This is a genomic window from Actinomadura sp. B10D3, assembly GCF_039871695.1.
GTDB lineage: Bacteria > Actinomycetota > Actinomycetes > Streptosporangiales > Streptosporangiaceae > Spirillospora > Spirillospora madurae.
In genome coordinates this window covers 170,671-226,806 of record NZ_JBDPLY010000011.1, presented here as the reverse complement: position 1 = coordinate 226,806, position 56,136 = coordinate 170,671, and the positions used below count along the sequence as shown (strand labels likewise).

General features: G+C 70.8%; 54 protein-coding genes and 2 tRNA genes (2 of these 56 cut by a window edge). 17 read left to right on the top strand and 39 right to left on the bottom strand.

Annotated features, from left to right (window positions below; translation table 11 throughout):
* The 6 genes in view from ABGB11_RS18995 to ABGB11_RS18970 are tightly spaced (at most 1 nt apart) and all read right to left on the bottom strand, a layout consistent with a single transcriptional unit that may run on beyond the window.
* Window positions 1-1,282, bottom strand: the 5' portion of a protein-coding gene (locus ABGB11_RS18995) for an FAD-dependent oxidoreductase (protein ID WP_347634509.1). It extends 443 nt beyond the left edge of the window; the window shows 1,282 of its 1,725 coding nt (coding positions 1-1,282); its start codon is at window positions 1,280-1,282; the stop codon falls past the left edge of the window.
* Entirely contained in the window at window positions 1,272-1,964 is a 693-nt protein-coding gene (locus ABGB11_RS18990) for a 2Fe-2S iron-sulfur cluster-binding protein (RefSeq protein ID WP_347634507.1), read from the bottom strand. The genes ABGB11_RS18995 and ABGB11_RS18990 overlap by 11 nt, the downstream gene beginning before the upstream one ends.
* On the bottom strand, window positions 1,961-3,031 hold the full coding sequence (locus ABGB11_RS18985; protein WP_347634505.1) for an Ldh family oxidoreductase: 1,071 nt from the start codon (window positions 3,029-3,031) through the stop codon (window positions 1,961-1,963). Before ABGB11_RS18985 ends, ABGB11_RS18990 begins: the two co-directional genes overlap by 4 nt.
* Window positions 3,028-3,993 (bottom strand): NAD(P)-dependent oxidoreductase, encoded by a 966-nt coding sequence (locus tag ABGB11_RS18980; protein ID WP_347634503.1) that lies wholly within the window; start codon window positions 3,991-3,993, stop codon window positions 3,028-3,030. The genes ABGB11_RS18985 and ABGB11_RS18980 overlap by 4 nt, the downstream gene beginning before the upstream one ends.
* Window position 3,994: 1 nt before the next feature.
* Window positions 3,995-5,158 (bottom strand): UxaA family hydrolase, encoded by a 1,164-nt coding sequence (locus ABGB11_RS18975; protein ID WP_347634501.1) that lies wholly within the window; start codon window positions 5,156-5,158, stop codon window positions 3,995-3,997.
* Window positions 5,137-5,436, bottom strand: coding sequence for a UxaA family hydrolase (locus ABGB11_RS18970; protein ID WP_347634499.1), 300 nt, complete (start codon window positions 5,434-5,436; stop codon window positions 5,137-5,139). Before ABGB11_RS18970 ends, ABGB11_RS18975 begins: the two co-directional genes overlap by 22 nt.
* 189 nt (window positions 5,437-5,625) lie before the next feature.
* Here ABGB11_RS18970 and ABGB11_RS18965 point away from each other — a divergent pair, with 189 nt between their 5' ends.
* Entirely contained in the window at window positions 5,626-6,951 is a 1,326-nt protein-coding gene (locus ABGB11_RS18965) for an amidohydrolase family protein (protein WP_347634497.1), read from the top strand.
* Window positions 6,952-6,965: 14 nt separating this feature from the next.
* On the opposite strand, the gene ABGB11_RS18960 is transcribed toward ABGB11_RS18965, so the two are convergent.
* Entirely contained in the window at window positions 6,966-8,294 is a 1,329-nt protein-coding gene (locus ABGB11_RS18960) for a hypothetical protein (protein WP_347634495.1), read from the bottom strand.
* Entirely contained in the window at window positions 8,251-9,147 is an 897-nt protein-coding gene (locus tag ABGB11_RS18955; protein ID WP_347634493.1) for a hypothetical protein, read from the bottom strand. Before ABGB11_RS18955 ends, ABGB11_RS18960 begins: the two co-directional genes overlap by 44 nt.
* Window positions 9,148-9,273: 126 nt before the next feature.
* Here ABGB11_RS18955 and ABGB11_RS18950 point away from each other — a divergent pair, with 126 nt between their 5' ends.
* The gene (locus ABGB11_RS18950; protein ID WP_347634491.1) at window positions 9,274-9,429 is read left to right on the top strand and encodes a hypothetical protein; all 156 of its coding nucleotides are present in this window, start codon (window positions 9,274-9,276) and stop codon (window positions 9,427-9,429) included.
* Window positions 9,430-9,464: 35 nt separating this feature from the next.
* Entirely contained in the window at window positions 9,465-10,244 is a 780-nt protein-coding gene (locus ABGB11_RS18945) for a maleylpyruvate isomerase family mycothiol-dependent enzyme (RefSeq protein WP_347634489.1), read from the top strand.
* Between the two features lie 7 nt (window positions 10,245-10,251).
* On the opposite strand, the gene ABGB11_RS18940 is transcribed toward ABGB11_RS18945, so the two are convergent.
* From ABGB11_RS18940 to ABGB11_RS18890, 11 genes are all read right to left on the bottom strand, one after another.
* Window positions 10,252-10,977 carry a TIGR02206 family membrane protein gene (locus ABGB11_RS18940; protein WP_347634487.1) on the bottom strand — a complete coding sequence of 242 codons (726 nt, stop codon included), beginning with the start codon at window positions 10,975-10,977 and terminating at the stop codon, window positions 10,252-10,254.
* A gap of 60 nt (window positions 10,978-11,037) precedes the next feature.
* Window positions 11,038-11,919 (bottom strand): diacylglycerol kinase family protein, encoded by an 882-nt coding sequence (locus ABGB11_RS18935; RefSeq protein WP_347634485.1) that lies wholly within the window; start codon window positions 11,917-11,919, stop codon window positions 11,038-11,040.
* A 116-nt stretch (window positions 11,920-12,035) separates the two neighbouring features.
* Window positions 12,036-12,587, bottom strand: a complete 552-nt coding sequence (locus ABGB11_RS18930) for a hypothetical protein (RefSeq protein WP_347634483.1) — start codon at window positions 12,585-12,587, stop codon at window positions 12,036-12,038.
* 107 nt (window positions 12,588-12,694) lie between these two features.
* Window positions 12,695-13,480, bottom strand: coding sequence for a class I SAM-dependent methyltransferase (locus ABGB11_RS18925; RefSeq protein WP_347634481.1), 786 nt, complete (start codon window positions 13,478-13,480; stop codon window positions 12,695-12,697).
* 45 nt (window positions 13,481-13,525) lie between these two features.
* On the bottom strand, window positions 13,526-14,704 hold the full coding sequence (locus tag ABGB11_RS18920) for a sulfotransferase (protein ID WP_347634479.1): 1,179 nt from the start codon (window positions 14,702-14,704) through the stop codon (window positions 13,526-13,528).
* A gap of 13 nt (window positions 14,705-14,717) precedes the next feature.
* Window positions 14,718-15,503, bottom strand: coding sequence for an SDR family oxidoreductase (locus ABGB11_RS18915; protein WP_347634478.1), 786 nt, complete (start codon window positions 15,501-15,503; stop codon window positions 14,718-14,720).
* Entirely contained in the window at window positions 15,503-16,723 is a 1,221-nt protein-coding gene (locus tag ABGB11_RS18910; protein ID WP_347634477.1) for a hypothetical protein, read from the bottom strand. The genes ABGB11_RS18915 and ABGB11_RS18910 overlap by 1 nt, the downstream gene beginning before the upstream one ends.
* 95 nt (window positions 16,724-16,818) lie before the next feature.
* Complete coding sequence (locus ABGB11_RS18905) at window positions 16,819-17,280, bottom strand: nuclear transport factor 2 family protein (protein ID WP_347634475.1); 462 nt, start codon at window positions 17,278-17,280, stop codon at window positions 16,819-16,821.
* Between the two features lie 158 nt (window positions 17,281-17,438).
* Window positions 17,439-17,867: a hypothetical protein gene (locus ABGB11_RS18900; protein ID WP_347634473.1), complete on the bottom strand. Its 429-nt coding sequence runs from the start codon at window positions 17,865-17,867 to the stop codon at window positions 17,439-17,441.
* A 345-nt stretch (window positions 17,868-18,212) separates the two neighbouring features.
* On the bottom strand, window positions 18,213-18,908 hold the full coding sequence (locus ABGB11_RS18895; RefSeq protein ID WP_347634471.1) for a hypothetical protein: 696 nt from the start codon (window positions 18,906-18,908) through the stop codon (window positions 18,213-18,215).
* 46 nt (window positions 18,909-18,954) lie between these two features.
* Window positions 18,955-19,614, bottom strand: a complete 660-nt coding sequence (locus tag ABGB11_RS18890) for a hypothetical protein (protein ID WP_347634469.1) — start codon at window positions 19,612-19,614, stop codon at window positions 18,955-18,957.
* Between the two features lie 222 nt (window positions 19,615-19,836).
* Here ABGB11_RS18890 and ABGB11_RS18885 point away from each other — a divergent pair, with 222 nt between their 5' ends.
* The 7 genes from ABGB11_RS18885 (at window position 19,837) to ABGB11_RS18855 (ending at window position 28,770) form a co-directional block, all read left to right on the top strand.
* Window positions 19,837-20,268: a hypothetical protein gene (locus ABGB11_RS18885; protein WP_347634467.1), complete on the top strand. Its 432-nt coding sequence runs from the start codon at window positions 19,837-19,839 to the stop codon at window positions 20,266-20,268.
* 9 nt (window positions 20,269-20,277) lie between these two features.
* Complete coding sequence (locus ABGB11_RS18880) at window positions 20,278-20,919, top strand: hypothetical protein (protein WP_347634465.1); 642 nt, start codon at window positions 20,278-20,280, stop codon at window positions 20,917-20,919.
* Between the two features lie 16 nt (window positions 20,920-20,935).
* Window positions 20,936-21,973, top strand: a complete 1,038-nt coding sequence (locus ABGB11_RS18875) for an XRE family transcriptional regulator (RefSeq protein ID WP_347634463.1) — start codon at window positions 20,936-20,938, stop codon at window positions 21,971-21,973.
* A gap of 193 nt (window positions 21,974-22,166) precedes the next feature.
* Window positions 22,167-23,033, top strand: a complete 867-nt coding sequence (locus ABGB11_RS18870) for a helix-turn-helix transcriptional regulator (RefSeq protein ID WP_347634461.1) — start codon at window positions 22,167-22,169, stop codon at window positions 23,031-23,033.
* Between the two features lie 130 nt (window positions 23,034-23,163).
* Window positions 23,164-25,098, top strand: coding sequence for an AarF/UbiB family protein (locus ABGB11_RS18865; protein ID WP_347634458.1), 1,935 nt, complete (start codon window positions 23,164-23,166; stop codon window positions 25,096-25,098).
* Between the two features lie 42 nt (window positions 25,099-25,140).
* Window positions 25,141-25,761 (top strand): alpha-ketoglutarate-dependent dioxygenase AlkB, encoded by a 621-nt coding sequence (locus ABGB11_RS18860; RefSeq protein WP_347634456.1) that lies wholly within the window; start codon window positions 25,141-25,143, stop codon window positions 25,759-25,761.
* A 69-nt stretch (window positions 25,762-25,830) separates the two neighbouring features.
* Complete coding sequence (locus ABGB11_RS18855) at window positions 25,831-28,770, top strand: AAA family ATPase (protein ID WP_347634454.1); 2,940 nt, start codon at window positions 25,831-25,833, stop codon at window positions 28,768-28,770.
* Here the strand turns inward: ABGB11_RS18855 and ABGB11_RS18850 are convergent.
* Complete coding sequence (locus tag ABGB11_RS18850) at window positions 28,760-29,638, bottom strand: LysR family transcriptional regulator (protein WP_347634452.1); 879 nt, start codon at window positions 29,636-29,638, stop codon at window positions 28,760-28,762. The two genes, ABGB11_RS18855 and ABGB11_RS18850, sit on opposite strands and share 11 nt — an antisense overlap.
* A gap of 78 nt (window positions 29,639-29,716) precedes the next feature.
* On the opposite strand from ABGB11_RS18850, the gene ABGB11_RS18845 reads away from it, so the two are divergent.
* Window positions 29,717-30,382 (top strand): SDR family oxidoreductase, encoded by a 666-nt coding sequence (locus tag ABGB11_RS18845; RefSeq protein WP_347634450.1) that lies wholly within the window; start codon window positions 29,717-29,719, stop codon window positions 30,380-30,382.
* A 12-nt stretch (window positions 30,383-30,394) separates the two neighbouring features.
* Complete coding sequence (locus tag ABGB11_RS18840) at window positions 30,395-31,222, top strand: NAD(P)H-binding protein (protein WP_347634448.1); 828 nt, start codon at window positions 30,395-30,397, stop codon at window positions 31,220-31,222.
* On the opposite strand, the gene ABGB11_RS18835 is transcribed toward ABGB11_RS18840, so the two are convergent.
* The 5 genes from ABGB11_RS18835 to ABGB11_RS18815 form a co-directional block, all read right to left on the bottom strand.
* A complete protein-coding gene (locus ABGB11_RS18835) occupies window positions 31,105-32,610 on the bottom strand; it encodes a caspase family protein (protein ID WP_347634446.1) in 1,506 nt (501 codons plus the stop codon). The genes ABGB11_RS18840 and ABGB11_RS18835 overlap by 118 nt on opposite strands.
* On the bottom strand, window positions 32,562-32,954 hold the full coding sequence (locus ABGB11_RS18830) for a hypothetical protein (protein ID WP_347634444.1): 393 nt from the start codon (window positions 32,952-32,954) through the stop codon (window positions 32,562-32,564). The genes ABGB11_RS18835 and ABGB11_RS18830 overlap by 49 nt, the downstream gene beginning before the upstream one ends.
* A 274-nt stretch (window positions 32,955-33,228) precedes the next feature.
* On the bottom strand, window positions 33,229-34,692 hold the full coding sequence (locus ABGB11_RS18825; protein ID WP_347634442.1) for an alpha/beta hydrolase: 1,464 nt from the start codon (window positions 34,690-34,692) through the stop codon (window positions 33,229-33,231).
* A gap of 289 nt (window positions 34,693-34,981) precedes the next feature.
* Window positions 34,982-35,194, bottom strand: a complete 213-nt coding sequence (locus ABGB11_RS18820; protein WP_347634440.1) for a DUF397 domain-containing protein — start codon at window positions 35,192-35,194, stop codon at window positions 34,982-34,984.
* A gap of 255 nt (window positions 35,195-35,449) precedes the next feature.
* Window positions 35,450-36,322, bottom strand: coding sequence for a helix-turn-helix transcriptional regulator (locus ABGB11_RS18815; protein ID WP_347634437.1), 873 nt, complete (start codon window positions 36,320-36,322; stop codon window positions 35,450-35,452).
* Between the two features lie 865 nt (window positions 36,323-37,187).
* Here ABGB11_RS18815 and ABGB11_RS18810 point away from each other — a divergent pair.
* Window positions 37,188-38,558: a cyclic nucleotide-binding domain-containing protein gene (locus ABGB11_RS18810; RefSeq protein WP_347634435.1), complete on the top strand. Its 1,371-nt coding sequence runs from the start codon at window positions 37,188-37,190 to the stop codon at window positions 38,556-38,558.
* Window positions 38,559-38,692: 134 nt separating this feature from the next.
* On the opposite strand, the gene ABGB11_RS18805 is transcribed toward ABGB11_RS18810, so the two are convergent.
* Window positions 38,693-40,018: a HAMP domain-containing sensor histidine kinase gene (locus ABGB11_RS18805; RefSeq protein ID WP_347634433.1), complete on the bottom strand. Its 1,326-nt coding sequence runs from the start codon at window positions 40,016-40,018 to the stop codon at window positions 38,693-38,695.
* 192 nt (window positions 40,019-40,210) lie between these two features.
* Here ABGB11_RS18805 and ABGB11_RS18800 point away from each other — a divergent pair, with 192 nt between their 5' ends.
* Window positions 40,211-41,092, top strand: coding sequence for a LysR substrate-binding domain-containing protein (locus ABGB11_RS18800; protein ID WP_347634431.1), 882 nt, complete (start codon window positions 40,211-40,213; stop codon window positions 41,090-41,092).
* On the opposite strand, the gene ABGB11_RS18795 is transcribed toward ABGB11_RS18800, so the two are convergent.
* The 3 genes from ABGB11_RS18795 to ABGB11_RS18785 all read right to left on the bottom strand — a co-directional run bounded on the left by ABGB11_RS18795 (window position 41,093) and on the right by ABGB11_RS18785 (window position 45,294).
* Window positions 41,093-41,998, bottom strand: coding sequence for a glycerophosphodiester phosphodiesterase family protein (locus tag ABGB11_RS18795; protein WP_347634429.1), 906 nt, complete (start codon window positions 41,996-41,998; stop codon window positions 41,093-41,095).
* Window positions 41,999-42,152: 154 nt separating this feature from the next.
* On the bottom strand, window positions 42,153-43,796 hold the full coding sequence (locus tag ABGB11_RS18790; RefSeq protein ID WP_347634535.1) for an adenylate/guanylate cyclase domain-containing protein: 1,644 nt from the start codon (window positions 43,794-43,796) through the stop codon (window positions 42,153-42,155).
* Window positions 43,797-43,869: 73 nt separating this feature from the next.
* Window positions 43,870-45,294 carry an amino acid permease gene (locus ABGB11_RS18785; protein WP_347634427.1) on the bottom strand — a complete coding sequence of 475 codons (1,425 nt, stop codon included), beginning with the start codon at window positions 45,292-45,294 and terminating at the stop codon, window positions 43,870-43,872.
* Window positions 45,295-45,578: 284 nt separating this feature from the next.
* Here ABGB11_RS18785 and ABGB11_RS18780 point away from each other — a divergent pair.
* A tRNA-Asp gene (locus tag ABGB11_RS18780) sits at window positions 45,579-45,656 on the top strand.
* A 20-nt stretch (window positions 45,657-45,676) separates the two neighbouring features.
* Window positions 45,677-45,750, top strand: a tRNA-Phe gene (locus ABGB11_RS18775).
* A gap of 669 nt (window positions 45,751-46,419) precedes the next feature.
* Here the strand turns inward: ABGB11_RS18775 and ABGB11_RS18770 are convergent.
* From ABGB11_RS18770 to ABGB11_RS18745, 6 genes are all read right to left on the bottom strand, one after another.
* A complete protein-coding gene (locus ABGB11_RS18770; RefSeq protein ID WP_347634425.1) occupies window positions 46,420-47,211 on the bottom strand; it encodes an enoyl-CoA hydratase in 792 nt (263 codons plus the stop codon).
* A gap of 52 nt (window positions 47,212-47,263) precedes the next feature.
* Window positions 47,264-48,001 carry an SDR family NAD(P)-dependent oxidoreductase gene (locus ABGB11_RS18765; protein ID WP_347634423.1) on the bottom strand — a complete coding sequence of 246 codons (738 nt, stop codon included), beginning with the start codon at window positions 47,999-48,001 and terminating at the stop codon, window positions 47,264-47,266.
* Between the two features lie 72 nt (window positions 48,002-48,073).
* Window positions 48,074-49,237 carry an acyl-CoA dehydrogenase family protein gene (locus ABGB11_RS18760; protein WP_347634421.1) on the bottom strand — a complete coding sequence of 388 codons (1,164 nt, stop codon included), beginning with the start codon at window positions 49,235-49,237 and terminating at the stop codon, window positions 48,074-48,076.
* An 8-nt stretch (window positions 49,238-49,245) separates the two neighbouring features.
* Complete coding sequence (locus ABGB11_RS18755; protein WP_347634419.1) at window positions 49,246-50,238, bottom strand: aldo/keto reductase; 993 nt, start codon at window positions 50,236-50,238, stop codon at window positions 49,246-49,248.
* Window positions 50,238-50,705 (bottom strand): MaoC family dehydratase, encoded by a 468-nt coding sequence (locus ABGB11_RS18750; protein ID WP_347634417.1) that lies wholly within the window; start codon window positions 50,703-50,705, stop codon window positions 50,238-50,240. Before ABGB11_RS18750 ends, ABGB11_RS18755 begins: the two co-directional genes overlap by 1 nt.
* Entirely contained in the window at window positions 50,705-51,301 is a 597-nt protein-coding gene (locus ABGB11_RS18745) for an SDR family oxidoreductase (RefSeq protein WP_347634415.1), read from the bottom strand. The genes ABGB11_RS18750 and ABGB11_RS18745 overlap by 1 nt, the downstream gene beginning before the upstream one ends.
* 30 nt (window positions 51,302-51,331) lie before the next feature.
* Here ABGB11_RS18745 and ABGB11_RS18740 point away from each other — a divergent pair, with 30 nt between their 5' ends.
* Window positions 51,332-52,063, top strand: coding sequence for an SDR family NAD(P)-dependent oxidoreductase (locus ABGB11_RS18740; RefSeq protein ID WP_347634413.1), 732 nt, complete (start codon window positions 51,332-51,334; stop codon window positions 52,061-52,063).
* Window positions 52,064-52,197: 134 nt separating this feature from the next.
* Here ABGB11_RS18740 and lpdA read toward each other — a convergent pair whose 3' ends face one another.
* The 4 genes in view from lpdA to ABGB11_RS18720 are tightly spaced (each overlapping or abutting the next) and all read right to left on the bottom strand, a layout consistent with a single transcriptional unit that may run on beyond the window.
* Window positions 52,198-53,610: a dihydrolipoyl dehydrogenase gene (lpdA, locus tag ABGB11_RS18735; RefSeq protein ID WP_347634411.1), complete on the bottom strand. Its 1,413-nt coding sequence runs from the start codon at window positions 53,608-53,610 to the stop codon at window positions 52,198-52,200.
* Entirely contained in the window at window positions 53,610-54,875 is a 1,266-nt protein-coding gene (locus ABGB11_RS18730) for a dihydrolipoamide acetyltransferase family protein (RefSeq protein WP_347634409.1), read from the bottom strand. Before ABGB11_RS18730 ends, lpdA begins: the two co-directional genes overlap by 1 nt.
* Window positions 54,872-55,852 carry an alpha-ketoacid dehydrogenase subunit beta gene (locus ABGB11_RS18725; RefSeq protein WP_347634407.1) on the bottom strand — a complete coding sequence of 327 codons (981 nt, stop codon included), beginning with the start codon at window positions 55,850-55,852 and terminating at the stop codon, window positions 54,872-54,874. The genes ABGB11_RS18730 and ABGB11_RS18725 overlap by 4 nt, the downstream gene beginning before the upstream one ends.
* Window positions 55,845-56,136: the final stretch of a thiamine pyrophosphate-dependent enzyme gene (locus tag ABGB11_RS18720; RefSeq protein WP_347634406.1), read on the bottom strand. 692 nt of this gene lie beyond the right edge of the window; 292 of the gene's 984 nt are visible here — the last part of the coding sequence; its start codon lies beyond the right edge, outside the window — the gene reads right to left on this strand; its stop codon occupies window positions 55,845-55,847. Before ABGB11_RS18720 ends, ABGB11_RS18725 begins: the two co-directional genes overlap by 8 nt.

The following is a 56,136-nucleotide window of genomic DNA, read 5'->3' as shown; positions in this document are numbered from 1 at the left end:
CCTCCACCGTCTCCGGATCGGCGTCGCCGAGCGCGTGCTCGCGGGCCAGTCGGGCCGCCGTGTCTCCGGCCCGTGCGCCGTACACCGTCGACTCGGCGACACCGTTGCCGCCGAGGCGGTTCGCGCCGTGGACGCCGCCCGCGTCCTCCCCCGCGACCAGCAGGCCGGGCACCTCGGTGCGGCAGTCCGTGTCGATGATCACGCCGCCCATGTGGAAGTGGGCGGTGGGCGACACCTCGACGGGCTTGCGGGCGAGGTCGCCGCCGAACAGCCGGGTGCGCTCCACCATGCCGGTGAAGGTGCGCTCGACCCAGTCGGCGCCGAGGTGCGAGATGTCGATGAACACGCCGCCGGCCTCGGTGCCGCGCCCCTCGATGATCTCGGTGTAGCTCGCGCGGGCGACGACGTCCCGGGTGGAGCGCTCCATCCGCTCCGGGTCGTAGCGCTCCATGAACCGCTCGCCCCGGGCGTTGTACAGGTGCGCCCCGGCGCCGCGCAGGCCCTCCTCCAGCACGGCTCCCGTCATCCGGGAACGTCCGGTGAGCAGGCCCGTCGGGTGGAACTGGAGCATCTCCATGTCGCGGACCGGCAGCCCGGCGCGCAGGCACATCGCCACTCCGTCGCCGGTCTTCTCCCGCGCGGGCGCGGCGATCCGGTACATCGTCGCGGCGCCGCCGGTCGCGACGACCACGACCCTGGCCCGGACGAGCAGGAACCGTCCGGTCTGCACTTCCAGGCAGGTCAGCCCGGCGAGCCGCCCCCCGGCGTCGAAGACCAGGTCGAGCGCCCGCACGTCCTCCAGCTCGCGCGCCGCGATGCGCAGCATCTGGTCCCGCAGCCGGCTCATGATCTCGATGCCGGTGAGGTCGCCGCGGTGCACCGTCCGGTCGAACGACTGGCCGGCGAACGCCTTCTGCTTGATCCGCCCGTCCGGGCGCCGGTCGAAGAAGCAGCCGACCCGGGTCTCCAGCTCGCGGATCACCTTCGGGGCGTCGTTGACCAGGGTCCAGGCGAGGTCCTGGTGGTTGAGGTACTTGCCGCCCGCGAGGGTGTCGCGGAAGTGGGCGTCCACCGAGTCCGCGGGGTCGAGGACCGCGTTGAACCCGCCCTGCACCATGCGGGTGCAGCCGGAGCGGCCGACGGCGCCCTTGCTGATGACGGTGATGTCGAGCCCGGGGTCGGCCTCGTGGCAGTGCAGCGCGCACATCAGGCCCGCGCCGCCGCTGCCCACGATCGCGACGTCGGTGACGACCTCCTCGTAGTCCGGCGTGTCAGCCGTCATCGCGACCGCCTCCCTTGCGGAGCCGCCGGATCGACCGGGCGGGGTCGAGTCCCTTCGGGCAGGAGCCCGTGCAGCCGTAGATGTAGTGGCACCGGTCGACGCCGTCGGCCCCGGCGACCAGTTCCCGGCGCTGTGCCGTCGCCGTGTCGCGCGAGTCCTGGATGAGGACGAGGGCGCGGTTGAGCGCCGCCGGGCCCAGGAAGGTGCGCGGCTGTCCGGCGATGCCGCAGCTGGAGAAGCACGCCCCGCACTGGATGCAGTCGAGCGCGGGATCGATGGCCTGCCGTTCCGGCGAGTCCGGCGGGATCACGGCCGGGTCGCCGCCGACGGCGTCCTCGTCCGGGACCACGTACGGGGTGATGCGCGCCCACTGCTCCCAGAAGGGGGTGGTGTCGGTGATGAGGTCCCGCACGACGGGGAAGCCCGCGGCGGGGTCGAGCCGGATGCGGGTGGCGTCCTCCGGCAGGACGGTCTGGCACGCCAGCGCGGAGCGTCCGTTCACCCGGAGCGTGCACGTCCCGCACATGGCGACGCGGCAGGAGAAGCGGAATCCCAGCGAGGGCTCGTGCTCCCGCTGGATGGCCAGCAGGACGTCGAGCACGGTCATCGGGTGGAACGTCTCGACCCGGAACTCGGCGGGCGCGCCGGGGTCGGAGCGGGCCACGCGGACGAGGAGGGTCATGCAGGTCCTTTCTGCTCGCTGTCGGCACCATCCGCGGCGGGCGCTCCGCCGGGGCCGCGGCCCGCGGCCCGGGTCCGCAGGTCGTCGAGGACGGCCGCGTCGACCTCGATCTCGTCGTCGTCGCCCAGTTCGTCGGGCGCGCTGCGGCCCGTGCCGGGCACCCGGCCGCCGGCCGCGGCGATCTGGTCCGCCAGGGCGGCGAGGCGGTCCCGCGCGGCGGCGCCGCCGTCCTCGGGGTCGCCGAGGGACGGGTCGAGCGCGAGGACGAGGTGGGCGATCCGCTGCGGCCTCCCCCGGTCGCCCTCGGCGAACGGGTCGGCCACGTCGCGGGACAGGTGCGGCCCGACGAGGCCGCCGGTCAGCGCCTCGACCATGAAGGCGAGGGCGTAGCCCTTGGCGCCGCCGAGCGGAGCCAGCATCCCGGCCAGCGCCTCCCGGGGGTCGGTGGTCGGCCTGCCGTCCCGGTCGAGGGCCCAGCCTTCGGGCAGCGTCTCCCCCGCCTTCGCCTTGGCCCCGACCTTGCCCCGCGCGACCGTGCTGAGCGCCAGGTCGACCACTGCGGGACGGGGCGAGAGCGGTATCCCGGCCGCGATGGGCGAGGTCGACAGAAGCGCCCGGTCGCCTCCCCACGGGGGAAGGGCCGCGGGGCCGTTGGAGAAGACGAGGCCGAGCCGTCCGGCGCGGGCGATCTCCAGCGCGTACACGCCGAGGGCTCCGCAGTGACCGCTGTCGCCGACCGCGACCGCCGCCACCCCGTACCGTCCGGACCGTTCCACCGCCGTCCCGGCGGCGGTGGCGACCTGCCAGTGCCCGAGCCCGCCGCCGCCTTCGAGGAACACCAGAGGGCCGGTGTCGACGCGGGTCTTCAGCTCGGCGTCCGGGGGATGCCCGCCGGCCGCCATCCGGTCGAGGTAGTGCGGCAGCCGGAACAGGCCGTGGGAGCCGATGCCCCAGGCGTCCGCCAGGGTGATCGCCCGTGCGGTCGCCTCCGCCCGCTCCTCCGCGAGCCCGGCGCCGGACAGCAGGTCATGAGCGAGCCGGCGCGCCGTCCCCAGCTGGATCTTCATCGGCGGCCTCCCTGGACGGGCGTGACGGCGTGGGCGGGGGCGCGGTCGTCGAGCACGGCCTCGATGTCGTCGCAGAGGATCTGCGCGATCCGGGCCTGGGACTGGACGGTGATGCCCGCGACGTGGGGCGTGAGGACGACGTTGGGCATCCCCTCCAGAGGCCCCGCCGCCGGGGGTTCGGCGGCGCGGACGTCCAGGGCGGCGCCGGCCAGGCGACCGCTTTCCAGCGCCTCTGCCAGAGCCCGCTCGTCCACCACCTCGCCGCGTCCGACGCTGACCAGGATGGCGCCGGGCTTGCAGCGGGCGAGGAGGTCCGCATCCAGGAGACCGGTCGTGGCCTCGGTCGCCGGGAGATGGACGCTGAGCACGTCCGACTCGGCGACGGTGCGTTCCAGGGGCAGCAGTTCGATGCCCAGCTCGCGGATGCCGGGATGGTCGTCCGGGATATAGGGGTCATAGGCGACGACCCGCATGCCAAGGCCGCGGGCGAGACGCGCCGTGGCGCGGGCCGTGGCGCCGGCGGACAGCAGGCCCCACGTCCCGCCCGCCAGCTCGCGGCCCGGGACCCGGCGCCACGTGCCCGCCCGGACCTCCCGGTCGAGTTCCAGGACGCGGCGGGACACGGCGAGCGCCAGGCCGAGCGTGTGCTCGGCGACGCTGGCCGCGTTGGCGCCCCGCGCCGCGACCACGGTGACGCCGAGCTCGGCCGCGGCGTCCAGGTCGATGTTGTCCAGCCCGGCCCCGGCCCGCGCCACCACGCGCAGGCCGGGCGCCGAGCGGAGCAGCTCGCGCGTCACCCGGGTGCGGTTGCGCACCACGAGGGCGCCGGCCTCGCCCGCGACGGCCCGCAGCCGGTCGGGCGCGGACCAGACGCCGGGGTCGCGGAGCACGCTGCGGCGGCCGGCGAGCGCCTCGAACGGCGCGCCCCACACGTCCTCGACGACCGCGACGTCCACTCCCATGTCAGGCGCTCTGGTAGAGGCGCGTCAGCACGAACTCGCGGTGCCCGAGGGACTCGGCGCAGGTGAGGCGGCCGTTGACGGTGCGGTCGATGACCTCCATCAGGCCGTCGCCCGCCTCGGGGAGCGTGATCTCCCGCCGCAGCAGGCCCGAGCAGTCGAAGTCCATGTGCTCGCCCATGTTCGCCGCGGTGGACGGGTTGGCCGTCAGCTTGATCACCGGCTCGATGGGGTTGCCGATGACGTTGCCCTGGCCCGTGGGGAACAGGTGGATCGCCGCGCCGCCGGCCGCCATCAGCGTGATGCACTCGGCGGCGGCCGAGGAGGTGTCCATGAAGTACAGGCCGGGACCCGACTCCGGCTCCTCCGCGGGGCCGAGCGCGCCGATCACCGGCTTGGACCCGGTCTTGGCGATGTTGCCCATCGCCTTCTCCTCGATCGTGGACAGCCCGCCCGCGATGTTGCCCTGCGTGGGCTGGGAGCCGAGCAGGTTGGCGCCGGTCCGCTCGATCATCGCCAGGTAGTCGTCGTAGATGCCCTGGAACCTGGCCCGGACCTCGTCGTTCACGCAGCGGTCGGCGATCAGGTGCTCGCCGCCGGTCAGCTCGCTCGTCTCGCCGAACAGCACGGTGCCGCCCGCGTCCACCCACCGGTCGACCGCCTCGGCCGTGGTCGGGCAGGACCCGAGCCCGCTGGTGGTGTCGGACTCGCCGCACTTGATCGACAGCATGATCTCGCCGCGCTCGACGCGTTCGCGGGCCCGCTCGCTGTCCTCCTGGAGGAACCGCTGGGCGATCCGGGACGCCCGCTCGATGGTGCGCAGGTCGCCGACGCCCTCGATGGCGACGCCCTCGACCCGCTTGCCGGTCTTGGCGATGCCCTCGACGACCCGGTTCGTCCAGTTCGGCTCGATGCCGATGACGACGACGCTGCCCACGTTGGGGTTGCGTCCGGTGCCGATGAGCGTGCGGAAGGTCAGTTCGAGGTCCTCGCCGAACTGGAGCCGCCCGTAGGCGTGCGGCAGGGCGAGGGTGCCGGGCACGACCTTCGCGACCGCCTCGGCCGCCGCGTTCGACAGGTCGTCGACGGGGAGGATGACCGTGTGGTTCCGGATGCCGACCGTGCCGTTCTCCCTGCGGTATCCCGTCAGGCCATGCTGTTCTGCCACCGCGCGCTCCTCACGTTGTGAACATGGACGTACTCGCCCTTCCTGATGTCCGCGGACGCGACCGCGGTGCGGGCCCCGTACTCCCGCACGTCCTCGCCCTGCCGGATGTCGACGAGGGCGACCTTGTGCCCGAGCGGGATGTCCTGGAGCACCTCCAGGTCGACGGCGTCCGGCCCGCGCAGGTAGCCGCACTGCGCCGGGCCGGCCGGGACGTCCCGGACCGCGACCGCGACCGAGTCCCCCTCGTAGTGAGCGAGGAAACCGGGTGGCTGATTCACTCTTGCCTCCGAAAGGTAAGACCTCTTACCCCCGGCACAGTAGGCACGTGCCCGGCCATGGTCAACGCCTGGGCGGCATCCGATTTTCAGGTAACCCTCTGAACTGGGAAAACGCAAAAGAGACGGAAGGTCCGCGCCAGCACTCGGTCATCGGCCGCTCGACGGCCGTGCCGCGGGCACCATGCGGTCGTGGACGAGCAACCGGGCACCGGGACGACCGTGATCCGCGACGTACGGATCTTCGACGGGGTGAGCGACCGCGTCCGCACCGGCCACGTGGTCACCGCGGGGACGAAGATCAGGTCGGTGGGCGACGGCGACCCGCCCGCCACCGGCGCCGCGGCGACGGTCATCGACGGGCGCGGGATGACGCTCATCCCCGGGCTCAGCGACGCCCACGCCCACGTCCTCCTGGCCGGCGCCGCGCAGAGCGAGCTGATGCTCGGCGGCACGGGCCTCGCCTACCTCAAGGGCGCGGCGGAGGCGCACGCGATGCTGATGCGCGGGTTCACGACCGTCCGCGACATGGCCGGCGACACCGGCGACCTCAAGCACATGATCGACGCCGGCGCGCTGCCCGGGCCGCGGATCTATCCGAGCCAGGCGGGGCTGTCGCAGACCGGCGGGCACGGCGACTTCGGCATGGTCTACGACGTGCCGACCGCCCTCGGCGGGACGGCGACGCGCGCCGAGACGCTGGGGCTGATGCGGGTCGCCGACGGCACGGCCCAGGTGCTGGCGGGCGTGCGCGAGCAGCTGAAGAAGGGCGCCTCGCAGATCAAGATGATGGCGGGAGGCGGGGTCGCGTCCGCCTACGACCACCTCGACGTCCTGCAGTACACGCCGGACGAGCTGCGCGCCGGGGTGCGGGCGGCGGCCGACTGGGGCACCTACGTGGCGGTGCACGTCTACACCGGCGCCGGAATCCGCCGGGCGGTCGACGCCGGAGTGCAGGTGATCGAGCACGGGCACCTGGCCGGCGAGGACGACATCGCGCTCCTGGCGGATCACGGTGTCTGGCTGTGCATCCAGCCGTTCGCCGAGAGCGACCACTCCTACGCGGACCCGGCGTCCGCCGAGAAGAACCGGCAGGTCTGCGAGGGGGTGGAGCGCGTGTTCGGCTGGACCCTGAAACACGAGGTGCGGATCGCCTTCGGCACCGATCTGATGCTCGACCCCGGCCGCAGCGCCAGGCAGAGCGAGATGCTCGTCCGCCTGGCCGGGCTGGCGGGCGGCCCTCTGGCGGCGTTGCGGATCGCGACGTCCGGCAATGCCGAGTTGTTCCGCAAGTCCGGGCCCCGCGATCCATACCAGGTCCCGACCTCCGCTGACGTGGCCGCCTACGGGGACGGGCCCCACGTGGCCCGTCTGGGCGTCATCGCCGAGGGAGCGTGGGCCGACCTGCTCCTGGTCGACGGAGACCCCACCCGTGACCTGCGTCCGCTGGCCGACCCCGGCACCAATCTGAAGGTCATCATCAAGGACGGCCGTATCTACAAGAACACCTTGGCCTGACGGACGAGCAGCGGTCAGTCTTGCCAGTAGAACAGCAGATTGCGGATCCTCAACGGGTCGCGTATGCCGAAGTAATAGACCGCCAGACCCGTGAATACGGTCGCGCCGAGCTCCTTGCCGATGTGCCGGAAGCCCGACATCTGCAGGAGCGCCTTCACCTCTTCGTGCTCGTCGCGCAGCATGAAGAAGGGACCGAGGGTACTCAGGTAAACCTTCCCCGCATCGGTGGAGATGACATGGTAGGTGCTGCTGCCCTGTCCATAATCCTGGTGCGCTGACAGGGGTTTCTGCGGTTTCAGACCCCAGGCGCGGAGCGCCCTGAACGCGAAGTCGAGCCGTTTCTCGATGAGGTCGTCCCTATCCTCGGAAGGCAGCGATGGTCCGAGGAGAGCGGCCTCCACCAGCCACCGGGGGTCGGTATCGCGCTGACCTGGCGCGTAGTGACGGACGATCGCCTCGCGGACGTCCGACGGCACGCCCGGCAATTCGATCCGCGGTGAGCCGGCCTCTTCCCACAGAGGCCGGATGTCGTGGCCGCGCTTATGCAGCACGGCCAGCGCCCAGACGTGACCGGGCCGGTTCTCCCGGACGGTCACCAGGAGTTCCTCATCAGCGCCGCGCGATTCGATCAGCAGGTCGTACGCCTTCCGGGCGACCAGAGCGGAGTCGTCCCCGAGGCAGAAGGTGATGTCGCCGCCCGCACGCCGATGGCACCGCAGGCCCAGCAGCCGTTCCGCCGGGGAGCGTCCATGCCTCGCGAGCGCTTCCGTTGAGTCGCGACCGAACGCGGAGAGCACGGCGGCATGACCTCGTGCTCTGATCAATGCCTCTATGGCCTGCTCTGCTTCGGTGCGCTCGGTCCACCAGGGGTCCGTGGCCCGCTCGGCGAGTGCCTCGACGGCACTCGCGTCACCGTCCATCGCGCGAGCCAGCGATATCGCCGGGCTGAGAGAGTCGCTCGCCCGCTCCTCGGCGTCGATCTCGCACGTTCGCAGCCAGGAGAGCAGGTCATCGGCTTCCCGCGTGCCGGGCATGCTCAGCACGGACATCAGAACGGGGTTGCGCACCTCGAAGTCGACGGTCGCGTCACGCCCGCATTCCGCGAGCGCGGCGGCATGTTCGGGCGGCACCCGCCCGAGGAGCGCCCGCGCGCAGAGGGCTCTGCGATACCGGAACTCGTGCGGATCGAGGATGAGGCCGACGAGCGGGTCCGCCGGGACCGGGGCCAGCCGCCGCAAGATGGCCTCCAGCGGTTTGTATCGCACGTTCGAAGCGGCGAGGAACCTGAGCCGCTCCCGATCAGACATCATGGCGCGCCGTCGCGCCGGATCCGCGGATTCCACGGACGATCACCTCCCACACCTCGGGCGGCACCGCCAGCACCTCGACCTGGGGAGGGCCGAGCAACTCCCACAGGGGGCGGATGTCGTGTCCCCGCTGGTGGAGGAGCGCCAGCGCCCACAGATACCCCGGCCGGCCTTCTTCCGCCATCGCCGTCAGCGCACCGTCGTCCCCGCGACCACCCGCCAGCAGCTCGTAGGCCGCCTCGCTGACGACGGCGGAGTCGTCGCCGAGGCAGAAGGTGATGTCGCCGTCCGCGCGCCAGAGGAGACGGAGGCCCAGCAGGCGGTGCGCCGGGTACGCCCCCGAGCGCGCCAGTTCCTCAGGCGAGCCCGCACCGAGCATCGCGAGCACGGCGGGCAGGCCGCGCAGCTCGATCAGCAGCTCGATCGCATGCTCGCCTTCCTCGCGCATGTAGTCCCACGGCGCCGAAGCCAGGACGGTGAGCACGCCCAGTGCCTGGGCATCGCCCGCCTTGGCATCGTCCAGGAGATCCCACGACCCCAGATCCTCTGCGACGTAGAAGTCGTTCCGTTCCAGCGCCATCGCACGGAGTGCGTTGCGGAAAGGGCGACCCGTGTTCAGCGCGGCGACCAGGGACGTTCCGATCGGGGCGTGGCTGTGGCCGCGGCTGGAGCAGGCCAGGTCGATCAGTGCGGCGGCCCGCTCGGCGGGCACCCGCCCGACCAGCGCCTCGGCGCACGTCGCCCGGTGGCCGGGCGCCTCCTCGTCGTCGAGGACGAAATCGGCGATCGCGACGGCCGGGATCTCCGCCAGCCCACGCTGGACGGCCTCCGGCTCAGGAACGTCCCACGGATGGAAGAGCGCCCTCAGACGCTCGCGATCGTCTTCCATGGCCACGAATTGTCGTTTCGCACCGCTGCCGAACGCAACACCTTGTGACCCACATACACCACAGGGTGCACGGAATTCGCCACCCCCGGATGTACGCACGGCCCAGGCCCGCGTTCATAGCGTTCCGTGTTCGGCGACGACGGAGGACACCTGGTCGGGCAGACCGCCGAGGCGCGCCGGGCCGCCGGTCTCGACGGCGCCCGCGAGCTCGTGGCGGCCCTCCGGGGACGTCCCCGATCATCGCTCAACGCCCACCTGCTCGGGGCCGGGGAGCCGGCGTGAGCGGGAAGAGGCATGGCGTCCTTATGATCAACCCCATGCTTCTGCCGTTCGACCGCTACTGCGATGAGATCGTCGCCCAGACCGAGTTGCTCAGGGCGCACGCGAAGGGCACCGACATGACCGCGCCGGTGCCTTCCTGTCCCGGGTGGAACGTCGGCCAGGTGCTCCGGCACGTCGGCGGCGACCACCGGTGGGCCGAGACGGTCGTCCGGACGCGGGCCACCGACCCCGTCTCCGACGCGGCGGCCAACGACCTCGCCGGATACGCCGACGAGGACTGGGCGGTCGTGGATCCGTGGCTCGCCGAGGGAGCCGCCCGGCTGGCCGCGTGCCTGCGCGAGGCCGGGCCGGACGTGGAGGTGTGGAACCCGTCCGACATCGACCGCCGGACCGCCGACTTCTGGGCCCGCCGCATGACGTTCGAGACCGCCGTGCACCGGGCCGACGCCGCGCTGGCGACCGGGGCCGAGTACACGCTCGACGAGAACGTCGCGCTCGACGGCGTGGACGAGTGGATGGAGTTCGCCACCGTGCCGGAGGCGTACGAGACCGGACCGGACGCGCCCGGTCTGCTCGGCCCCGGCCGCACCCTGCAATTCCACGCGGGCGAGGCGCGGTGGCTGGTCGACCTCACCGGGGCCGAGCCGACGTCCCAGCGCGGCGGTTCCGCCGACGAGCCCGCGGTGACCGTGCGAGGGTCGGCAACGGACGTCCTCATGCTCCTCTACCGGCGGCCCGCACCCGGCGTCGAGGTGGACGGCGACGCGGGCCTGCTCGACCTGTGGCTGACCCGCACCGGGTTCTGGCTGGCCTGAGCCGCTGTCAGCGGGCGGCCTCGCGCGCCCGGTCCGCCCGCGTCCACGGCCAGGTGATCAGCGCCCAGCCGAGCAGGATGATGGCGGCCTCGACCAGGATGTACCACGGCCAGGGGCCCATCAGGTCGAGCACCGACCCGGTGTCCGGCTTCTCGTTGAGGTAGCCGTAGTTGGTCCCGGCGATCAGGTTGAACACGAACGTGGCGACCGCCCAGATCGCCGTGAGGGCGGACGCGAACCGGTAGCTTTCCCAGTCCGGGCGCATCCCGAGGCCCCACGTCAGGTACACCGCGGCCCACACGATCATCAGGTGCATCCCGAAGAAGCCCAGGTAGGCGATGTCCGGGTAGTCGTTGTTGTTCAGCGCGGGGGTGAGCAGACCCTGCACCGACAGGGTCAGGCCCCAGTAGTACGTCAGCGCGAAGGAACGCCTGCCGAGCGTCCAGAGCGCGACGACCGCGGCGGGCCACGCCAGGTCGCACAGTTGCAGCGGCAGGGATCCGCCGAGCCTGAACTGCCCGGGCAGCAGCGAGTGCAGCTGGGTGCCGATCATCACGTAGACGATCGCGAGGGCGTACGCCCTGCCGAAGCCTCTGGCCTGCTCCCCGGGTTCGGGACCCGCCGTCCGCTGCGCACGGCCGAGCAGCACCAGCCCGGCGCATCCGATCGCGAAGAACCCGAGTGCCGCCCAGTGCGACGGCCCGTACGCGGCGAATCGTTCGACGGCGGTCACCACACGTGATGCTAACCACACCCGCTCCGGCTTCGGGAAGTGCGGGGTGCCTTGCGGGCATCACTCGGCGGCGGGCGGGGTGATCAGGCGCCAGGCCTTCGGGCGCAAGGTCCACGTGCGCTTCGTGAAGGGGCCGGACACCTCGCCGTCGCTGTTGATCCGGAAGTCCTCGCCGCTGAGGGTGACGCTGCACGCCGTGCTGTGCAGGACGTCGTCCCTGAAGCGGTGGGTTCCCTGCCGCAGGTGCATGGCGTAGGCGACCCGCGCGAACGGTCCGGTGGCGGCCGAGACGACCAGTTCCAGCTTGCCGTCCCCCGGGTGGCCGTCCGCCGCGAGCTGGGCCGTACCGCCGGCGATGCCGGACGCGTTGCTCAGCGCCACCATCAGGAACTTGCCCTCGGCGACGGGCTCGCCGTCCGCCTCGACCTTCATCCGCCATCCGGAGTGCCGCAGGCCCGCCAGGGTCGCGCCCACCGGGAACGCGGCGGCCTTCAGCCGCGGCTTGAACCGCGTGGCGCTCGCGGCGGCGGCCGCCCCGATGCCCGCGTGGACGGCGTTGAGCGTCGTGTGGCCGTCCTCGTCCACGATCAGGTCCAGCTCGCGCCGGCCGCCGTCCAGCAGGAGGCGGGCGGCGTCCTCGGGGTCGAGCGGGATGCCGAGGTTGCGGGCGAGATCGTTCCCGGTGCCCATCGGCACGAGGCCCACCGTCCGGTCGAGCTCGCCGCGCCGGTACAGGACGCCGACCAGGCGGTTGATGGACCCGTCGCCGCCGGCGGCCACGGCGACCGCGTGGCGGTCGCCGTCCAGGGCCCGGTCGAGGTCGCCGGACGACGCGGACGGGCAGACGGTCACGTCCCGCCCGGCGTCGCGGAGGAGGCCGGCGACCTTCTCCACGGTCTCGGCGTCATGGGTGCCGGCGTTGGCGTTGGTGAAGAGAAGCATGGTCCCTCGGGTCGGCGGACGGGAACCTCCGGGAGGCGCTGCGGGCCGGAGGGCGCGGGGGTGCCCGCGCGACCGATGCCTTCCCCTTCATGTCCGGATAATTCCGGCGCCACCCTTCATGGGGCCGGGGAGTAGCTCTCCAGATCGCCCTCGCGCGCCTGGACCGGGACGTTCAGGGTCCCGCTGCCGGCCCGCTCGAACCGGAAGGTGATCGGGACGAACTGCCCGGACTGCACGGCCTGCTTGAGCCCGTGCAGGACGATCGTGGGCTTGGGTCCGATCTGCACGTCCTCGCCGGCGGGAAGGCCGATCGTCCCCCCGACGATCTCGGCGGAGGAGGCCTGGGACGACGAGACCGCCGTCAGCCGGTCGGTGCCCGCGGGGGGCTCGGGGCCCCCGGACGCGTCGGCGGTCTCGGCGTCGCTGGGCGAGTTGACCAGCGTCATGTAGACGGGCACCGACTCGCCCCGCGGGATGGTCTCGCCCTCCTGCCCGCCGAGGACGAAGAGGTCGCGGATGTCGACCGCCCCGATCTGCCCTGAGATGCCGGCGGCGGGCGACACATCGGTCTCGGTCGGGTCGTCACTGCATCCCGCGAGGAGCGCACCGGCCAGCAGCGCCGCCACCGCCGGGACGGCGAAGGCGCGGGCGAGCTGCGCGACGTCCATCGTTCCCCCGACCTGAGATACCTCCGAACTGGCGAAGGATTCCTCGGCGCCGTGTCGATCAAACCCATGCGCGCGTAAAGGCGAATCCACGGGCGGCGCCGCCGGCGTCAGGCTTCGCGGTGGGTGACGCGGATTTTCGACTGGCCGTGCGGGAGTTCTTCCCAGTCGTCCATGAAACGGGCGCTGAATCCGTGGCGCTCGGCCAGCGCGATGAGCGTTTCGGTGCGGTAGTAGAAATCTTCGCGCAGGACGTGGTGCTCGGTTCCCTCGGTGCGGTCGAAGGTGAAGTCGAAGAAGCCGTCGGGAGCGAGAACGCGCCCGACGTGGGCGAGGCATTCGTCGATGACCTCGATGGGCGAATGGCTGAAGACGCTGTGCGCGTGCACGATCGTGAAGTAGCCGGACGGCAGGAACTTCAGTTTCAGGTCGTCGACGAGCATCAGGTGCGGGATCTTCTCGCCCAGGTCGTGGCGGACGAGCGTGTTCTGCGCGGCGAGCAGGATGTCGGGCGAGATGTCGATGCCGTAGTAGTTCCCGGCGTCGAGGTGGTCGATGAAGCGCCAGCCGGCCCGCAGGTTCCCGCAGCCGATCTCCAGGATCCGGTCGTCCGGCTTGAGGCCGTGTTTGAGCAGGTAGTCGAACTGCATCTGGCCGAGCGCGAGCCAGCGCTCGTGGGAGCGGCTCCCGACGGCGGCCTCCGGGTTCCGCGCCGTGTCGGACTTCATGACGGCCCGGTAGTAGGCGATGTGGTTCCGGCTGGAAACGCGGAATTTCACATCGCGGGCGAGCCGCGACAGATACGACCTGATCTTGTCCGGGTTCCGTACGGCATATCGGATCTTGTAGGCCAGGCTCGCGCGGTTCCTGCGGGTGGTCGGCAGCGGTCCGGTCATCAGGCTCATCCCCCATGAGCACCCGTGTGGTGAGTGCTGGGTGCCTTACCCTGCCGCCGCGCCCGGCAAGCGCGGGCTCGCGGAATAGTCGGCGAAACGGTCGTCGATCTCGGACGCGGTCAGACCGAAGTCTTCCAGAGAGTACCGATGTGCCGGTTTTGCGGCACCGGTGGCGCTCGCGCGGTGGAGTTCCGTCATGGCGGTTCGGGCCTCGCCGGTGAAGGGCAGCCCGAATCGGGTATAGACGCCTTCGACCGTTCCGATGGGGTCGCGGACGAAATCGTGGTAATAGACGTCCGCGAACTGCACGGGATCGCGGCGGGCGCGTTCGGCGCGGAACCGGTCGAGGCCCCGGCTCCACAGGTCGAACTGGTCGCGGCCGATCGTGGCGCCGGTGAACACGTCCGACCATCCGGCGGTGGCGTGCGCGGCGAGGCTGCACATCGACGCCATCGCGGTGCGCGGGGAGCGGTGCGTCTGGACGATCAGCGCGTCGGGGTAGACGTCGAGCAGCGCGTCCAGCGCGAACAGGTGGCTGGGATTCTTCAGCACCCAGCGGCGCCCCGCGTCGTTGAGGCCGATGAGCTGGAGGTTGCGCCGGTGGCGGCGGTAGGCGTCCGTCCAGTCCTGCTCGGCGAGCCACGCCGAGTAGGTGGGCAGGTGGGCGAGGCATTCGAACGAGATGGACAGCATGCTCTGGCGCAGGAGCTGCCAGCATTCCTCGACCGAGTCCGCCGAGATGTAGTGGACGCCCATGAACTCCGGGTTCTCGACGTGGTGCCGGCGGTAGCCGGCGTCGATCGCCTGGAAGACCGGGTCGTCGGCCCAGGTCTCGCGCGGAGGACGGGGCTGCGGCACCTCGGCTAGCCACAGATCGAGGCCCTGGTGGGCCGGGTCGGCGGTGAGGAGCCGGTGCAGGGCGGTGGTGCCGGTGCGGGGCAGGCCGGTCACGAAGATGGGCCGCTCGATGGGCACCTCGGCGTGTTCGGGATGACGACGCCAGGCCGCCTCGGAGAACTGCCGCGCGGCGAGAGCGCCGCGCAGCATCGCCCGCTGCGCCTTGTTGCCGAACGGCGTGAGCCCCGCGTCCTTGACGAGCGACTCCAGGAGGACGCGCAGGCCTTCCATGTACTCGTCGCCGCCGAAGTCGTCCATGCCGGTGACTTTCCTGGCGGAGGCGTGCAGGTCCTCGACGGTCCCCACGCTGTCGCGGCCGTTCGCCATCGGTGCGCCCTTCCTAGTGGTGCCACTCGCCGGAATTGACGTCCAGGCATTGGCCGGTGACGGCGCGCGCCAGCGGCGACAGCATGAACACCACGGTGTCTGCCACCTCGTCGGGCTCGGGCAGTTTCCGCAGGTCCGTGGTCGCGGCGTTCTCGTCGTACACCTGCTGTGGCGGGACGCCGCGCTTCTCCGCGAGGTGGTTGAAGTACCACTTGAGGTTCGGAGCCCAGATGTAGCCCGGCGCGATGGTGTTGACGCGGATGCCGCGCGGGCCGAGTTCGGTGGACAGGTTCTGCGCCATGGCGAGCAGCGCCGCCTTGGCCATCTTGTAGGCGCCGAACGTCCGCCTCGAATGGCGCAGCACGGCCGAGTTGACCATCACGACCGAGCCGCCGGTCTCCTCCAGCGCCGGGACGAACAGCCGGGTGAGGTGCAGCGCGGCCAGCACGTTGGTCTCGAACCCGGCGCGCACGGCGTCGATGTCGACCGTGGTGAGGTCGGTCAGCGGCGGCGTCGCGAAGGCGTTGTTGATGAGGCCGTCGACATGTCCGAACGCCTCTTCGGCCGCCTCGGCGAGCCGTTCGCAGGCATCCGCGTCCCGGATGTCGGTCGGGACGGTGACGGCGCGGCGGCCGATCTCCTCGACCTCCTTGGCGACCTCCAGAAGGCGCTTCTCCTTGCGGGCGGCGAGCACGACATCGGCGCCGGCGTCCGCGCACTGGAGCGCGAGGCTGCGTCCCAGCCCGGGGCCGACCCCGGAGATGACGACGACCTTGTCCTTCAGCAGTTCCGTGCCCATCAGCCGAGCATCCTCTTCGCGACGGCGGTCTGGCGCGCGGCTATCTTCTCCGCCCATTCGTCTTTGCCGATGCGCTGCCTTTCGTAGAAGGGCAGAACGTTCGGCAGTTCGTCGAACGGGACCACTTCGACGCTCGGTCCGTCTTCCGGCTTGAGGTCGTGGGTGAGACGTTGCCAGCGGAATTGCAGGTAACCGCGCCGGTGGCCGGTCCGTTCGATCCAGTTGGCGAGGCCGGGATCGCGCTCGCTGACCACGTACCGGATCATGCCGTCCTCGTCGGCGCGGGCCTGGTCGGCGGTGAGGCTCGTCTGGTGGTTGATGTAGTCGAGCGAGATGTACCACATGCTGCCGAGCTGGAATCCCTGGTAGGGGGCCACGTCCTTGGCGGCGGCCGGGGCGGTGATGACCATGACCTCGTCGTCGTCCAGGTCGTAGTGGCCCACAGAAGAGAACTGCGTGGACAGCCCGCCGGGTGTCGGCCGCGGCTCGGTCAGCGTGTTGACCGGCAACCGCAGGTAGTGCCATTCGGGAAAGGCCAGGAAGGTGCGGATCCTCGACACCAGCATCTTCCCCGCGATCTCGTACCGCCGGGCCATCCGATCGGACGGTGTGGGCAGCGGGGACGTCCCGAGCGTGTCGGCCCGGTGGATGCGGATCTCGCCCGGCCTCTCGTTCTCCCAGTCGCTGAACACCTCCCGGACGATCAGCATCGCCGATCCGGGAGCGAGCGCGACGTAGCCGGGGCCGGCGTCCTTCTTCGCCGGGCCGAAGCGGACCTGGAACGTCCCGTCCTCGGCGATGTCCAGCTCGCGGTCGTCGAACGCGGTGAGGCTGTCGGGCGACTGGGTGGGCGAATAGTCGCCGTTCATGATCTGGAAGCTGAGATCGGCGGTGGTGCCGCGCCGTCCCGTGACCACGTACTCGGCGTCGTCCCTGATGTATGCGTGGAAGTAGAGCGTGTCGGGATTGTCGAGGCCCAGCTTGGTGTAGGGGCCGGTGGACGACGCGAAGAACGGATAGTCCTGCTGGTAGGCGCCCACCATGTGCAGCGACGCCTTGATGCTGCCGGCCAGGTAGTCGAGGCCCTCGGCCAGGTCCTGGTCGGTCTTGACGTGCGGCGCGGTGCGGATGATCCGCTCGGCCTCCAGGACCGCGTCGGCGAACGAGCGCGCGGCGGCTGCGGAACGGTCGGTCGTGCCTGCGGCTGAGTCGGTGGCCACCGGGCTCTCCTGGGATCGCGGGTGAGAAAGCCGTGCTCGACTGGCGGGACGGACGCTAGAACTCGTTCTAAGCGGAGGTCAACGCGGGGTCCCGGTCAATGGGAGGTGGTGAACTTCAGGCTCGGGGCGTCGTCCAGCGACACCATGTACTCGTAGGTCCGCCGGTGCCCGGTCTTCTCGACCCGCCATGTCCCGTCGTCCCCGCGCCGGTAGGTGTCGTGGTAGAACGCGGCGCCCCGGATGAGCAGCCTGTGCTCGGGGATGATGATCGTGTCGTCCAGCGACCAGATGCCGGTGGCCCGGTCGCCGTCCAGGTCGATCTCCGGGCAGCCCGCCGTGTGCGTCGTTATCTTGTCCGGCCCGAGGTTCAAGCGCATGTAGTCGAGGATCGCGTCCCGCCCCTCCAGCCGGAGCGTCTTCTTGAGGACGGGCGTGTCGTACTCGGCGACGGCGTCCTCGGCGAACACCTCGGCGAACTCGTCCCACAGCTTGAGGTCGACGCAGCGCAGGTAGCGGTGCTTCAGCCGCCGAATCTCTTCCAGGGCAACCAGATCCATGCGACACAGCCTGCTCGCTCCACCGCGATAAGACAAGAACATGTTCTACCTGCCGACCGCCGCGATCGTCCCCAAGCCCGGCCAACGCCCCTGACCCCGAGGGGCCGCGTCGCGCGGCCCCTCGCCCTGTCACCCCACCGAGACCCGCGCGGCGCCGCTCAGCGGATGCCTCGACCAAAGCCCGACGGTGCCCTGAACCGCGTGATACGGGAAACCCGCCGCAAACGTCTCCTCGTAAACCGGCACCGCCGAAGGCACCAGCTCTTCCACCGCGATGAGATCGGGCCGGGCGTTGGCCAGTGCGCGAGCCGTCCCGCCGGGTCGGTGTTCTCGTCACTGACGTTGTGCTGCACGACGACCAGGTCGTGCCCGCCGGGCTTGCCCACGGGCAGGAGCAACCCGCCGAAGCCGTATGCCCACGCCGCCGCCGGCAGCAGCAGGGCAACGAGCGCGGCGGCCGAACGACGCACCAGCGCCAAGATGAGCAGCACCACCACGACCAGGCCGAACCAGGGCAGGAACGTTTCGACCAAACTGCCCGCCGAGTCGGGCAGGACACCGTGAAACACGAGCAGCCCGGCGGTCACCACCGCAACCGCCGCAAGCACCCACCCCCGCGCCGCGTCCTCGTCCGACGCCGGACGTCGCCCCACCGCTGCCATCAGCGCCCGAGCCCGCTCCACCAAGCCTGCCCTCACCGCCCATAAGACGCCCCACCACCCCACGCGGTTCTGCCCACGGCTACGAGACGTTCCCGGCGCCGGATTCGACGAGCCCCAACTCGTACGGCGGGTATTCGACCGTCGTAGGGAAGGCGGCGCTACTCCATGGCCTCGGCGACGATCGTCCACAGGATCGGATCGGGCCCCAACGTGAGCAGCCTCGGTCGCAGCGTTTCGCCTGTGAAAGCAGAACGGATTCCGGCACCTGGCTCACCCCAGGACGAGGCGCTTACCTGCACCGAACCGCTCGATGGCACGGCCCAACTCATCAGTCGACACGTCCAACTCGATGACATAGCGCTTACCGCGCAGCCTCGGCGCCGGAGGCTGAGCCGTGACGACCATGGCGGCCAAAGGGGTCGCCGAACCAGAGTCGTCAATCGCCTTGGTCGGAAAGATCTCTACGAACGGTGGCGCCGCGGGCACTGTCGTGGGCTCGTTCTCCCCGACGACATGAATCGCGGCGATCTCCTCCCACCCGAGCCCGTCCCGGATACGCCCGCCGAAGACGGCCCAAACCCCGTCCACATCCAAGGCCAGGTACGGACGCATGACCCGCTGCCGGACGAACGCCCATACCCCGAACCCGAGAACCAGCGTCCAGGGGATCCAGATCCCCAAAGCCTTGAACTTGTCCCCGGCCGGAACAGGCCCCTTCTCCCCCGCCTCGTCGACCAGCCCCGGCACGCCCGTGCCGAAGAGCACGTACAAGGGCGGGTAGACGGTCAAAGCGACCACGAAAAAGAGAACGACCGCGACGAGCGGCCCCGCCACGATCCATTGCGCCCGGCTCATCCGCCCCCAGGCCCGCCGCCCCACCGCCCGCCGGCGCTCCCGCGAGGGCCGCTTGATCGCGACCAGAACGGCCCCGTCACCAGGCCTGCGCACCCGTTGATCACCCGACACCCACCGAACGATAAAGCCGCTCAGACGGCGCCACCACCCCACCAGATCAGCCGAAAGTGTCCAACCGGGCGGCGACCGTCTTCGCGAGGCCCTCCACCTGCGCCCTCTCCTTAACGCCCGGCTCGTCATGGGTACGCGCCGACACGTCCACAACCGCGTTGGACACCCTGAACTTGGCGTGCACATCGAACACCTCGATGCGAGCCACGATGACGACGAAGCTCGCCTTGTCGGTGACCCCGTAGCCCTTCTCCCCCACGTCGACCGGCGTCACCTGGGCACCCCGACGAACACGGCTGTCGTACCAGTTCTGCAGCGCATCGGCGGCGACTTCAGGACCGTTCCGATCCGTGGCCGCATGCTTCGTCTGGACGTGGACACGCACCGTCCGGAACGGCCGGTCGACCCGCGTCGGCACGCTGCTCCACTTGCACTCTGACCAGGTATCACCGCCCAACCCAAGAAACGACCGAGGCTTGGACTCCCCAGGCTCCCGCCGCCCGTTCGAGACCAACGGCGCAAGAACTTCCGCCTCAGGCATGAGCTCGCATGCATCAAGATCCTCGAACCGGCCATCCCAGTTGAAGAGCCCAAGCCGCCAGACGGCCACGACCCCGCCCCCACCCACCACGGCAACAACGGCGCACGAGATAGCAACCCCAACCCGCCACCGCCCCCACCGGGACGACCCCTCACCAACCACCATCCACCCAGCGTGACACACCCACCACAATCACCACGTACGGGTTTTTTTGGGGGGTGGAGTGGTGGGCGGCGCGGCACTCTCGGGCGGGTTAGGGACGACGAGAGGGGCCGGTCCCAGCCTGGCACCAAGGGGCTGGCCCCTCCTCAGGAGGCCGGCAAGACCTCGCGCCGCGAGCGCCAACCTGATCGCACGCACCGGGAAGACTCGTCGCCGTAAGGCGAAGTGAGCTACCGCGCCCGGCGGTGGGAATATCGGGGGCGCGCCGGTGAGCGGCCGAGGTATGTTCTCAGCCGGCTCCTGATCGGGATTCTCGCGCTGGGATTCCTGCTCATCTTCGTGACCGGCTTCCGGGAGTTCGTCAAGAGCGTCGATTCGCGGTACGAGTGGGCCGGGAATCTGGCGTTCGCCACCGGGATCAGCTACGTGATCGTCACTCTGGTGTCGAGCGGGCTGGAGGCCGGCGCCGTCATCCAGGCCGACCAGACGATCGCAGGGCGCGCGGAGCTGAGTGCACGGACTGCTGGACGCGGGGGGCGTCAGATGGCCGCCGCGGGCGAAAGCCTGCGGCGGCCATCAGGTCCTGCGGCCGACCGCACGCAGAAACCGTCCGCCGTGCGCTTTAGCGAAGGCGGCTTTGTCGGTGGTGGTGGTTAGGGTCGGGGTATGGCTGAGGAGCAGGTTGTCTGGGGAGAGTTGCTCCAGGTTGGGTTTCTGCATGCGCTCCGCGAGGCCCATCGCGAGGCGACGCTGGCCGTGTTCGGGGGGCTGAGCCGGGCGGCGGGGTTCACGGAGCGGTCGTACGGGGTCAGCGCCTTCGACGTCCTCACCTCGCAGATCGACCGGGTCTTCGAGGGCGAGCCCCCGGTCACGCGGGACGATCTGAACGGGTCGCCCGGGTGGCGGTACGGGCGCTACCGCGTCCTGCTCAAGCACCACGAGTTCGGCAACGTGCGAGGCATCCGGTGGGACCGCGACAGCCCCACCAAGCAGTCCGTCGCGCAGCAGAGCTACCTCGACGACCCGCAGCTGGCGCTTCCGCTCGGCATCGGCCACGGCGACACGCCCGGCGTCGTGACGCTCGTGCTCGCGCACAGCGCCAGCGAGGAGCCGCTGGAAATGGAGCTCTTCCTGGGACGTCCCAGGTGGAACGCGGACGGCGGCACCGCCTGGCACTGGGTGAAACCTCTGGACGACACCATCGGCGCCGATCCACGTCGTAAGCTCGTCGAGCGGACGATGCCGCTCTGGGGCGACGAGGAACGAGACGTGCCCATGCGGCTTCGCGGGGAGACGAAAACGGCCTAGTAAAGGGTGGCGCAGGGTGCTGTTCGACTGCGAGCGGCTGACGCTCGCCCGGCGCCTGCGTGGGCTTCGCAAGAACCAGCTCGCCCTGGCCGTCGGGACGACGCCGAAGGCGATCGGGCAGTACGAGGCGGGCGTCCAGAAGCCCGAGGAGACGACCCTGCGGCGGCTGGCCATCGCGCTCGGCGTGCCGGTCGAGTTCTTCCACGCCGGGCGCAGCCCCGTCTCCATGGACGGTGCCCACTTCCGGTCACTGCGATCGACCAGCCAGATCGAGCGCGACCAGGCGCTGGCCTACGGGCGGATCGCCACCGACGTCGTCGCCGCGCTGGAGGAGCACGTCGATTTTCCCGAGGTGGCCCTGCCGGAGTACCCGGTCCCGCCTGACGAGATCGCCGGCCCCGGTCCCGTCGAGGCGGCCCGGCTGACCAGGAAGGCCCTGCTCGACCGGCCGGGTCCGGTGCCGCACGTCGTCAGGCTGCTGGAGTCGCACGGTGTGATCGTCCTCGTCCTGCCGGAGGCCGCCGAGCGGGTCGACGCGTTCAGCGTGGGCATCCACCCGCGGCCGATGGTGTTCTTCAACCCGGCGAAGGGCGACTACTGGCGCAACCGCTTTGACGGGGCCCATGAGCTGGGCCATCTCGTGATGCACGCCGACGCCGAGCCCGGAGAGAAGATCGTCGAAGACCAGGCGCACCGGTTCGCCGCCGAGTTCCTCATGCCCGAGGAGGGCATCGCCGCCGAGCTCCCGTCGACCCCCGACTGGGAGCGGCTGGCGTCGCTGAAGAGCACCTGGGGCGTCAGCATGGCCGCGCTCCTCTACCGCGCGCGGACGCTCGGGATCATGAAGGAGACCGCGTACCGGAACGCGATGAGCGCGATGAGCGCGCGGGGCTGGCGGCGCCGGGAGCCGGGTCCGGCCCGGGGGCTGGAGCGGCCGACCATGCTGACCCGCGCGATCGAGATCGTCGGACAGGCCGGGGTCGACCGGGACGAGGTGGCCGAGCGCTCCCGGGTGACCAGGGCCGATCTCGACCTCCTGGTCCCGCACCGCTGAACCCGGCCGTCCCTTCCGTCTCCGGGTCAATGGAACGGTCCTTTAGGAACCCGTTTAACACGATGATGTGATTTGTACAACGCGCTTCCCGAGTTATATATCTCTGTCCGGGGGTCTCCTGCACACTCGCCATTAGTTGTGAGACCCTCCCGGGAGTTGCCGGGGACGGACGTACGCGGACGCTGGAGATCTTGTGCTGGACAACCGGGAGGCGGGCCCGACCGCGCTGCGCATGCAGATCGGCACGCGGTTACGGCGCCTGCGTGAGGACAGGGGCCTCAGCCGCGCCGAGGCGGGCGAGGCGATCCACGGGTCGGCGTCCAAGATGAGCCGGCTTGAGCTGGGACGACACGGTTTCAAGGTCCGGGACGTGCTCGACCTGCTCACCCTCTACGGCGTCGACGACGAGGACGAGCGCGCGAGCTTCGTCGAGCTCGTCGAGGAGGCCCGCAAACCCGGCTGGTGGCAGAGCTACAGCGATGTCGTGCCGAACTGGTTCGAGCAGTATCTCGGTCTCGAACAGTCGGCGACCACAATTCGCTGTTACGAGGTGCAATATATTCCGGGCCTGCTGCAAACGCGCGATTATGCGCGCGCCGTAATCGGGCTCGAATACCACGACGCGGCGTACGAGGGTTTCGAACGGCGCCTTGAGGTGCGGATGCGGCGGCAGGAGATCCTGCACCGGCCGACCGGCGCGGCGACCCTGTGGGCGGTGATCGACGAGGCGGCGCTGCGCCGGCCGATCGGCGGGCCGGACACGATGCGCGGCCAGATCGAGCACCTGATCGCGGTGTCGGAGGGCATGCACAACGTGAAACTCCAGGTGCTGCCGTTCTCCGCGGGCGGGCATCTGGCGCTGGGCGGTCCGATCACGATCGTCCGGTTCGCCGAGCACGACCTGGAGGACGTCATCTACCTGGAGCAGCTGACCGGCGCGCGCTACCCGGAGGGCGAGGAGGCCTTCCGGTACCAGCGGATCATGGATCTGCTGGCGATCCGCGCGGCCCGTCCCACCCGCACCGCCTCGCTACTCAAGGGCCTCCTGCGCGATTTCTGACCCCGCGCCGCCGGCCGTGCCGACGATCACCCGCCGGGGCGAGCGGGCTCCCCCGTAGGTGGGAGGCGGGGCCGGTTCACACTCCGTAGCGTCGCCGCGACAGGTAGGCGATTCTGCGGGCGGTAGGAAAGTGAACAGTTCGGCGGCGGTCGTCGCGTTCATCAGCGGGACGGCGATCAACACGTGGGTCATGGCGTACGGGGCGCGGCGGCTCCTCAACGTCCGGTTCTCCCTGTTCAGGACGGTGGTGGCCGGCGCGCTCGGGCAGGGCGTCGCGAGCCCGATCATCACGGCGCTGATCGGCGACCTCGGCGACCGCCGGGAGGTGACGCCGCTGCTCTGGTTCGTCTGCCTCGGGTTCGCGTGCGCGCTGCTGGTCTCGATGACGGCCCTGGTGCTGTGGGAGGCGTTCGTCCCGACCGGAACCGTCCCGTCGCCGCTGTCGTGGCTCGGCGGCCTCCGGTCGCGAATCGCGCGGGCGCGCCGGTACCGGCGGATCTCGTTCATCTTCCTCCGCCACGGCCTCGGCCCCTACCTGCGGGGACGCGCCAAGCCGACCCCGCGCACGGCGCGCTCGTTCACCCATGCCCTGGAGCAGGGCGGCGTGGTGTTCGTGAAGCTCGGGCAGGTCCTGTCGACGCGGCGGGACGTCCTGCCGGCGGAGTTCGTCCGGGAGCTCGGGCGGCTCCAGGACCGCGCGACGCCCGTCCCGTGGCCGGAGATCGAGCGCGTGCTCCGGTGGGAGCTCGGCGACCCGGACGAGGTGTTCGCCTCCTTCGACCGCACGCCGCTCGCCGCCGCGTCCATCGCGCAGGTGCACGCGGCGACGCTCCGGTCGGGCGAGGAGGTCGTCGTCAAGATCCAGCGGCCGGGCGTGCGCGACGTCGTGGAGCGCGACCTGGACATCGTCGGCCGGCTCGCCCGGTCGCTGCACGACCGCGCCGGGTGGGCCAGGTCGTTCGGCGTCGTCGATCTCGCGGACGGGTTCGCCACCGCGCTGCGCGAGGAGCTCGACTTCCGCGTCGAGGCGCGCAACATGGCGTCCGTGGCGGCGACGGCGCGCGGCGGCGACGTCGTCATCCCGCGCCCGTACGACGACCTGTGCACGAGCCGCGTCCTCGTCATGCAGCGCCTGGACGGGGTCGCGCTCAGCAAGGCGGGCCCGCGCATCGACGCCCGGGGCGTGGACCGGACGAAGCTCGCGAACACCCTCCTCGACACCGTCCTGCGGCAGATCGTCCTGGACGGGGTGTTCCACGCCGACCCGCACCCGGGCAACATCCTGCTGCTCGACGACGGCCGGCTCGGCCTGATCGACTTCGGGTCCGTCGGGCGGCTCGACGCCGAGCTGCGCAGCGGCCTGCAGCGGATGCTCATCGCGATGAACCGGGGCGACGCGGTCGCGGTGACGGACGCGTTCCTGGAGTTCACGGCCCGCCCCGACGAGCTGGACGAGCAGGCCCTCGCCCGCGCGCTCGGCGCCTTCATGGCCCGCCACCTCGGCCCCGGCACCACCCCGGACATGGCGATGTTCACCGACCTGTTCCGGCTGGTCGCGCGGTTCGACCTGGCCGTCCCGGCGGAGATCGCGGCGGTGTTCCGGGCGCTGGCGACGCTGGAGGGCGGGCTGACGGAGCTGGCCCCGGGCTTCGGCATCGTCCAGGAGGCGCAGGCGTTCGGCGAGACCTACCTGCGGGAGCGGCTGCGGCCCGCGTCCCTCCAGGAGGCGGCGAGCGACGAGCTGGTCAGCCTGATGCCGATGCTGCGCAAGCTCCCGCGCCGCATCGACCGCATCGCGGCCGCCGCGGAGGCCGGCCGGCTGACCATGAACATCCGGCTGTTCGCGGACGAGGCGGACCGGCGGACGGTCACCGGACTCCTCCAGCAGGTGCTGCTCACCGTCCTCGCCTCGACGGCCGGGGTGATGGCGGTGATGCTGCTCGGCCTGGACGACGGCCCGGCCATGACACCGGACGTCTCCCTGTTCCAGTTCTTCGGCTACTGCGGGCTGGTGATCTCCTCGGTGCTGTCCCTGCGCGTGCTCGCGGTGATCTTCCGCCGGTGACATGATCGAACACATGTTTGACCCGCTGGATACAGTGGGGGCATGTTCCAAGGGTCGCTGCTGGACGACACGGACGAGCGCGGACCGCGCCCGCTGCGGTCGGCACGGCGGACGCGGCTGGCGCACGGCGCCTGGGTGGACGTCCTGCCCTCCTGGATCCCCGCGGCGGACGCGCTGTTCGAGCGTCTCCTCGACGGCGTCCCGTGGCGTGCGGAGCGCCGGCGCATGTACGAGAAGGTCGTGGACGTCCCTCGCCTGCTGGCGTTCTACGACGAGGACGAGCACCTGCCCGATCCCGTCCTGGTCGAGGCGAAGGCGGCGCTCAACGAGCACTACGCCGAGGAACTCGGTGAACCGTTCCGCACGGCCGGGCTCTGCCTGTACCGCGACGGCCGCGACAGCGTGGCCTGGCACGGCGACAGGATCGGACGGGGCGCGACGCACGACACGATGGTGGCGATCCTGTCGGTCGGCACGCCGCGGAGCCTGCTGCTGCGCCCGCGCGGGGGCGGCGGCCCGACGGTCCGGCACGAACTCGGCCACGGCGACCTCATCGTGATGGGCGGGAGCTGCCAGCGGACGTGGGAACACGCGATCCCCAAGAGCACCCGCGTGAAGGGCGCCCGGATCAGCGTCCAGTTCAGGCCGCGCGGGGTCCGCTGAGCCGGGAGGGGAAGCACGCGGGGTCCCGCCGCCTCATGGCACCATTACGGTGATTCGTGAGGAGGGCCGTTGCTGCGTCTGGTCGTTTCACAGACCTCCCCCGGGGCGTATCGGACGGTGCTGGACGCGCTGCAGGCGCCGCTGCCCGTGTACGGGCCGGCCGGGAGGCACATCCTGATCGAGCCGGGGCTGTATCCGAACACCGGATTCCGCAGCTCGGGCGACTTCGTCCTGACAGCGGTGGGCGGGCCGGGCTCGGTGACGCTGGACGGCGCCACCGACGCGACGATCGAGGTCACCGGGCAGGTGACGCTGCAGGGGCTGATCGTCCGGAACTGGAGTGCCCAGGGCCTCGCGCTGGAGGTCGCGGAGGGCAGCGTCCTCGCGGAGCAATGCGAGTTCATGAGCCGGTCCGACCTCGCGGTGCGGGCGGCGCAGGGCGCGCGGCTGGCGCTGAAGGAGTGCCAGGTGCAGGACGGCGCGGTCGTCTACAGCGCAGCGTCCGGGATCATGGAGGGCAGCGCCGTCTCCGGCACGGACGGCAACGCGGTGGCGATCCGCAGCGGCAGCACGGTGACCATCCGGTCGTGCCGGGTGTCCGACGCGGGCCAGCACGCGATCTGGGTGACCGAGGGGTCGCGCCCGCTGATCGAGCAGTGCACGATCAGCAACCCGGCGAGCGCCGGCATCCGGGTCGACGACCGCGCGGACGCGGCCGTCCGCAACTGCGCCTTCCACGACTCGGGCGAGTCGTCCCTGATCGCCGTGGAGAAGGGCAACGCGGTCGCGGAGGACTGCCTGATCGCCGGCGCCGGGGCGGACGCGCTGTGGGTCGCGACCGGCGGCTCGCTGACCGCCCGCCGGATCACGATGGAGGCGCCGCGCCGCACCGGCGTGGTGGTCGAGAGGGGCGTCGCGCTCCTGGAGGACTGCGAGATCCTCGGGGCGTCGACCAACGGGCTGTCCTTCACCGACCAGGCGAACGTCACGGTCGTCCGGGGACGGATCGCCGACTCCGGGAAGGTCGGCGCCGGGCTCGGCGCCGGAGCGCGCGCCCTGCTGGACGGGACGACGATCAGCGGCAGCGGGCTGGCCGGGGTGAGCGTGGAGCCGAACGGTGAACTGACCCTCCGCCGCTGCACGGTGGTGGAGAACCACGGATCGGGCGTCTTCGTGTCCAGCGGCGCCGCCGTCGACATCGACGGGCTGACCAGCGACCGCAACGGCCGGCCGGACCAGCTCGACCCTGACCGCCCCACGACGGTGACCACGCAGGTCAGCGAATCCAAGGCACCGGTCGAGAAGACCCCGGAACCGGTCCGGACGCAGACCGGCGGCGCGGTGTCCGCCGATGTCCTGCTCGCGGAGCTGGACGCGATGATCGGCCTCGCCGGGGTCAAGCGCGAGATCCGGAAGCTGACGAACCTGCAGAAGGTCGCCGAGCAGCGGCGCCTCGCGGGCCTGCCGCCCGGCCCGGCGATCGGCCGCCACATGGTGTTCGCCGGCCCGCCCGGAACGGGCAAGACGACCGTCGCGCGGCTGTACGGCGGGATCCTGGCGGCGCTCGGTGTGGTGGAGAAGGGCCAGGTCGTCGAGGTGAGCCGGGCCGACCTCGTCTCGGAGAACGTCGGCGGAACGGCGCTGAAGACGACCGAGGCCTTCGACCGCGCGAAAGGCGGCGTGCTGTTCATCGACGAGGCGTACACCCTCTCGCGCCCGACGACCGGCACCGACTTCGGCCAGGAGGCCATCGACACCCTCGTCAAGCTCATGGAGGACCACCGCGACGAGGTCGTCGTCATCGCGGCCGGCTACTCGGCGGAGATGCGCGAGTTCCTCTCCGCCAACCCCGGGCTCAAGTCCCGGATCTCCCGGACGGTCGAGTTCGAGAACTACAGCCCGGCCGAGCTCGTCCAGATCACCGCGGCGCAGGCGGAGAAGGACGGCTACCGGCTCGCCGACGACGCGCGGCAGGCGATCCTGGAGCACTTCACGTCGGTGAAGCGGGACGCGACGTTCGGCAACGGGCGGGCGGCGCGCCGGATGTTCGAGGCGGCGGTGGAGCGGCAGGCGCAGCGCTTCGCCGACCTGGACGAGCTGCCCTCCGGCGAGGAGCTGTCCCTGCTGCTCGCCGAGGACCTCGACGTCGAGACCGGCCTCGCCGCCCGGTTCGGGGAGGCGCGTGACCCGGGCCAGGTCCGCACCGTCCTCGACAATCTGAACTCGATGACCGGCCTGGACGAGGTCAAGCGCGACATCGGCGACCTGCTGGACCTGCTCGCGTCGGCTCGCCGGCGGCGCGCGGCCGGGCTGGAGGCCGAGCCGTTCACCGGGCACCTGATCTTCGCCGGGCCCCCGGGCACCGGCAAGACGACCGTGGCCCGCCTGTACGGGGAACTGCTGGCCGCGCTGGGCGTCCTCGCGCAGGGGCAGGTCGTCGAGGCGGCGCGGGTCGACCTGGTCGGGCAGTACGTGGGGCAGACGGCGCAGAAGACGTCGGAGGTGTTCGAGCGCGCGCGGGGCGGCGTGCTGTTCATCGACGAGGCGTACTCGCTGTCGCGTCCGACGGGGTCGGGCCACGACTTCGGGCAGGAGGCCATCGACACGCTCGTCAAGCTCATGGAGGACCACCGCGACGAGGTCATCGTCATCGCCGCCGGCTACACGTCCGAGATGGACGGGTTCCTCGCCACGAACCCGGGTCTCGCCTCGCGTTTCGCCCGGACCCTGACCTTCCACCCCTACAACGTGGACAGCCTCGTCTCCATCTTCCTGGGCAAGGCCAAGGCGGCGGACTACCGCGTCCCGGACCCGACGCGGCAGGCCCTCGCCGTCCATCTGAAGGCGAACCACGCCCGGTTCCGGCAGGGCAACGGCCGCGAGGTCGACAAGCTGTTCCGCGCCGCCGTGACCGCCCACGCCCGACGCACCGAGCAGCTCGCCAACACCGGCGCGGAGCTCACCACGGACCAGCTCGCGACGCTCCTGCCGGAGGACGTCAGGTCCTAGCGGTGTGGAGCAGGTCGCGGATCACGTTCCTGTGGTCCCCGGCCCGCCACGCCAGAGCCAGCCGGCTCGGGGACAGCCCCGTCACCGGAATCGCCGTGATTCCCGGGCGCCGGTAGATGTCGGCGTTGCCGGACGCCATGAGCACTACGCCGCCGCCGTCCTCTATGGCGGCGAACGTCTCGTCCGCGTTGGATGCGGTCGCACCGACCTGGACAGGCCTTCCATCGCGTTCGTCGAGGGCGAGCCAGAAGTCGCGTAAGGGGCCGGCGGTCTCGGGTAGCGCGATGAAGGGTTCGTCGAGGAGTTCTTCGAACGCGACGGTCGCGCGTCCGGCGAGAGGGTGGTCGTTCCTGAACGCGACGTAGCGCGGCTCCTCGGCGACCACCTGGATGTTGAACTGTTCCTGTCCCGGGACCGGCAACCACACGAACGCCACATCGACAGCACCGTCCGCCAGGCCGGCCGTGGGGTCCTCCCAGTTCACCTGGCGGAACCGGATGCTCCAGGTGGGGCGGCGCTCCGCGAACCGCTCCCGCATGTCCGCGATCAGGCCGCGCCCGACACTGGTGGACATGCCCACGGTCAGCACGGACGCCTCCCGCGCCGCCGCGTCGCTCACCGCCCGCTGGACCTCGTCCCAGCCGCAGAGCATGTCGCGGGCCGCGGGGAGCAGGACCCGTCCCGCCGCCGTCAGCGCGACGGCCCGCCGGTCGCGGTCGAACAGGCGCACCCGCAGCTGCTCCTCAAGCTGCCTGATCTGCTTGCTGAGCGCCGGCTGCGACACGAAGAGCCGCTCGGCCGCCCGAGTGAAGGACAACTCCTCGGCGACCGCCACGAAGTACCGCAGATCCCGCAGATGCGCGTCCATCACCGATGGTTATCACGGCCGCTATTGGACGCGCGACGGTCACCCGCGCGACGATCGTCGCGACGGGGGGAGGACGCCATGACGGTCTCGCTGGTCACCGGGGCGAACCGCGGCATCGGCCGCGAGGTGTGCAGACAGCTCTCGGCGCAGGGCCACGACGTCCTGCTCGGAGCGCGCTCGCTGGACGCGGCCGGACGCGCGGCCAAGGAGGTCGGGGCGACACCGGTCCGGCTGGACGTCACCTCCGCGGCCGACATCGAGCGGGCCGCCGCCGAGATCGGCGCGCTGGACGTCCTCGTCAACAACGCCGCGATCACCTACGACACGTGGCAGCGGGCGTCGACCGCGGACCTGGCCGTCGTCCGGGAGGCCGCCGAGACCAACCTGTACGGGCCGTGGCGGCTGACGCAGGCGCTGCTGCCCCTCCTGCGGCGCAGCAGGCACGGACGGATCGTGAACGTCTCCAGCGAGGCCGCGTCGCTGACCAACATGGGCGGCGGCACCCCCGCCTACACCGCGTCCAAGGTTGCGCTCAACGCGCTGACCCGCATGCTCGCCGCCGAACTGCGCGCCGACGGCGTCCTCGTCAACGCGGTCTGCCCCGGCTGGGTCGCGACCGACATGGGCGGCCCCGGCGGGCGTCCCGTCGCCGACGGGGCGGCGAGCGTGGTGTGGGCCGCGACCCTCCCCGACGACGGCCCGACCGGCGGGTTCTTCCGCGACGGCCGCCCCCTCCCCTGGTGAAAGGACATTGAGATGATCACGGTCGCCGGTTCCACCGGAAACATCGGCTCCGAGCTGGTCTCCATCCTCGCGGCGGCCGGCGAACCGGTGCGGGCGCTCGTCCGCAAGGTGCCGGCCTCCACCCTGGACGGCGTCGAGTACGTGACGGGCGACCTCGACGACCCCGCCTCCCTCGCGCCGGCGCTGGACGGGGCCTCGGGCGTCTTCCTGCTGCCGGGCTACCGCGACATGCCGGGCGTCCTCGCCGAAGCCCGTCGCGCCGGAGTCCAGCGAGTCGTTCAGCTTTCGGGGGGTTCGGCGGGCAGCGGCGACATGACGAACGCCGTCACCCGCTACATGGTCGTCACCGAACGGGCCGTGCACGACTCCGGCCTGCCGTGGACGATCCTCCGGCCGAGCGCGTTCATGTCCAACGCGCTCCGCTGGCTCCCGCAACTGCGGGCCGGCGACACCGTGCGGCTGCCCTTCGCGAACGTCCGGGCCGCCGTCGTCGACCCGCACGACATCGCCGCCGTCGCCGCCACGGCCCTGCTGGAGGGCGGCCACGAAGGCCGGACGTACTACCCGACCGGCCCGGAATCCCTGCTGCCCGCCGACCAGGTCGCGATCCTCGGCGAGACCCTCGGCCGCGACCTGCGCTTCGAGGCGCAGCCGGACGACGAGGCCCGCGCCGAGATGACCGCGCAGATGCCCGCCGAGTACGTCGACGCGTTCTTCGACTTCTACGTCAACGGCTCCCTCGACGAGTCGATCGTCCGTCCCACCGTCCAGGACGTCACCGGCACCCCGCCCCGCACCTTCGCCCAGTGGGCCAAGGCCCACATCACCGCCTTCGCGTGAGGGCGGCGCCCCGGGCGCCGGCCCGGGGCGCCGCCCTGCCGGCTCAGGTCCGGGACCACCCGTACGGCGACGGGAACATCCCGGTGGCCCCCTGCGGCCTGTACACGACCCGGCGTGCCAGGGTTCCGAGGAACCTGATTCATCACGTCGATCAGGGCGCACTGCACCGCGTGGTACCTGACGTTCCGGCTCCGGCCGAAGACGAGCAGCAGGCTGGTGAAGCACGGCATCAGGTAGGCCAGCACCGAACCGCCGCGCAGAGGCTCCTCCCATGCCTGCGCCGCCGGAGCGACGGGAGCGGGCGGCCTCATCGACACCGGTCCCGGCGGGGGCGTCCCCCGCGGGCGCTCCTCGAACGGCCGGACCCGGTCGACCTCCGCGATCGCCTCGCGGGCGCCGGTCGCCACCATGCGGCTGTCGTCGTCGAGCAGCGTCCTCAGCCGTTCGTAGGCGAGCCGCCCGACCCCGCCCCCGGCCAGCGCCAGGTCCTTCAGCGTCGTCACGGCGGCGGCGCGCACGGAGGCCAGGGGATGCCCGACCGCCGAGGACACCTCGTCCGGCAGCGCCGGAGCGCGGGCCGTCCCGGGACTGAAGGCGACGATCAGCTCGCCGCTCACATCGGAGAACTTGGTCGGCGTCTGGTTCGGGTTCGCGGCGGTGACCTCGGAGTACGCGTAGTCGTACAGCTCGTCGATGGAGATCCGCCCGTCCCGGTTCCGATCGGCCTCCCCGGTGGTGAGGCCGCGCACGAGCGCCTCGGTGAAGACCGATGGCCTCCCGCCCTCGTCCTCGGACGCGTAGCGGGAGATCTCCTTGGTCACCCGCCGCCGGTCGAGCTCGAACGCGTACTCCAGCGCCGAGGACGACGACAGGATCGCCCGCCCCGAGCCGCTCAGCCGCTCGTTGATCCCGACGCTTCCGCCGCCGCGCACGACCATGCCCTCGACGAACGCCCCGCTGTAGCAGCAGTCCAGCAGCAGGATGATGTTGCGCGACATGCTGTGGGCCATCTGCTCGCTCACGAACGTCGACGCGATCCCGGTCGAGCCGAGCCTGTTCACCCGGGTGTTGCACGTCGCGAAGTACAGCCGCCCCGCGTCGTCCTTCACCCCGTGGGACGAGACGTAGAGCAGGAGCACGTCGTCGGGCCGCCGGTCGCAGAAGAAGTCCTCGATCGCGGCGTTGACCTCGTGCGCCGGCCGGTTGAACACCTCGTCCACCTCGAACCCGCCGATCCGCGGGTCCGCCAGGGCGGCGGACAGGGCCCGCACGTCGTGGGCGGGTGAGCGCAGCGAGCCGAGCCCCGGATCCTCGTAACTGTCCGAGGCCAGCAGGAGCGCTAGTCTTCGCGCCCCTCCCGGTCGCCGTCCCGCGTTTCCTCGTCGCATGTCAGCAGCCATTCGAGCAGTTCCCGCCGTTCCCCCGGAGTCGCCGCGGACAGTTCCACCGACCTGTCACCGCAACTGATTTTGACGTTTCCCCTCCGCGGACCGAGCCAGCCGAAGACCCCATTCACGAACGCCTTCATGACCGGCGTGCCGCCGAGACCGACGACCAGCGTCGCGATCGCCACCGCCGAACCGGACTTCGCCCCCGCAGGCGTCCGGACGGCCCGCCGCTCGACCTGCACCCCGACGCGCCGCAGGTCTCTCAGCAGATGGCGGCTGAGCTGGTCCAGCCGCACCGGATCGGCCCCGCGCTCCTGGACCTCGACCAGGACGGTCCGCGTCATAGATAGCTCTTTCGTCGAATTTCCACAGATTCCTTCCCCCGTGTTGCCTCCACTCAATTGACGCGGCCACCCCCACACGGGAGGACACCCGCCAGGTCTCGATTCGAAATACACCGCCGAGTAGTCAAGATCATCTACTCATCTCCGGATGATTCACCTGCAATATCGCCACCCGATACGTGGAAACCACGGAATTCAAAAACTCCCGGGACGGGTCGGGGATGCGTGCAGGGGCCGACCGGGATGGCGGTCGGCCCCTGGGCGGGTGGGACGGTCAGGTTGAGGGGCAGGTCTTGCCGGGCGGGGGGAGGGTTCCGGAGATCAGGTAGGCGTCGATGGCGTCCTGCATGCAGGGGCCTCGGTTGTAGCTGCCGTGGCCGGCGCCCTCGTAGGTGAGGAGGCGGCCCGTCCGGCCGAGCTGGTGGGCCACGTTCTTCGCCCAGGAGTACGGGGTGGCGGGGTCGTGGACGGCGTTGGCCAGCAGGATCGGGGCGCTGCCGCGGACGTCCAGGCGGTGCTGCGGGTTGCGGACGGGCTGCGGCCAGCCGAGGCAGGCGGAGATCGCGAGGACGGGGCGCGCGAACGTCATGTCGGGGGCGACCTTCTCCGTCTGCCGCATGAGCCGCGCGTACTCGGTGTAGTCGCGGACGGGCAGGCTCCAGTCGGAGCAGAACTGCGCGGTGAACGGGTCCTTGGCGGTCTCCCCGGCCTGCGCGGGTGCGTGCGTGGTGGCTTTCACGGGCTTGGACGTGTTGAGGGCGGCCAGGTTCTTCGCGAGGTCCGGCCAGTCGGGGCCGTAGAACTTCTTGTAGGTCATCAGGACCAGGGCGAACTCGGGAAGCGGGGTGCTCGGGTCGGACGGGTCGGGGAGTTCGCCGCGGGCGGCGCGGGCGCGCAGGTCACGCCAGATGGCGCGGACGTCCTTGCCGTGCAGGGCACAGTCCTTGGTGCGTCCGCACCAGGCGACGAACTGGTCGAACGAATCCTGCGCGGCGGCCAGCTCGGACATCAGGAAGCGGCGGGCGTCGGGGATGCTGTGGTCGTTGACGCTCTCCAGCACCATCGCGCGGACGCGCTTCGGGAACGTCTCGGCGTACATCTCGCCCAGCAGGGTGCCGTACGAGCTGCCGTGGAACGTCAGCTTCGCCTCGCCCAGGGCGGCCCGGATCGCGTCGACGTCCCGGACGGTGCTGAGCGTGTCGGCGTGGTCGTACAGCGGCCCCGTGCGTTCGCGGCAGTCGGCGCGGAGGCGGGCGTTGTGGTCGAGCGTCGCCTGGAAGTCCGCGGCGCTCTTGATCATCGGGTCGGGGGCGTTCGCCACCAGGTCGGCCGAGCAGGTCACCGGGTTGCTGGCGCCGACCCCGCGCGGGTCGAAGCTGACGATGTCGAAGCTCCGGCGGAGCCGGTCGCCGAACCGGCCGATGCCGTCGGTGACGCGCTCGACGCCGGAGTCGCCCGGGCCGCCGGGCCCGAACACGAGCGTCCCGACGCGGGCGGACGGGTCGAGGGCCTTGCGGCGGGCGATGGCGAGGCCGAACGTGGGGCCGTCCGGGCGCGACCAGTCGACCGGCAGCCGGAGCGTGGCGCACTCGGCTTTTCCGTCGTCGCCGCAGGAGCGCCAGTCGATGGCGGGCGACGCCGCGGCCGGGCTCGGCTGGAGGGGGACGGCGGCGCCGGTGAGCGCCACGGCCCCGGCGGCGGCCGCCGCCCAGAGGGCGAGCCTGTGTTTGCGCAGCATGAATGGCCTTCCGGTGGAGGAAACGTCAGATGAGCCGGCCCGTGAGAGCGGCGTCGAAGGTCCCCGGCCCGGCCGTGGCCGGGGACCTCTGACGATCAAGTTAGGGACGTTTTCCTCACCGGAACAGGGTGGTCAGGGGCGTTTCAGGGTAGGTTTCAGGGTTCGCTCAGGGGCTGCGCGCGAACTCCCCCGACCCCCCGGGGCCCTGTCAAGAGTCGCCGGTCAATACTTCACAGCGCCGTGGTATTCGACAATTCCTCAGATTGACAGGGGAAATGAGTCTGGTGACTCAACGGCCGTCCAGGTCTCCGTTCTGGATGGCGTTCAGGAGAGCCCGCCACTCGGCGGCGGCCAGGGCGAGGACGCCGGCGGAGCGGTCGCGTGAGTCACGGACCAGGACGGACGGGCCCTGGGCCGCGACTTCCACGCAGTCGTTCTGATCCTGGCTCGCACTGGCCTTTCGCCAGTTCAGTGGGGTCTCCAGGTCGGACCGGTAAACCATCCAGCAACCCTCCATCCATGTCGGCGGGTGCCGTCACGCCCTGCCGATCGGGCGGAGACATCCACCGGGCGAGCACCAAGTTGGGCACAACAAACCACGACCTTGTGGATAATTTCCCGATCAAGAGTGTAAACGGTTCTAGTTATCCCGCCTACAAGGGAACACAAGATCACTCAGTGTGTTATGACGGCCACTCGCCTTGGGGATGCTGGATGCCGCGGTCACCTCCCGGTTGAGTTGCGGTGCGGTAGTCAGTCAGGCCATGAGGTCTTCGGCGCACTGCCGCAGGAGGGCGATCGACTCCTCCGAGGACAGCGCCTGCTCCAGCAGCAGCTCGAAGCTGTCCCGGTACTCGGGGATGCGCGGGTCGTCACCGGTGATCATGAGGCTGGCGCCCTGCCGGCCCTCCAGGTAGAGGATGTCGCCGAGGTCGCCGTCGAACTCCAGGAGGCTGAAGGGCCCCTCCAGCCCGAGGTGCGCCCCGGCCTTGAACGGGAGCACCCGGATGGTCAGCAGATCGTTGCTCTCGGCCGAGTCGGCGATGTGGTTGAGCTGCGCCGGCATGATCGCCGGGTCGATCTTGATGCCGACGTGCCGGCGGATGACCGCCTCGTCGATGATGTAGTGCTGGCGCGGCGGGTTCTCGCGCTTGGCCAGTTCCTGCTGGCGCTGGATGCGGAGCTTCGCGGCGAGCACGCGTCCCGTCTCGGACGACTTGCCGGTCGAGAGCACCTCCGCGTACTCGGGCGTCTGGATCAGCCCGGGGATGACCGTCCCATGGAACTGCCTGATGTAGGCGGCACCGGCCGAGTAGCCCACATAGGCCAGGAAACTGGGGTCGAGCTCACTGCGGTACTGGTTCCACCACGCGGGTTCGCGCGCACCGCGGGCCAGTGCCTGGAGCCGCTCCTGGCGACCCTCCGAGTTCACTCCGTACACCCTGAGGAGCGCCTGCAGATCCGTCCTGGTGATGGCGTTCTTGCCGCCCTCGACACGGATCAGCTTCGACGGAGACCACTCCAGCTCCCGCGCCACCTGCTCCTGCGTCAGGTTCTTCTCCTTGCGCAGGCGTACCAGCTCGGTGCGCAGCAATGCGCTCTGGACTATGGGCCCCTGGTCACTGGTCATCGTTATCGCTCACTGTCCGTAGTTGATGCCACCAACCTGGATGCTACATGGCATACCGGGACCTCACATCCCACATGGCGTCACTGTGCCGTATGTCCCGGTCAAACCATCTTCACGGTGGGCACCAGACCCCGCCATATCGCCCGAATCTCGCATCCAGAGCTTCCAGTCTGCTGCATACCTTGAGACCATGTACTAAAGTGCTAGGTAGCAGAATAACAGAAGACGAGTTGCGACCGAACGGCCTGCAACGTATCGTCAGGGTCAACATTGACTCAGAGTGAGGGCTTCGGGCGAGACGTGCGCCCGGTCCGCACTCCACCGGCGGTCACGGGGCCACGGGCACCGCCGGCGCAAGAACGAACGACGGACCCGGCACGCGCCGGACGGGAGGGGCACGACGGAGCACATGACTTCGGCAGAGCCGGAACCACACTCACGAACACTGTCAGAGGCGAAAAACAGAGTCGCCCGCCGCTTTCCGACGATCACCGGGTCTGGCAGCCAAGACGATCGCGGGAGAGCGGAGAGCGACTCCCAGGGCCGCACGATGACGTCCGGGCCGGTCTGCACAGACATCTGCGAAGACGCAGAAAGATCGGGCTGACCTGCCAAAACGTTCCTGCGGGCTCACCCAGTCTAACCGCGATCACGCGGTCCGGGCCATAGGTGAAGTGAACATCGGCCACCCCGACCGGTGCCGGGCGCCCCGGCACCCCCCGACCGGAGGCCGGCGTCACGATTCGAGGCATGGGGTCCCTGTCATGTCAGAGCTGCAGTCTTCCTCCCCGACCTTCGCCGTCCACCCCCCACACCCCACGGGGCCGCCACGTCCCGTCCGGTCCGGCCCGAGGCGGGTGGTTCAGTGAACGACCACGCCCGCGACCACGACCCGGACCTGATCGTCACCTCCGAGCTGATGCCCCGGCCGCGGCCCGCCCGCCCGGCAGAGACCGCCCGGCGGCAGGGGTTCTGGCCGTCCCTGACCACCATCGAGCAGGCCTCGTTCCTCGCGTCCGCGCGGGAGGTCGTGTACCCGGTCGGCACGGTGCTGTGGGCCGAGGGCCAGTCCGCCGACCAGACCATCGTGATCAAGTCGGGCACGGTGCGGGTCAGCGTCGAACGGGACGGCCGCGAGCGGATCATCGCCTTCCGCGGCCCCGGCGACATCCTCGGCGAGCGCGCCGCGCTGATGCTGCGCCGCCGCTCGGCCACCGTCGTCGCCATGGACACGCTGCACGCCCTCAGCCTGTCCACGCAGGAGTTCGTCGCCTACCTCAGCGACCACCCGCGCGTCGTGGCCGTCCTGGAACACGAGATATACGACCGGATGACCGAACAGCACGGTTCGGCGCCCACGCCGCAGTACGCCACCGGGCCGATGCACCCGTACGGCCCCGCGGCCCAGTACGGGCCCCCGCAGCCCTACGCGTCGGCGTACATGCCGGTGCTCCCGCACTACCAGTACGCGATGACGGGGCCGTTCACGGTGGCCGGCGCCTACGCGGTACCCGACCCCCGCACCGGCGGCGCGGCCTACATGACCAACGCGCCGCTGCCGGCCCACACGATCGGCGCGGTCGTCGAGGCGTCCTACGAGCAGCCGACGCAGCCGATGGAGTTCCCCCGGCACAGAGGAGCGTCCTGGGCCGGCCAGAACTGCACGATCGTGTACACCGACGTCGCCGGGTTCAGTTCCCCGGACCGCGACGACGCCGACCGGATCGACGTGCGCCGCGCCATGTACCGGGCCCTCCAGGAGGCCTTCGAGGACTCCGACGTCCCCTGGGACGGCTGCCACATCGAAGACCGCGGCGACGGCGCGCTCATCGTCGTCCCGCCGCAGGTCACGACCGCCGCGGTGATCGACCCGATGCTGGTGTCGCTCGGCATGCGGCTGCGCCGCCACAACCACCGGTCGAGTGAGGCCGTGCGCATCCAGCTCAGGGTCGCGGTGAACGTCGGCCCGGTGATGCCCGATCCGCCCGGAGTGTCCGGATCGTCGATCATCACGACCGCCCGGCTGCTCGACGCCCCGCCGCTCAAGCAGCGGCTCGCCGCGACGGGCGCCGACCTCGGCGTCATCGCGTCGCGCTTCGTCTACGACTCCGTGATCGTCCACAGCCCCGGCTACGTGAAGGCCGCCGAGTACGAGCAGATCAGCTGCCGGGTGAAGGAATCGGACGTCGAAGGCTGGATCCACCTGCACGGCCTCCCCGCCGAGTCGGCGATCTGACCCCTCGCCGGCTGGTCCCGCACGGGCCGCCAAGCCCCGACCCCGCGTGCACCGGTGCCGCGGGGTTCTTCGCATCCGGGCGAACCGCAGGGCGAACCGCCGGGCGGCCCGGCGAAACGCCCGGACGTGGCCGGTCAGGTCGCGGGCGGATTCTGGCGGTCGCGAGGCATCCGCAGGACGAAACGGGCACCGCGGTCGCTGTCCTCGATGGTGAGCGTCCCGCCGTGCAGCCGGGCGATCTCCCGGGCGATGGGCAGGCCGAGGCCCGTCCCGCCGGGATCGCGGGCCTTGCTGTCCTCCAGGCGCGCGAAACGCCGGAAGACCAGATGCCGGTCCTCCTCGGCGATGCCCACCCCGTCGTCGAGGACCTCCAGGACGGCGACACCGTCCTCCCGGGCCACGGTGACGTCCACCCGGGACTCGGCGTGCCGCTCCGCGTTGTCCAGCAGGTTCGTCAGCAGGCGGACGAGGCGGAGCCGGTCGCCCAGCACGACCACGCCCTCCTGCAGGTGCGGGACGATCCGCTTCGTCCGCTCCGACCTCGCCACCTCGATGGTGACCAGCGCGCCGAGGTCGACCGGCTCCACGTCCTGCCAGGCCGCCGCGTCCAGCCGGGCCAGCTGGAGCAGGTCCGTGACGATCGCCTGGAGCCGTTCGAGGCTCTGCAGGACGGTCCGCGCCGTCTGCGGCCAGTCGGCCTGCTCGGGGAACAGCAGCGCCTCCTCGATCTGCGTGCGGGCCGCGGTGATGGGGCTGCGCAGGTCATGGGACGCGTCGGAGGTGAAGCTGCGCTGCTGCTCCAGCGCCCTGTCCAGGCGGTCGAGCGTCGCGTTCGCGGCCTCCGCGAGCCGCCTGATCTCGTCCCGGTTCTCCGGCACCGTCACCCGGCGCCCCGGCTGCTCGGCGGTGATCTCCGACAGCTCGGCCCGGATCGCCTCCACCCGGGCGAGGGTCTGGTCGACCGTCCCCCAGGCGCGCAGGCACGCCAGCAGGATCACCAGCAGCGAGACGCTGGCCAGGAACAGGATGAGCCCGCCGCTGACGTACCAGGGGACGGTCGGCACGGCGGCGTAGATGATCCAGTCGCCCGTGGGCTGGAAGACGCGGAAGCCGACGACCCACTGGCAGCCGCCCAACCCCGGCGGCGAACAGACGGTCGCGAAGTCGTACACATGGAACCTCGACGGGTCGAACCGGGCGATCGGCGGACCGTCCAGCGTCGGCCCCACCGACCCGGCGATGACCTTCCTGCTCTGGTCCAGCACCTGCACGACGACGCCTTCCGGCGTGACGAGAGGCCCGTTCACGTGCCCGCGCCTGATCTCGTAGGCCGTGGTCAGCGCGGCGGACGTCGCTTTGCTCCGCGCTGAGTTGGTCTCCGAATCCCTGGCCTCCACCAGGATCAGCGTGGTGACGATCGCACAGATCATGGCGGTGACCGCCCCGGCAATGACGGTCATCCGCACCCGTATGGACCATGTGCGCCGTCCGTACACCCGACCTCCCGCAGGTGAGGTAATCACCGCCCGGACCGAAATCAGTCCTCTGAACAGCAGCGACGCCCCCAATAGAGGTCAAAGAAAAGGTTGCCGGGCCGGTCCGTTCCGCAGAAGCGCGAGCGCTGGACCGGTGCCCGATTAGCATGTCCGGTTATGGAGCTGCGCCAGCTTGAGTACTTCGTGGCAGTGACCGAAGAGGCGAGCTTCACCCGGGCCGCCGCCCGGCTGCACGTCGCCCAGCCCGGCGTGAGCGCCCAGATCCGGCAGCTGGAACGGGAACTGGGACAGCCCCTGCTCGACCGGTCCGGGCGGACCGTCCGGCTGACGGAGGTCGGCGCCGCCGTCCTGCCCTACGCGCGGGCGGCCCTCGCGGCGGTCGAGGGCGCGCGGCGGTCGGTGGACGAGCTGACGGGGCTGCTGCGCGGGCATGTCACCATCGGCACCATCGACTGGATCCGGTCCCTCGACCTCCCCGGCATGCTGGCCGGATTCCACCGCGACCATCCGGACGTGGAGATCACGGTCCTCCAGGAGGACGCCGACACGCTCACCGGCGGGCTCCGCGCCGGGCGGATCGACCTGGCGTTCCTCAGCATAGGCGCCGACCCGCCCGACGGGATCGCGACCAAGGTCGTCATCGAGCAGGACCTCGTCGCCGCGGTGCCGCACGGCCATCCGCTCGCGCGGCGGTCCACCGTCCCGCTGCGGGCGCTCGCCGGCCAGGACCTGATCTGCCTGCCGAAGGGGACCGGGCTGCGGGCCGTCCTGGACGGCGCCTTCGCCGACGCCGGGCTCCGCCCGCGCATCGCGTTCGAGGCCGGCGAGCCGCCCGTGCTGGCGGAGATCGCCGGACACGGCCTCGGCGTCGCCGTCCTGCCCGAGTCCGCCGCCCGGAGCGTGCCGGACGTCCTGCACGCGTTGCCGATCGTCCGGCCGCGGCTGAGCGGGCGGATCGCGCTCGCCTGGCGCGCCGAGGGCCCGCGCAGCCCGGCGGCGCGGGCACTGATCGCCCGCGCGCGCCGGGTCACCGCCTGATCAGGCCGCCCGCCGGGCGGACCCCTTCAGGAGCCGGTCGAGGACGTCCGGCCTGTTGGTGATGATGCCGTCCACGCCGAGGCCCATCGCCTTCTTCATGGTGGCGGCGTCGTTGATCGTCCAGGTGAGCACGTCCATGCGGTTGTTGTGCACCGAGCGGACGTAGGACTTGGTCAGGTCGCCGTACCTGGGGTTGATCTGGTCGGCGTAGGACGCCAGCTTCGGCAGCTCCCCGGTCTTGGGCGTGCCGAGCAGCCCCGTAGGGACCTTCGGCAGCACCGCGTGGAAGCGCCGCACCGACGCCCAGTCGAACGACTGGACGACGAGGCGCCGCTCGCGCCGGTCGTACCGCAGCCAGGACGGCGAGCGCCGCAGCTCGGCGGCGATGCGCTTCTCGATGCCCGGATAGAGCGCCGGGCTCTTGATCTCCAGGAGCAGCCCGAGGCCCTGGCCGCGCATCGCCCGCAGCGCCTGCCCCAGCGTCGGGACGCGCTCACCGGCGTACTTCCTCGCGAACCACGACCCGGCGTCCAGCCTCCTGATCTCGGCGAGGGTGAAGTCCTCGACCTTGTAGGGCGCGCGGCCAGGGTAGACGGACTCGACGTTCGTCGTCCGGCCGAGCGTGGTGTCGTGCATGAGCACGAGCTTGTGGTCCTTGGTCTCCTGCACGTCCAGCTCGAACATGTCCGCGTTCTGGACCTTGGCCAGCCGGAACGCGGCGAGCGTGTTCTCCGGCGCGTACGCGGACGCGCCGCGGTGCGCGACGTTCACGACGTCCCTCGCGACCGCGGCGGTCGTGGCGGTGCCGGGGGAGGTAGGGGCGGCGGCTTCGGCGGTCGCCACCGGAACGGTGGCCGCCGCCGCGGTCACGACGACGACGAGCGCGAGACGATTCCGTCGGTGCATCGGTCACCTTTCGGGAGCCGGACTGTCCGCCCCAACCCTGCGGCCTTACGGTGACGACAGAGTTACGGGCCGATAGCAGAGTGTGTACATCCGGCGACAATACGCATCCGGGGCGGTCCCGGGGGTGCCGAGCACGGCGCTTCCGGCGAAAAGATCAGCCGGTGCCGTCCGGGTCGCCGGGCTCCCCGGCACGCGCGCTCTTCGCGGCCCGGGACAGCACCAGCGCTCCGAGCACCAGCCGCCTGCTGCGCCGCAGCGGGCGCGGGAGCCGGACGCGGGACTGCCGCGGCGCCGGCCGCGGCTCCGGAAGCGCCGGCCACCGGGGCGTGCCCAGCCGGGTCGGGCGGCTCCGCCCGCGCAGGATCACCGAGCGGCCGATGTCCCACTCGTCCGACTCGGCCAGATGCGCGAGATCGAGGACGGCGGCCGAGGCGAGCACCCGCGCGTCCTCCCCCTTGGCCAGGTCGCTGAGGCGGGCCGCCTCGTTCACCGGGTCGCCGATCACCGTGTACTCGAACCGCTCCTCGGCGCCGATGTACCCGGCGACGACCGGACCCGCGGACACGCCGATGCCCGCGTCCAGCATCGGCACCTCGGCGCGCAGCCGCACCGCCAGCTCGCGGGCCGCACCGAGCGCCCCGCCGGCCGAATCCTCCAGCTGCGTCGGCGCCCCGAAGATCGCGAGCGCCGCGTCCCCCTCGAACTTGTTGATCCAGCCGCCGTGCCCCGCCACGACCGCCACCACGACGCCGAAGAACCGGTTGAGCAGCCCGACCACCTCGTCCGGCCCCCGCGTGTCGGCGAGCCGGGTGGAGCCGGTGAGGTCGACGAACAGCACCGCCACCTCGCGCGTCTCGCCGCCGAGCGTGATGTCGCCGCGCTCCAGCGCCAGGTCGGCGACCTCCTCGCCGACATGCCGTCCGAACAGGTCGCGCAGCCGCTCGTTCTCGCGGAGCCCGGCGACCATGTGGTTGAAGCCCGCCTGCAGCTGCCCGACCTCGCTCGCGTCGTACACCGCGACCTCGGCCCCGAGATCGCCCCGCTCGACCTGCGCCATCCCGGTGCGCACCGACCTGATCGGGTCGGCGATCGCCCGGGTCGCCATGTAGAGGACGTAGGCCCCGGCGACCAGCGCGGCCCCGCCCACCCCCAGGATCGTGATCGCGAGCTGGGTGACGTTGATGTCCGGCGCGGCCAGCGCGGCGATCGCGACGCAGATCAGCCCGAACACCGGGATCGCCGTCCCCAGCGTCCAGGCGAGCATCACCCGCGTCGTCACCCCGGGCAGCCGGAACCGCTTCGGACGCTCCCTGCCCAGCACCAGGGCCGCCGCCGGCCGCAGCAGCCGCTCCGACAGCAGGTAGACGATCGTGCACGTCGTCGCCGCGCCGAGCAGGCACGTCAGGCCCGTCTTCACGGCCAGCCGCCCGGTGAACAGGACCAGGTCGAGCACCGCCCAGCCGAGCGCCCCCACCGCCCAGAGCGCCCCGACGAGCAGAGTCAGCCGCAGCGGCCCGAGCAGCACCGCCCGGCGCCGGCGCCGGTCGGGCTCCCCGCCGTCCCGGACGAACGTCACCACCGGACGCCACAAACGCAGCCCCGCGACCAGCGCCACCGGCGCCGCGACGATCGGGTAGCCGAAGAACGCCAGCGCGTTGACGAACCGCACATGGTCGCGGTCGGCCAGCGGGGGATCGGGGATCACGAACGTCGCGAACAGCAGCACGACCAGCGAGCCGACGACGTTCGCGACACCCACCACGACCAGCAGGACCCATCGGACTCGGATCTCCAGCATGCTGGTCACGCGCGCCTCCGGAGGGAAGGAACCGCCCACGGGGCATCATCCCACGGCAGAAGGGCGCCTCCGCTCAGGCGCTCGCGCTCTCCTCGGCCACCGGAACCTTCACCGGCTCGACCCGCGACGACCGCCGCACGAACGGCCAGCCGACCACGACCAGCGCGACCCACGCGCCCATCACGTACAGCGCGACCCTCGTGTCGGCCTCCCACGCGATCGTCACGGTGACGAACGCGAAGAACGCCAGGACCAGCCAGTTCGTGTACGGCGCCCACGGCATCCGGTACGGCGACTTCGGCAGCTCCCCGGCCGCCGACCGCCGCCGGTAGATCATGTGCGCCACCAGGATGACCGTCCACACCAGCAGGGCACCGCCCGTCGACACCGACGTGATGTACCCGAACGCCTTCTCCGGCACCACGGCGTTGACGACCACGCCGATGCCCATGACCAGCGCGGAGATGACGACGGTCAGCACCGGGACACCGCGCTCGCTCAGCCGTCCGAGCACCTTCGGCCCATCACCGTTCACCCCGGCCGTCCGCAGCATCCGGGACGTCGAGTAGAGCCCGCCCGCGTTGCACGACGACAGCGCGGCGGTCAGCACCACGAAGTTGACGATGTCCCCGCCGCCCTTGATGCCGATCTGGTCGAACGCCAGGACGAACGGGCTCGCCCCGCCCTTGAACGCCGTCCACGGCACCACCGCGAGGATCACCAGCAGCGACCCTAGGTAGAACAGCGCGAACCGCACCGGCAGCGCGTTGATCGCCCGGGGGATGTTCTTCTCCGGGTCCTTCGCCTCGCTCGCCGTCACACCCACCAGCTCGACGCCCAGGTAGGCGAACATCACCATCTGCAACGTCATGATCGTGGCGCCGGCCCCCTCGGGGAAGACACCGCCGTGATCCCACAGGTTCCCGACCCGCGCCGTGTCCCCGGCGTCGCTGAACCCGAAGACCAGCACCCCGATCCCCACCAGGATCATCATCACGATCGCCCCGACCTTGATCATCGCGAACCAGAACTCCAGCTCGCCGAAGAGCTTCACCGAGATCAGGTTCACCACGAACAGGACCAGCAGCGCGACCAGCGCCGTCTGCCACTGCTCGACGCCCGGCCACCACTTCTGGATGTACTGGCCGGCCGCCGTCAGCTCCGCCATGCCGGTCGTCACCCAGATGATCCAGTACGTCCAGGTCGTCGCGTAACCCCAGAACGGCCCCAGGAACTCCCGGGCATACCCGGCGAACCCGCCCTCCGTCCGGCGGTACGTCAGCAGTTCACCGAGCGCCCGCATGACGAAGAACACGGCCAACCCGGCCACGGCGTACGTCAGGATCAGGCTCGGGCCGGCCTTGGCGATGTTCTCCCCGGCCCCGAGGAACAACCCCGTCCCGATCGTCCCGCCGATGGCCAGCATCTGGATCTGACGAGTACCGAGCCCTCTCTGATACCCCTCCGCACCCTGGTCGGCTGGGAGCTTTGCGACCACGCGGCCTCCCTCACAACTAGCGCCGCCCCTCACGGGCACGGCGTCACCCTCCGGTCACGCACAGTCGCGCAACCCGGGCAGACTAGGCGCCCCACGCATCAACACGAAACGCACCCGTCCGCCCGGTATCGACCCGGTGCCTCTCCGTCACGATCTTGCCCCGCTCGCCCCGCGATAACCGAGTTGGCGCGCCCCTCGGCCATCGCGTATGCTCTCGGACGTCGCCAAGCGCCGGGCCACCCGGCCAAGACACCCCTCCGGAGCCGTTAAGCTCGGAGCAGCAAGGTCCTGTGGAGCAGTTAGGAGTGCTCGCCACCCTGTCAAGGTGGAGGCCGCGGGTTCAAATCCCGTCAGGACCGCCAGACGTGCGGATGCACGTCCTGGGCAGGTAGCTCAGTCGGTACGAGCGTCCGCCTGAAAAGCGGAAGGTCGGCGGTTCGACCCCGCCCCTGCCCACTCTCACACCTCTGACCAGTAGAAACACGGTCAGAGGTGCTTTCATTTCCGGCTTTGAAACGGCCTCAGGCGGATGCACACCGCTCGAACACCTTCCGCCTATCGCATACCGAAGGCCGCGCTGCCACTCGGCGATCCGAATTCCACGCTCACACCAGCGATTGGCAACGACGCGATAAGACCGCTCAGCGGCTACTTGTTTCATTGCCTCAGGACCGGTGCGCGGCCAGGCTTGGTCCATGCGCCCGGGCTGTCGCTCTCTCTCATCGGCTGCCCACGCTGGTCGGGTGGCTCTCTTTTGCCTGCGCGGTCTGGGTGTCGCCCAGGGCGGGGAAAGGCTCAAGAGGGGTTCGTTCGGCTCGACGTAGCGGTGCCCCCAGCTCGACAACCAGGTGATGGATCGAGCATCGGGGGATCGGTATGGATCGAGTGGTCGTTGGCATGAACCCGCACAAACGCTCCGCCACGATCGAGGTATTGGCCGCCGACGAGACCATCCTCCTGCCCAGTGGTGGAAGGTGAACCAGTAGTCGCTGACCACGTGGCAGGGGCCGCCACGCGGTCCGTTCCAGTTCGGCCGTGCGGTGCATGATGTCAGCCACGGCGGGCCCCCAGATCTCCACGGCTTCGCCGAGACGATGCCGGTCGACGGGACGGCCGCACCCGGCCTCACCTGAACACGGGAGGGCGCTTCTCCAGGAAGGCACGCGTTGCCTCCGCTGCCTCCTCGGTGCGCGAGGCCGCGATATGGCGAGCGGCCTCGCGTTCGAGGGCCTCCGCGAACGTCACCTCTTCCGCGTCGTTCACGTTGGCCTTCACCGCACGCAGTGCCCCGCTCGGCCCCGCGGCAAGGCGGCCGGCCAGCTCAGCGGCTCGGGCCCAGAGTGCCTCGTCGTCGCCGGTCACCTCACTCACCAGGCCCCACGCCAATGCCGTGTCCGCGTCGATCCGGTCGGACAGCAGATACGCCTGGCGCGCTCTCGCCGAACCCACGATCCGTGAAAGCGTCCACGTGCCGCCGAAGTCACCTGACAGACCGACCGTGACGAAGGCCGTGGCGAAGACCGCCGATCGGCTGGCCAGACGGAGGTCCGCCGCACAGGCGAGTGACAGACCGGCACCCGCGCACGCTCCGTGCACCGCCGCGATCGTGGGTTTGGGCATCTCTCTCAGCAACTGCGCGGTGCGCATGTACCGCCGTAGGTTGCCGGTGGCCGTGGTGATCCCGCCGCGACCGCCCACTCCGCCGCCGATTCCCTCCTTGAGGTCACCGCCGGCGCAGAAGGCCTTACCGGAACCGCGCAGGACCACCACGCGCACGTCGGGAGCATCAGCGGCCCGCTCCAGGGCCCCCAGAAGTTCCTCCAAGAACGCATCGGTCATCGTGTTCAGACGCTGCGGGCGGTTCATCGTCACCGTCGCGACACCGTCCGCCCGCTCACAGAGCACCATTTCGGCCATAACCATCTCCAGGAATCGTCGGGGCAGGTGTACCGGCGGAGTGCCGCCGGTCTCACATCGAGAGGCCGCCGTCGACGGGCAGCACCACACCGGTGATGTAGCCGGCCTCCCCGGAGGCGAGGAACGCGATCGCCGCAGTGATCTCGGACGGGTCCGCGTACCTGCCCAGAGGAGTCGCCGCCTCGAACTCGGCACGCTTCTCATCGGGTATTCCGGCGATCATGCGGGTCTCCGCGTTCGGTGAGATCGCGTTGACGGTCACCCCGAACCTGCCCAGTTCCTTCGCCGCGGTCTTGGTGAAGCCGATGATCCCGGCCTTGGCGGCCGCGTACGCGGACTGGCCGACGTTCCCGTGCAGGCCGGTGAACGACGTCACGTTGATCACACGACCGTGACCGCGCTCCCGGAAGTGAGGTGTGCAGGCCCGGGTGAAGCGGAACGTCCCACCGAGATGGACGCCGAGCACGGCTTCCCAGTCCTCGTCCGGCATCTTCCACAGAACCCTGTCACGGAGGATCCCCGCGTTGTTCACCACCACATCGATCCGTCCTGTGGCGGAGACCACGTCCGAGACGACTCTTTCGACATCACCGGAGTTCGACACGTCCGCCACCCGCCATTCGGCGCCGATTCCCCCGGCCGCGGACGCCAGGGCGTCGGCGTCCACATCGACCGCGTAGACCCGAGCGCCGGCCGCGTGGAATCGCTTCACCGTCGCCAGACCGATGCCGTGGGCGGCTCCGGTGACGATCACGCTGCGGCCGTCGAAACGAAAATCGGTTTCCGGCATTGGTACTCCTCTAGTCGCCGCGCACATACGGTGACCGTCATGGGCATGGCCCCCACGGTCACGGGAGGGTGTTCACCGGTGCTTCGCGGGTGCACCGAACCCGAGATCCCGGCCGATGATCTCCTTCATGATCTCGTTCGATCCGGCCCAGATCCTGGTCACCCGGGCGTCCAGCCAGGCACGCGCGACCTCGTACTCCCGCATGTAGCCATAGCCTCCGTGCATCTGGACGCAGGCGTCGATGACCTCGTTCTGCGTCTGCGCGCTCCACCATTTCGCCTTCGCCGCGTCGACCCCGGACAGGGAACCCTGCAGGTGCGCCTCCACGCAGCGGTCCACGAACGCGCGCGCTACGTCGACCTTGGTGACCAGTTCCGCCAGCAGGAAACGGTTGTACTGGAAGGAACCGATCGGCGCGCCGAACGCCGTGCGTCCGGCGGCGTACGCCAGCGTCGCCTCCAACGCCGCGGCCGCGTGCGCCACGTTGATGACGGCGCTGTTCAGGCGTTCCTGCGGCAGCCGGTCCATCATCGCGCGGAACCCGCCGTGCAGGGGCCCGACCAGGTTCCCGTCGGTGAGCGGGACGTCTTCGAAGAAGAGCTCGGCGGTGTCCGATTCGGGCTGGCCGACCTTGTCCAGCTTTCGCCCCCGGGTGAATCCCTCCGCCCCGGACTCCACGGCGAAGAGCGAGATGTCGCGCCGCCCGTCTCCCGTTCGTGCCGCGACGAGGACGAGGTCGGCGTGGTAACCGTTGGTGACGAAGATCTTCGAGCCGGTCAGGCGCCATCCCGACGAACCGTCGCGTACCGCCCGGGTGCGCAGCGCCGCCAGGTCGGATCCCGCACCGGGCTCGGTCATCGCGATCGCCGTCACCGTATCGCCGGAGCAGAACCGCGGCAGCCACCGTTCCCGCTGCTCCTCGCTCGTCAGTTCGATGAGATAGGGAGCGACCACGTCGGTGTGAATGCCGACGCTGGAAGCAAAGGCCAGAGCCGCACCGGCCAGCTCTTCCGCCAGGACGACGTGGAAACGGTAGTCGTCCGCCTCTCCGCCCCCATATCTGGCAGGGACGGGGAGACCGAGGAATCCCTGCTCACCCGCGCCCAGCCAGACCTCTCGGGGGATCCGGCGCTCGCTACGGCACTCCTCCTGTCTCGGCGCGATCTCCCGCTGGACGAAGGTCTTGACGGTTCCTCGGAATTCCTCATGGTCCGCAGAGAAGATCGAACGCTTCATGCTCGGCTTCATTTACCGCCTCCGGGCGCGACAGATTCGAGAAAGCCGGGCCGGCGGTCCCAGCGGTGATGCGCCAGCAGCCGCAGCGTGTCGGGGTCGAGGGGCCCCGCGGCCACCGCGGCGACATTGCGCTCCACATTCCCGACACGACGCATGCCAGGGATGACCGTGGTGACCGCCGGGTGGGAGATGGCGAACCGCAACGCCGTCCGCGGCAGGTCGGCATCCGGGCCCAGATCCGCCCGCAAGGCGTCGATCCGATCCATGGTCGCGGCGAGGTTGGCGGGGGTGAAGTACCCGTGCCGCCAATCGGAATCGGGGAATCGGGTCGAGCGGTCGAGGCGCCCGGTGAGCGAGCCCTCGTCGAACGGCACCCGCACGACCACCGCCGTCCCCGCCGCCTCGCACGCGGGGAACAGGTGGTCCTCGGGCGCCTGATCGAAGATGTTGTAGATCACCTGGACGGAGTCGACGAGTCCCGTCCGCACAGCGAGCAGAACGTTCTCCGGCTCCCAGCGGTTCACGCTGATCCCGAACGCCCTGATGCTGCCCTCGGACTTCAGGCGCTCCACCGCGGTGCGCCACTCGTCGCGGTCCGCCCAGTCGTCCGTCCACACGTGCAACTGGAGCAGGTCGATGGTCTCGACGCCGAGATTGCGGATGCTGGTACGGGCGCACTCCAGGATGTGCTCCGTGGGGAACACCTCTCGCAGATCGCTGCCCGCCCGGGCCGGGAACCGGCCATCGCGTGGCGGCACCTTGGTCGCGACGCGCAACGGCACCCCTGGGTGCCTTCGCAGCAGCCTGCCGAGCACCTGCTCGCAGCGCCCGGCGCCGTAGTACAGCGCCGTGTCGAAGAAGGTGCATCCCGACTCGACCGCGTGGTCGAGTGCCCGTTCCGGATTCTCCGCCTGGTCAGAGGTCCAGTCGGTGATCCCCCACATCCCGTATCCGAGAACGGAGACGGGAAACGGCAGGCGCGGCGCGTACCTCAACTCCATCAGGACGCCTCCGCCGGGTAGAAGCGGCTCACCAGCTCGGCCACGCAGACCGGCTTGGTGGAAGCATCGGCCTCGATGGTGATCCGGGTGACGGTCTGCACCGGTCCCCCGCGCTCATCGACCCGTATCAGGGTCCCGCCCGCACGGATCCGGGCGCCGACCGACAGCGGGCTGGGAAACCGCACCCGGTCGAGGCCGTAGTTGACGACCATCGCCGTGTCGCCGACCACCAGGAGCTCGTCGAAGAAATGCGAACACAGCGACAGCGTGAAGAAACCGTGCGCGATCGTGGTGCCGAACGGCCCGTCGGCGGCCCTGACCGGGTCGACATGAATCCATTGCTCGTCCCGAGTGACGCGAGCGAACACGTCGATCGACTCCTGGTCCACCGGGACCCACTCGGTCTCACCGAGGTCCTGGCCCACCAGCGCCAGGAGGTCATGGGCGGTCGAGACCACCGTGCTCATCAGCTCGCTCCTGGTACCGCTGTTCGCACTGGAACGATCGCACCGGTCACGTACGACGCGTCTTCGCTCATCAGGAAACCGACGGTCTCCGTCACGGCGGCGTCCCTACCGGCACCGGGCGCGCCCGTTGGCGACACCGCCGCCACCCGTACCCGCTGAGGCGCCCACTCGACGCCGAGCACCCGGACCAGACCGCGAGCGGCCGTGTCGGTGACACTCGACACGGGGTCGTCCGCCGCCCCGGCGAGGACCACCACGATCGTGCCGCCGCCCGCCTCGATCATCGCCTGGCCCACCTTCTGGCAGGTCAGGAGAGTCCGCGTGAGGTTCACGGCGATGCCGCGCTCCAGTGCCGCGTTGGTGATCTCCTCCGGTCGGCTCCCCGGTTCCTGCGCATGCAGCAGATTGACCAGCACGGTCGGCGTTCCGACACGGGCCAGGTGGTCCGCCAGCGCCCGCTCGACCTCACCGGGGGCCGGCGTGGCGGACAGATCGATCGACGAGACCCTGGCGGCGTGGGTCCCGAGCGCGGCCTCGATACCGCGCGGCAACGGGCCGCCAGATGCGACGAGCAGGACATCAGGATTTGTCGACATGTTTGCACACTGTATGGCATCCTAATTCGTATGCCAACCACCCTCATCACCGGATCCAGCACAGGACTTGGCCTCGCGATGGCACACCGACTCGTCGCCGACGGGTGGCGGGTCGCGGTCAACTCACGCAGCGCCGATCGTGCCGACGCCGCGGTCCGGTCCCTCGGCGGCTCCGACCACGCCGTCGCCGTCGTGGGGGACGTCGCGGACCCCGCCACCGCCGAACACGTCGTCGCGCAGGCGGTGGACCACCTGGGCGCCCTTGATCTCCTGGTGAACAACGCCGGCATCGCCGAGGAGGCGCCGAGCACCGAGCTGAGACTGGACGAGTGGACCCGGATCCTCTCCACGAACCTGCTCGGGGCCTTCGTCTGCGCCCGCGAAGCCGGAATCCACATGCTCTCCCGCGGCGGTGGAACGATCATCAATGTCGGTTCGATGTGGGCGAACCTCGGGATGCCGCAACGCGCCTCCTACGCGACCAGCAAGCACGGCCTTCACGGGCTGACCGCGATGCTGACCCGGGAGTGGGAGGCGCGAGGCGTCCGCACCGTCACGATCGATCCGGGTTACATCCAGACCACGATGGCGGCGAGTGTCCAGGGCGGCGGCAACGAGGAACTCGAACGCCGGACTCCGATGGGGAGGCTCGGCACGCCCGAGGAGGTGGCGGCCACCGTGGCATTCCTCGCCCGTTCACCGCACCTGTCGGGAACGTCGCTGCCGGTCGACGGCGGCTGGCTGGCTTACGGAGGCTGGTGATCCCGTCGCGCCGGGAAGCCGGAGATCCGGCCTCCCGGCGCGTTCCCGCCTGCCGTACCGCCACGGCCGCACGAGTCACCGCGTTCGGTGCCGCGCAGGCCGGACGGCCGAGGCGCCCCGGCTGGACGCCGTCGTCACATGGAGCCGTGGAGTGGCGCGCCGTAACCCAGACGTGCTGATTCGAACACGGCCTCACTCAGCGTCGGGTGAGCGTGGATCGTGTGCGCAAGGTCTTCGAGCGTCGCGCCCATCTCGATGGCCAGCACACCTTCGGCGATCAGTTCCGAGGCGTGCGGGCCGACGAGCTGCAAGCCCATCACGACCCCGGAGCCCCGGTCGGCGAGAATCCGCGCGATGCCCTCACCGTGTCCCATCGTCGCGCCGCGCGCCGACACGCTCATCGGTACGGTACTGATCGCCACGTCGACCCCGTTCCGCCGCGCCGCCTGTTCCGAGAGACCGGCCACCGCCACCTCCGGATCGGTGTAGACGACACTCGGTATCGCCATCGGCTCGAAGACCGAAGGCCTCCCGCTGAGAGCCTCCGCCGCAACCAGCGCCTCCGCCATCGCCTTGTGCGCCAGCGAAGGCCCCTCCGTGAGGTCGCCGATGGCCGCGATGTTGGGCGCCGCCAGCCGCTGACCGTCGACGGCGACCTCACCGTCCGCCAGGACCGCCACACCAGCGGCCTCCAGGCCGAGGTCCTCGACGTTCCGCTTCCGGCCGACGGCGACCACCACGGCGTCCACGTCCAGGCGTCGCTCGCCGCCGGTCCCGGTGACGAGGAGCCGCGCGCCATCGTCGCCGACGACCCGCGCGTCGCAGTGAACGTCGATGCCGCGCCGCTTGAACGAACGCTGCACCACGTGGGAGATCTTCGCGTCCATGCCGGACAGCACCCGGTCCGCCAGTTCGACGACCGAAACCCTGGAGCCCAGGGCATGGAACGCCGACGCCAGTTCCAGGCCTATCGCACCGCCACCGACGATCGCGACGGACCGGGGAAGCTCCCGCAGGGCCAGGGCGTCGGTGGAGTCCAGGACGCGGGAGCCGTCGCGCGGCAGCGTGGGAGGTTCCGCCGGGCGTGAGCCCGCCGCCACGACGGCGTCCCGGAACTCGAAGAAGATCGAGGCTTCTCCGTCACGTCGCACGACCGCACGGCGGGGTCCGGTGAGCCGTGCCTCGCCGTGGACCACCCGGACACCCGCGCCGGTCAGCAACCGGCGGATCGACCGGGCCAGCCGCGAAACGGTCTCGGTCCTGTCCTTCTGGAAGGCGGCGAGATCGACACCGGGGTCGCCGACGACCAGACCCCTGGACGACAGGCGCCGCAGCACCCCCCGGGCGCCGGCGAGCTCGATCAGCGCCTTGCTCGGGATGCACCCCACGTGCAGGCACACGCCGCCGAGCCCCGACTCGCCGCCGTTGCGCTCGACGAGAACCACGTCGCGGCCGAGCTGGGCCGCCCGCACCGCAGCGGTGTACCCCCCGGGGCCGCCTCCGATCACCAGGAGGTCGATCCCTTCCGCCAGTTCACCGACCACCATCAGCGCAACCCTTCGAGCAGCAGGACGGGGTTCTCGACCAGCTCGGCGACCGTTCCGGCGAAGGCGGCCAAGACATCGCCGTCCACCAGGCGGTGGTCCGCCGAGATCGACAGGGGCAGGACCGGCGCGGCCGCGATCTTCCCGTCCCGGACGACCGGCCGCTCCACGATCCGGCCGAACCCGAGATTCCCGCCCAGGCCCGGTGGGATGAGCGGGGTTCCGAAGTGGGTGCCCAGCGGACCCAGGTTGTTGACCAGGAAGGTGGCGCCGGACATCTGCCGAGGGGTCAGGGTCCGTGATCGGGCCGCCTCGCCGAGCCCCCTCAGCTCCTTCGCGAGGTCGGCCAGGGGCCGGCGGTCCACATCGGCGAGCACCGGTGTGAGCAGGCCGTCAGGTGTGGCCACCGCTATCCCCAGGTGGCAGCGCCGGTGGTGAACGATCACCTGGCGATCCTCGTCCACATAGCCGTGGATCTCGGGCGTGCGCGCGAGCGCCACGGCCGCGATCTTCACCAGCAGGGCCAACGGCGTGAGGGCCTGCGCGAGATCGTCGTCCCCTGCCCGGCGGGCCCGCTCCCGCAGGGCGTTACGGCCGGCCAGCAGCCCGCTCGCGTCGGCCTCCCGCAGGTCGAACATGTGCGGGATGGTCTGCCAGCCGGCCGACATGGTCCGCCCGATGGTCCGGCGAAGGCCCCGCAGTGGCGTCTCGATGGTCTCGGCCGTCGGGGACGAGGGCTCTGGCGAGGCCGGGGTGTCGGCGGCGGATCCTTCCGGGCGGGTCCCGGATCGTTCAGGTGGCCATCGATCGAGGTCGGACGCGAGGATCCTGCCGGCGGGACCGGACCCCCGCACCGTCGCGAGGTCGACGCCGAGTTCGCGTGCCCGCCGCCGGACGGCGGGCGACGCGGTCGGCCGCCCAGGACGCGGGTCCGCGCCCTCCGTGGTCGCGGACGACGCGGTCTCCGCCGGTTCGGCGTGCACGGGTACGGCCGCGGGAGGTTCCGCCACCGGGGCCTCCCCGGCCGGAGCGGCTTCCTCGAAGACGGCGAGCAGGTCACCGACCGAGACGGTGTCCCCCGTCTCGCCATGCCGCTCCACCAGGACGCCGTCACTCGGGCACGGCAGGACCACCACCGCCTTCGCCGTCTCCACGCTGACCAGGTCCTGATCTTCCGCGACCGGCTCACCGACGGCGACATGCCAGGAGATGATCTCCGCTTCGGCGAGCCCCTCGCCGGGGTCGGGCATCATGAACGTCCGTCTCATGGTGTCGTCGCCGCCTTCCGGATCGCATCGGCCACCCGGCGCTCGTTGGGGAGGTGGTCCTCCTCCAGCGGGCCCACGGGGTACGGCGCGTCGAAACCTGTGACGCGTTCCACGGGGGCCTCCAGGTTGTAGAACGCTCCCGAACTGACGGTGGCTGCCACTTCGGCGCCGAAACCCCCGGTCAGGGGGGCCTCGTGCACGACGACGGCACGTCCGGTACGGGCGACGTGCTCGTGAATCGTGTCCTCGTCAAGGGGGACGAGCGTTCGCAGATCCAGCACCGTGCAAGAGATCCCCTCGCGTGCGACGGTCTCGGCGGCCCGCTCGGCGACCTGCACCGCGGCGCTCCACGCGAGGACCGTCACATGCTCGCCCCGCCGGGCGACGCGCGCCTTCCCGAAGCCGGTGACGTGCCCCTGTGCCGGGAGGTCGCCCTTCACCAGCCGGTAGCCCCGCAGCGGTTCCAGGAAGAGCACCGGATCCGGGTCCCGGATCGCGGACACCAGCAAGCCGTACGCGTCCTCCACGGTCGCCGGCGCCACCACCTTGAGGCCAGGGCACTGGACGAACTTCGCTTCGAGCGCGTCGGCGTGCATCTCCGGGGTGCGAACCCCGCCTCCGAAGGGCGCTCGGATCACCAGAGGGACGCCGTACCGTCCCCGGGAGCGCCATCTCATGCGCGCTACCTGATCCGAGATCTGGTGGAACGCCTGATGGGTGAACCCGAGGAACTGGATCTCGACGATCGGGATCCGGCCCGCCACCGCGAGGCCGACCGCGCTTCCGACGATCACTCCTTCCGCCAGCGGCGTGTCGACGACCCGGTGCGCGCCGAACCTCGCCTGCAGGCCGTCGGTGGCACGGAACACTCCGCCGGAGAGGCCGACGTCCTGTCCAAGGATCATGGTGCGCTCGTCCCGCTCCAGTTCGTCGCCGAGCGCCGCGCGGATCGCCTCGACCATGCTGACGTCATGCATCGGTGCGCCTCCGTTCCGCCGCGATCTGAGCCGCCAGCCGGGCCGGCGGATTCGCGTATACGTGCGCCATCAGGTCGGCGAGGGCCGGCCGCGGCACCCGCTCCGCCTCGGCGAGCGCGGCCGCGATCTCGGCGCGCACCTTCGAGTCGATCGCGTCATCTATCTGAACGTCGAGCCAGCCGCGCTCGTACAGGTCCTGCCGGAGCCGGTCGACGGGGTCGTTCGCCCGCGCCCTGGCAAGTTCGTCCTCGGGGACGTACCGCGTGGGGTCGTCCGCGGTGCTG

What these genes read in the sequence shown, in the direction of transcription:
- ABGB11_RS18990 (WP_347634507.1), bottom strand. Translation starts at nt 1,964, where the DNA reads ATGACCCTCCTCGTCCGCGTGGCCCGCTCCGACCCCGGCGCGCCCGCC.
- ABGB11_RS18985 (WP_347634505.1), bottom strand. Translation starts at nt 3,031, where the DNA reads ATGAAGATCCAGCTGGGGACGGCGCGCCGGCTCGCTCATGACCTGCTG.
- ABGB11_RS18980 (WP_347634503.1), bottom strand. Translation starts at nt 3,993, where the DNA reads ATGGGAGTGGACGTCGCGGTCGTCGAGGACGTGTGGGGCGCGCCGTTC.
- ABGB11_RS18955 (WP_347634493.1), bottom strand. Translation starts at nt 9,147, where the DNA reads ATGGAAGACGATCGCGAGCGTCTGAGGGCGCTCTTCCATCCGTGGGAC.
- ABGB11_RS18945 (WP_347634489.1), top strand. Translation starts at nt 9,465, where the DNA reads ATGCTTCTGCCGTTCGACCGCTACTGCGATGAGATCGTCGCCCAGACC.
- ABGB11_RS18935 (WP_347634485.1), bottom strand. Translation starts at nt 11,919, where the DNA reads ATGCTTCTCTTCACCAACGCCAACGCCGGCACCCATGACGCCGAGACC.
- ABGB11_RS18930 (WP_347634483.1), bottom strand. Translation starts at nt 12,587, where the DNA reads ATGGACGTCGCGCAGCTCGCCCGCGCCTTCGCCGTCCCGGCGGTGGCG.
- ABGB11_RS18925 (WP_347634481.1), bottom strand. Translation starts at nt 13,480, where the DNA reads ATGACCGGACCGCTGCCGACCACCCGCAGGAACCGCGCGAGCCTGGCC.
- ABGB11_RS18920 (WP_347634479.1), bottom strand. Translation starts at nt 14,704, where the DNA reads ATGGCGAACGGCCGCGACAGCGTGGGGACCGTCGAGGACCTGCACGCC.
- ABGB11_RS18915 (WP_347634478.1), bottom strand. Translation starts at nt 15,503, where the DNA reads ATGGGCACGGAACTGCTGAAGGACAAGGTCGTCGTCATCTCCGGGGTC.
- ABGB11_RS18905 (WP_347634475.1), bottom strand. Translation starts at nt 17,280, where the DNA reads ATGGATCTGGTTGCCCTGGAAGAGATTCGGCGGCTGAAGCACCGCTAC.
- ABGB11_RS18890 (WP_347634469.1), bottom strand. Translation starts at nt 19,614, where the DNA reads ATGGTGGTTGGTGAGGGGTCGTCCCGGTGGGGGCGGTGGCGGGTTGGG.
- ABGB11_RS18880 (WP_347634465.1), top strand. Translation starts at nt 20,278, where the DNA reads ATGGCTGAGGAGCAGGTTGTCTGGGGAGAGTTGCTCCAGGTTGGGTTT.
- ABGB11_RS18860 (WP_347634456.1), top strand. Translation starts at nt 25,141, where the DNA reads ATGTTCCAAGGGTCGCTGCTGGACGACACGGACGAGCGCGGACCGCGC.
- ABGB11_RS18850 (WP_347634452.1), bottom strand. Translation starts at nt 29,638, where the DNA reads ATGGACGCGCATCTGCGGGATCTGCGGTACTTCGTGGCGGTCGCCGAG.
- ABGB11_RS18845 (WP_347634450.1), top strand. Translation starts at nt 29,717, where the DNA reads ATGACGGTCTCGCTGGTCACCGGGGCGAACCGCGGCATCGGCCGCGAG.
- ABGB11_RS18840 (WP_347634448.1), top strand. Translation starts at nt 30,395, where the DNA reads ATGATCACGGTCGCCGGTTCCACCGGAAACATCGGCTCCGAGCTGGTC.
- ABGB11_RS18835 (WP_347634446.1), bottom strand. Translation starts at nt 32,610, where the DNA reads ATGCGACGAGGAAACGCGGGACGGCGACCGGGAGGGGCGCGAAGACTA.
- ABGB11_RS18830 (WP_347634444.1), bottom strand. Translation starts at nt 32,954, where the DNA reads ATGACGCGGACCGTCCTGGTCGAGGTCCAGGAGCGCGGGGCCGATCCG.
- ABGB11_RS18825 (WP_347634442.1), bottom strand. Translation starts at nt 34,692, where the DNA reads ATGCTGCGCAAACACAGGCTCGCCCTCTGGGCGGCGGCCGCCGCCGGG.
- ABGB11_RS18820 (WP_347634440.1), bottom strand. Translation starts at nt 35,194, where the DNA reads ATGGTTTACCGGTCCGACCTGGAGACCCCACTGAACTGGCGAAAGGCC.
- ABGB11_RS18815 (WP_347634437.1), bottom strand. Translation starts at nt 36,322, where the DNA reads ATGACCAGTGACCAGGGGCCCATAGTCCAGAGCGCATTGCTGCGCACC.
- ABGB11_RS18805 (WP_347634433.1), bottom strand. Translation starts at nt 40,018, where the DNA reads ATGACCGTCATTGCCGGGGCGGTCACCGCCATGATCTGTGCGATCGTC.
- ABGB11_RS18800 (WP_347634431.1), top strand. Translation starts at nt 40,211, where the DNA reads ATGGAGCTGCGCCAGCTTGAGTACTTCGTGGCAGTGACCGAAGAGGCG.
- ABGB11_RS18795 (WP_347634429.1), bottom strand. Translation starts at nt 41,998, where the DNA reads ATGCACCGACGGAATCGTCTCGCGCTCGTCGTCGTCGTGACCGCGGCG.
- ABGB11_RS18790 (WP_347634535.1), bottom strand. Translation starts at nt 43,796, where the DNA reads ATGCTGGAGATCCGAGTCCGATGGGTCCTGCTGGTCGTGGTGGGTGTC.
- ABGB11_RS18770 (WP_347634425.1), bottom strand. Translation starts at nt 47,211, where the DNA reads ATGGCCGAAATGGTGCTCTGTGAGCGGGCGGACGGTGTCGCGACGGTG.
- ABGB11_RS18765 (WP_347634423.1), bottom strand. Translation starts at nt 48,001, where the DNA reads ATGCCGGAAACCGATTTTCGTTTCGACGGCCGCAGCGTGATCGTCACC.
- ABGB11_RS18760 (WP_347634421.1), bottom strand. Translation starts at nt 49,237, where the DNA reads ATGAAGCGTTCGATCTTCTCTGCGGACCATGAGGAATTCCGAGGAACC.
- ABGB11_RS18755 (WP_347634419.1), bottom strand. Translation starts at nt 50,238, where the DNA reads ATGGAGTTGAGGTACGCGCCGCGCCTGCCGTTTCCCGTCTCCGTTCTC.
- ABGB11_RS18750 (WP_347634417.1), bottom strand. Translation starts at nt 50,705, where the DNA reads ATGAGCACGGTGGTCTCGACCGCCCATGACCTCCTGGCGCTGGTGGGC.
- ABGB11_RS18745 (WP_347634415.1), bottom strand. Translation starts at nt 51,301, where the DNA reads ATGTCGACAAATCCTGATGTCCTGCTCGTCGCATCTGGCGGCCCGTTG.
- ABGB11_RS18740 (WP_347634413.1), top strand. Translation starts at nt 51,332, where the DNA reads ATGCCAACCACCCTCATCACCGGATCCAGCACAGGACTTGGCCTCGCG.
- lpdA (WP_347634411.1), bottom strand. Translation starts at nt 53,610, where the DNA reads ATGGTGGTCGGTGAACTGGCGGAAGGGATCGACCTCCTGGTGATCGGA.
- ABGB11_RS18730 (WP_347634409.1), bottom strand. Translation starts at nt 54,875, where the DNA reads ATGAGACGGACGTTCATGATGCCCGACCCCGGCGAGGGGCTCGCCGAA.
- ABGB11_RS18725 (WP_347634407.1), bottom strand. Translation starts at nt 55,852, where the DNA reads ATGCATGACGTCAGCATGGTCGAGGCGATCCGCGCGGCGCTCGGCGAC.